Origin of the sequence: Microcoleus sp. Z1_A1, from assembly GCF_036700305.1 — a bacterium.
Lineage (GTDB): Bacteria > Cyanobacteriota > Cyanobacteriia > Cyanobacteriales > Microcoleaceae > Microcoleus.
In genome coordinates, this window is record NZ_JAUBOR010000036.1 from 4,431 (window position 1) to 53,711 (window position 49,281).

Here is a 49,281-nt window from a genome sequence, read left to right on the forward strand (position 1 = left end):
AAGTCCTCGCTATGAGGACTGAGAAGAAAAATTTTCAATTCATGAGTCGTCTTTAGACGACTTTCGCTATTAGACAGGGAATTCATTCCCTGGCGGACTAGCTGGATGGTGAGAGGAATGGCGGACTGACAGCTTTCTCCTGAAACAAGCCTAAAGAACAAATAATCATCGGTTCCCGTTTGTCTTCGTCTTCATTAACTATACACAAACGGTCATCCATCCGCAAACCCACGACTAATTCAGCTAATTGTCGATCGCCAATCCCGCTTTTTAACTGCCGATTTAACGTGTCAATTGCCGACTGGCGCAGGGGATAGCGGTAAATTTCATCGATTGCTTTTGACAATTCATCGGATGCAAATATTGTACCATTCATTTCCTTAAAGTAACTCTTCAAACGTTCGTATGTTCGGAACCGGGCCCCGGAAGGCCTGCCCAATTGTCCGCCCGCAGTTAACTCTTCTTCTGCTATCAACTCTGCACCTTTTGTGACTAATTCGTGATGCTGTTTGTCTCTGGGAATTGCTGGTGTCGCTTCCTCGCAGGCTGCAATTCTGAGGATGCCGAGTTGCGATTGACTAACGCTATTGCCATCGCGATCGACCCAAATTAACGAATCATTTCCCTCGGCGGTTTTCATGTACAATAAAACGCCTTCTGGTTGCAAGGGTGCGGGAGTATGATTGCGAGTTGAATAAACTACATTTGGCATTGACTCAATGGTTTTTTTCAAAATTGGGTTGTTGTCCGTGGCATTTTTCCAAATTTGAAAAGCTTCGGATGTTAAGTCAACTTCGGCATCTTCTTCGCCATCTAAAATTCCTGATTTTTCATTGTAAATATCGAGAATGACTTGAGGTGAGTCATCCTCAAAAAATGTCTCATCAGTTCCGACGACTTCGGCATTTTCTTGCAAGCGTCGGCGCAGTCTTTCGCGCAGGTTGATAATGCGATCGACTCCTTCGTCTGGCAAAAACGAATAGCACAAAATGCGATCGGCTTTTTGACCGATTCTGTCCACTCTTCCCGCCCGCTGAATTAACCGAATAATTGCCCAAGGTAAGTCATAATTAACGATAATCGCACTGTCTTGTAAGTTGTGACCTTCACTCAGAATGTCGGTGGCAATTAAGATTCGCAATTCTCGTTCTGGGGAGATTTTGTCACGCTTACCGTTGCTAGTCGGACTAAACCGAAATGTGAGTTCGGTGGGGTCTTTTGATTTACCTGTCACCGATGCGGCGCCCGCAATATTTAGCTTAGTTAAATTATCAGTTATATAGCGGACTGTATCGGCAAACTGAGTAAAAATTAATACTTTCTCATGGGGGTGAGTTTCTGTGAGCAATTTCACCAAAGCAGCTAACTTTTCATCGGGTTGAGAATGCCATTTACCGCAAGTTTGCAAGACTTCTATCAGACAGCGGGCATCTTCTAGCAAATCCCGTCTTAACTTCTTGGTATCAAAAAAGTCTGATTTGAGCCATTTAAACCTGCGTTGATAGCGCGTTTTATATTCTTGATAAACTACTTCGGCCCGCTGTTTAAAACTCTTTTCGCTTGACAGCAATTCTGCTTCAATATCTAAATTTTCGCCCGCATCATCTTCGATTTCTTCGCTTTCAAAACTGCTAACCACCACTGAATCAGCATCTTCATCGCTGTTGCGGGTATCCAACAATTCTGCATCCTGGGTGCCGATCGGAATATCGGAGTTTTGGTCGATCGCATATAAGTAGATAAAATTCCGCAGGATGTGGCGCTCGATCGACTGAATAAAGGCACTGCCGCTGCTTTCTAGGCGTTTAAACAGGTTTGTCCGCGAAAATCCCATCAATCGGCGACCCCCACGGAATAAGGCATTTAACTGCCGCTGTTCTGCTTCAGTCGGCTGTTGTTTGGGTTTTTTGGCGATGTAATTTCCCAGCCCGTAACGCGGCAGATTTAGGGCATTGATGACTTCGACAATTTCCTCAAAGTCAAGCTGGGAGTTCGTTGCGGAAGTTTCCGAGGAAAACTTAATGGTTTTTGGAAGGCGATCGGGAAAATACGATCGCGTGCGATCTACAAATTCTAAATATTTGCGCTTCTTCTCTGCGTCAGTTTCCGCATAATTTTCTTTGATAAACGAGCGAGTGCGCCTCACCATGTAGTGCTTCATCAAATCTCGCCAATCATCAGGATGTTCGCTTTTTTCAAAAGCAGCCAAAGAGCGCACGGAACATTGATGCCGCTTAATAAATTCTAACTCTCCTTGACTGCCTCCGCCCAATTGATTGAGCAAAGCTTCGGGCCGCAATCCTAAATTTTGGTCTTCAGGAATAAACAGCCGCAACTGAGAAGATAAATCTAAATAGGTTTTGTTGTAGGGAGTTGCTGAAAGCAAAATACATTTACTTTCGTTGATTGCAATATATTCTTGAATCGCTCGATATCGCTTGCCTTCGCGGTTTCTGAGGTTGTGACTTTCATCAATTAACACAACTCGATAGCGGCGCAATTCTGGCAATTCTTGCTGTACCAGACTGATGGATAAGACTTTTGCCAGCAGGCGATATTTGTCTGCATACTCTTGCCACATTTTTACCAAGTTTTTGGGACAAATAATCAGGGTGTCAAAGAAACAGTCTTCTTGTAAAATTTTGGCGATCGCAGTTCCGACTAAAGTTTTACCCAACCCTACAACGTCGCCAATAATCACGCCTCCCCGTCTGGTAATGTGACGGGCGGCTAACTTAACGGCTTCTTCTTGAAATTTAAATAAACCCTTAAAATCGCGGGGAATCTGAAACTCAGCAATACCTGCGATCGCCTCGCGGGACAAATGATAGACTATGTTGAGATAGATGTGATAAGGTGGAATTAGTTCGGATCTCGCCCAACTGCGATCGATAATTTCTGCAAGTTCTTTAGAAATATCAACACAGCCGTATTCTTCCCAGCGATCGTCAAACCATTTTTGCAACTTATTACAAGCATCTGAATCTAAAATATCAATATTCAATTCCCCTTGTTTTGACAATCCCGATAAAGTCAGATTGCTGCTGCCCAAAAAACCGACGATCGGAGTGTTGGGATCGTGACGGTGAACGAGATAAAGCTTAGCGTGTAGGTGATAAGCTAAGAATAATTTAACAACAACTTTTCCAGTTTTAATCTGATAGCTTAACCTGCGTAATCCCTGCTCATCAATATCACTGGGAGCCCCTATCGTCAACTGGTGGCGGAATTCCTCAGCCATCCGTTTTTTGAGACGAATAATGGCATTATTGTCAATCCCCCCGTGATGGGAAATCAGGCTAAAACTAGCATTCAATTCATCGGCCGGCAAACTTTGCATTCCCACCAAAAGGCGACAGCAGGCTCCTTGGTTTCCCACATAAGCTTCGATTAAATCGCCAATTCTCCGCCATCCCCGAAGATTGAAATAGCCCACACAAAAATCTGCCCGATAGGAGAGTTTAATGGTGTCTCGCAATGCTGGTAGCAGCCGCAGTTCAATGTTGTCAAAAATGCGTGGCACTTGGTTTCCTCTGTGATGATTATTAGATCCCCGACTTCTTTAGGACTTACGAAAAAAACCCGGTTTCTTCCAAAAATTGTCGATTATTTCTACAAATATTCACGCAGAAACCGGGTTTTTTGCCCCCGCGCCCTTCCCAAATTGAGATGCACTCCAATTCACAATTCCGGTTCAATTCCAGCCGATCGCAATTGAGCGCGCAATTGCTCTAATTGGTCTTCGGCGCGATCGGCTCTTTCAGCCCCGGTTAACAACAGATTCCCTTGACTATCCCACCAGCGCAGCCAAGGTAACTCAACATTTTGATACCTTCCTTGCCAAATTCCCAATTCCACTCCTAACGGTGCGATCGGATAATGACCGCGATCGTTTGCAGCAACTAATTGATACCTATCTTCGATCAGGTGATAGACTTCAACGCTAGCCTTAGTTACTTCATAAATTCCGTAAAATGCCGGATGGATGACATTTTCATAAATCCAGAATTTACCCGGCTTAGTTTCCTGTTGACCAGATCGCAATAAAGGCGTTCTGTCCCGTTCTTCCGCACCATTCCCCGATACAAACTCTAACACAATTAACGGTGCTACAAATTCTTGCCACATCACATAAGAACGGCGCAATTGACCGTCAATAGTTGGCGGGACATTAGGCACATAAAACCAGTCTGGCGCTTCTGCACCCTTTTCTAACGGGTCAGTTAATCGCCAGTAAATGCCGCTATCTTGACCGATACAATAGTTACCGTCAGCGTGGATTCTCTGCAAAACGGGAGTAATTGAATCTGTTAACAGAATGCTTTGGGGATGTTCTTGAAAGTTTTTCACAAAAGTGCCGTCGGATTCTGGTAGTTGAGTATGATCCGGCCAGCCTGTGGGATTGTTTTCTACATCTAAGGTGAATTTCATAGTTTTATTGCGATTGCAGGCATTGTTGGAGCGAGATTGTGATTGTAGGCGAACTCGATACATCTAATACCAAATTCATAAAATAGCGCTACATATCTACCCCCCCAACCCCCCCCTTATTAAGGGGGGGAGTAAAACTTTCTATGTAGCATAACTTTATGAAATTGGTATAACTCAGACCTCTATCTCCCAATCTTCCAGACGCAAACCCTCAACACGGCTGAACTCGCGGGTATTGTGAGTTACAAGAATTAGGTTGTTGGCGAGAGCAATAGAGGCAATCAAAAGGTCATTAGGGCCGATAGGTGTCCCAGATGCAGCTAATTGAGTGCGAATTTGACCGTAAATTAGGGCAGACTGGTCATCAAAAGGCAAACTTACAAACTCATTGAAAAAACGTTCTAGTCTAGCTAGATTGCTATCTTGACGAGAACTTTTAAAAGCACCCCAGTAAAGTTCTGCTTTAACTACAGAGCATATTGCTACATCACCTGACCGAATCATTGCTAGTCGGCGAGATACCGATGAGTTGCGGTCTGGATTTAACAAACGGATGCAAGTATTGGTGTCTAAAAGATAAATCACAGCAATTCTTCCCGGATTTCATATTCCAACTGATCGGGACGAACAAGCGGTTCTCCCTCCCAACTTCCTATTACCGTTTCAAAAAAACCGGGCGACCAGCCTAAATCTTCCGGTGTTTTAGCTTCAGTTGCCGGTGTTATGCGCTGGAAAACTACAATAACTTCTAAATCTGTATCTTTTATCCCAACCGGGACTTGCAAATGCAACATCCCGTCTGATCCGACGCGCGATCGTACTTTAATACTTTGCATAACTCTTGCCTCCTTAAGTTTGTAGTGAAATTCAATCTTGTCAGGAATTACTCATCTATGCCCAAGAAACCGGGTTTTTTACCGAATCTGTGGGTGAGTGCGAAAGATTTTCGTAAAAAAACCCGGTTTCTGACCACCCGTGCGTAATTCCTACTTGTAATAACCTCAATCTTCATCCCAATTATCTTTAACTTCTTTGCCTTTTATCTTGAGAAACTCAACTGACTGCAATACTTCTAATCCGGTCATTCAGGCTACCTCTATGTTAATGATAGCTATAACTTTTGCTCTCCATTCTAACTGATATCTTGCACCATTCTCAATTAGCTATTTATGAACAGGCTTTCCGGCCTGTTCCACAAGAACATTGAATTTTTGTGGAACAGGCCGGAAAGCCTGTTCTTGAGAATGGTGCAAGATATGAGTTCTAATCAATTTGCTCCTCGGTTGCTGCGCCAAACCGTATGGAAAAAAGGTCGATCGCACCCAGCCAACCCCAGCAACCTGAACCGCAGGTGAGGCAATCCCCCCGCAGCCCCCGCTTCTCGACGCGGTACAATAAATGCAATCATACTTAACGCTTATATTGAAAAAGTTACACACAACGCCACAGGAGACAACTGACGCATGGGTAAAGTAGTTGGCATTGACCTCGGAACAACAAACTCAGTAGTAGCCGTCATGGAAGGCGGCAAACCGGTTGTGATTGCCAATGCAGAAGGGATGCGGACAACTCCCTCGGTAGTCGCTTTCACAAAGGAAGGAGAACGCCTGGTGGGACAGATGGCCAGACGCCAGACTGTTCTCAATCCGCAAAACACCTTTTACGCCGTCAAGCGGTACATCGGACGCAAATATACCGAACTGACTCCAGAATCAAAGCGCGTCCCTTACACAACTCGCCGCGACGAAAACGGGAACATCAAAATCAAGTGTCCCCGCCTGAAAAAAGATTTTGCCCCAGAGGAAATTTCGGCGATGGTTTTGCGGAAACTGGCCGATGAAGCCAGCCGCTATCTGGGACAAGAGGTGACGGGGGCTGTAATTACTGTTCCCGCTTATTTCAACGACTCGCAGCGACAGGCGACGCGGGATGCTGGACGAATTGCCGGACTTGAAGTCAAACGGATTTTAAATGAGCCGACAGCGGCTTCTTTAGCTTACGGTTTGGAGAGGCGAGAAAGTCAAACTATTTTAGTGTTTGATTTGGGCGGCGGTACTTTTGATGTCTCTATCTTAGACGTGGGAGACGGAGTATTTGAAGTTAAAGCAACTAGCGGCGATACTCAATTAGGTGGCAATGATTTTGACTCCAAAATTGTTGATTGGTTGGCAGAACAATTCTTAGAAAAAGAAGGCATCGATCTGCGGAAAAATCGCCAAGCTTTGCAGCGCTTGATCGAAGCGGCAGAAAAAGCCAAGATTGAGCTGTCGGGAGTCGGTGTCACCGAGATTAATTTGCCGTTTATCGATGCGAACGAAGACGGGCCTTTGCATCTGGAAACGCGACTAACTCGTGGTCAATTTGAGGGGCTGTGCACAGATTTGGTGCAGCGGCTACGGCGTCCAGTCAAACAAGCTTTGGCTGATGCAAGTTTGAGTCCTTCTCGCATTGATGAAGTTGTGCTAGTCGGCGGTTCGACTCGCATTCCTTTGGTGCAGGAAGTTGTTCGCAACTTGATTGATAAAGAGCCGAATCAAAATGTCAATCCCGATGAAGTTGTGGCGGTGGGTGCGGCAATTCAGGCGGGTATTTTGGGTGGCGATGTCCGCGATGTGCTGCTGTTGGATGTGACGCCGCTGTCGCTGGGTTTGGAAACGATCGGCGGGGTGATGAAAAAACTGATTCCGAGGAATACTACTATTCCCGTCAGGCGATCGGACATTTTTTCGACTGCTGAAAACAACCAAACTGTGGTAGAAATTCACGTCATCCAAGGGGAACGGGAATTAGGCAGAGATAATAAGTCTTTGGGACGGTTTAAACTAACTGGAATTCCGCCGGCACCGCGAGGGATTCCGCAGGTGCAAGTAGCTTTTGATATTGATGCTAACGGGATGCTGTTGGTGACTGCTTTGGACAAAACTACCGGCAGGGAACAAAGCATTACTGTGCAAGGTGCTTCGACGCTGAGTCAGCAGGAAGTGAATCAAATGATTCGCGATGCGGAACAGTTTGCTCAAGCTGATAAGTTGCAGCGGGAAAGGGTAGAAAAACGCAATCGCGCTGAAGCTTTAGCTTATCAAGCCGAGCGGCAGTTGCGGGAAGTTGCGCTCGATCGCGGAATGCAGTTTGCTCAAAGAAGCCGCCAGCGAATTGAAACTTTAATTCGGGAATTGCGAGACAGTTTGGAACGCAATGATGAGCGGGGAGTTGACCAAGTTGGTTCGGATTTGCAGGATGCTCTTTACGATTTGAGCCGGGAAGTTTCGGCGTTTGCGATGGATGACGATGATGATGATTTCTTTGAGTCTGTGAAGCGGACTTTTACGGGCGACGGTACGAAGCGGCGCAGCGATGATAGCAGCTATTATACCAATGCTAAACCGTACAGGCGATCGACTGTCGATCCAATTCCCGATCGCCCCTACGATCGTATGGGCGATCGTATGGGCGATCGTATGGGCGATCGAATGGGCGATCGTATGGGCGATCGTAGAAGCAGTGCTAATCGCCCCACTCGCCCTTATCAAAATCAAAGCGACGATTGGGATGATGACGACGATTGGCTCTAATTAGTGGTTAGTCATTAGTCCCTAGTCATTAGTCCCTAGTTTGAAGCAGGGAAGGAGGATGACTAATGACTAATGACTAATAATTAATAACTCATGACTAATAACTAATGACTAATGACTAACTATGCAGAATTTTCGCAATTACTATCTAATTTTGGGAGTGCCCAAAGATGCCACGGCTGATGAGATAAAAAAAGCCTATCGACGGCTAGCCAGACAGTTGCACCCTGACGTAAATCCAGGGGATCAATCTGCTGAAGATAAGTTTAAGGATATTAATGAAGCTTATGATATTCTTTCCGATATCGAGAAGCGCGCTCAATACGATCAGTTTAGTAAATTCTGGAAACAAAAGGGATTTCAAGGAAAGCAAGGGGTGCGACTTCCCAATTTCAAAACTTGGGGAAACACTAAAACTACCCGGAAAAAACCGACCGAAGATGTCGATTTTAGTGATTACTCGGATTTTAATAAATTTCTCGATCAAGTGCTCGGAAGACGCCGGGAAGTGAGGATGGCGACAGCGAATGATACACAGGGAGTAGCCTCCTCTGAACCGTGGAATACGGCTTCTAAGAAAACGAGTTATGTGGCTAATTCTCGCCCACCTAGAAGGGATTTTGACGATCGCGAAATGCGACGGGAAACAGTCGATCGCGAAATGCGACGAGAAACAGTCGATCGCGAAATGCGACGAGAAACAGTCGATCGCGAAACCAGAAGGGATGTGGACGATCGCGAAATGCGACGAGAAACAGTCGATCGCGAAACGAGAAGGGACATTGAGGCCAGGCTAACTCTGCCTTTGGAAAGGGCTTATTCGGGCGGTACCGAGCGAATTCGTCTGGAAGATGGGCGAGCGATCGAGGTGACTCTGCCTCCTGCTATGGTATCAGGCCAGCGGATTCGCTTGCGAAATCAAGGTATGGGCGGCGGAGATTTATATTTGAAAATCACGGTTTCTCCCCATCCATTTTTTCGCTTGGAAATGTCGGATATTTGCTGCGAATTGCCACTGACTCCCAGCGAAGCGGTGTTGGGAGGAGATATTGAAGTACCGACGCTGGACGGCTTGGTAAAGATGAAATTGCCACCGGGAGTAACCTCTGGAAAGCGGTTGCGGCTGGCTAACAAAGGCTATCCAACAGGAAATGGCGATCGGGGCGATCAGTTGGTAGAAATTCAGGTGTTAATTCCCAAAGAAATTAGTGAAGAGGAACGAGAATTGTACGAGAAGTTGCGACAGGTTGAGTCTTTTAAACCGCGTCAGGATTTATCGGTTTAATATAGAGTACGCAATGCGCCAGTTTAATTTTGTAGGGGCGCAATAATGCGCGCCTTACTACTAATCGTGTACGAAAAATTAGGAGATGCTTGGCTAAATTTTACGGACATATCAGATTTAGCCACTTGGCTGTAAATAGACGATATCAAATGCGTGGGTATAGCAATTATTCATCTCTCTCTTGTCTTCCTCTGTGGCCTCTGCGGCCTCTGCGGTTTAATAATTCCGAAACAACCGTAAACGATAGGATTTGTCGCCAGAATAGCAGATCGCACTTTCAGCCATCCTGGATCGCATAAGTAAAATTACTGTTGTGATTATTCCTGAACTAGCAGAGAATTAACAATAAGGTAATTTTCCCAAAATCAGGAGCAGTCTGCCGCCATGACTCAAATGCCCCCTCAATGCAACAATCTGCAAGAGCAAGTTGACTCCTTACTGCAACTGCTGCGTCAGGAATCTTCTTTGCGACAACAAGATATCACGGCGGTACAAGCTTCTCTGAAAAAGGCAATTTCTCCTGAGTTTGAAATTGTGTTTGCTGGCGCTTTCAGTGCGGGAAAATCCATGCTAATTAATGCTTTGCTGGAGCGAGAATTGCTCTACAGTGCTGAAGGACACGCGACAGGTACGGAATGTTATATCGCCTTTGCTGAGCCGGAAAAAGAGCGCGTTGTTCTCACTTTTTTGAGCGAGTTTGAGATTAGCCAGCAAGCTTCTGTGCTGTGCCATCAGTTAGGTTTAGCTACTGAACTTAATATTAATCAAACAGATGTAGTGTCGCTGTTGTCTCAGGGATGTAACATAATTATTGAAACGGAAGGCGGCGAAAATAAATCCGAGTTAGCCAAAAAAGCTAAGGCTTTGATGCTGCTGTTAGAAGGTTTTGAGGCAAATCGCGATCGCATCCAAACTCTCGAAAACGCTACCTACTCGATGGAACAGTTTAACTTTTCCAATCTCAAGGAAGCTGCTAGTTATGCCCGTCGCGGTAGTAACAGTGCTGTACTCAAGCGAGTTGAATATTACTGTTATCATCCGCTGCTGCAAGATGGCAATATTATTATCGATACGCCGGGAATTGATGCACCCGTGCAACGGGATGCAGAATTGACTTATGATAAGATTGAAAGCCCCGATACTTCGGCGGTTGTCTGCGTTTTGAAAGCAGCTTCGTCTGGGGAAATGACGACGGAAGAAACCGAGTTGATGGAAAAAACACGGGGAAATCCGGGAATTCGCGATCGACTGTTTTACATTTTCAACCGCATTGACGAAACTTGGTACAACACGCAACTGCGGCAGCGCTTAGAAAATCTGATTAATTCCGACTTTCGCGATACTGCGAGAGTTTATAAAACTAGCGGATTGTTGGGGTTTTACGGGAGTTTGATTCGAGGGACAACAGGGCGCGATCGCTTTGGTTTAAATACAATCTTTGCCACCAGTAAAGGGCGAGTTTTTGGAGATGATAAATTAGATTCAGATTTTTTTAGTAATAGTGAAGAGACTCCGCAATTTGTTAGTGAATTTAATCGCTACTGTGCGAATTCCGGCAAGCTATCTCCGAGCAAATTTCGGATTTCAGTTAACAGCTACGAAACACCAAATGAAAACTACGTGCGGATTCTTGCAGAGCAAGGACAACCATTAATTACTCAATTAATTCAAGATAGCGGCATCGAAGATTTTCGCACAGCCATCACCCGTTACCTCACAGAAGAAAAACGCCCGCAACTGTTCAAAAATCTCGCTGACGACTTAGAAGATTTGTGCATTCAACTGCGGAAACATTACCAAACAATTCAGCGGAATTTGGACAGCCAGCCCCGTGAAATTGAAGCAATGAAAGCACAGGAACTTTTGCGACTAAATCAAGAGTTGCAGCAAGTCGGACAGGATTTTCGGGAACATATCGCCGAAGAAGTCAATGAAATGATTATGAACAGATGCGATATTTTCGATATAGACTTTCGGCAACTGCAATCTCGGATGATCCGGCGCTTGGATGAATTGTTAGACGGATTTTCTGTTGAGGCGGCTTACGGACGTACTTTACGGAATCATCCCCGCAATGCTACAGCACCTTTAATTGCTGTTTTAGTTGAAGCACTTTATTATTTAGCGAATCAGTTGGAAGATATTTTAGTAGAGGCTACTAAATCACTGGTTGATAATTATTTCCAGTATTTGAAAGATAGCGTTCGCAAGTCAGAATACTATCGATTACTTTATCGGTTGTTGGGGAATGATGGGGGAATTGAACAGCAGTTAGAGGAGTTATCAAAGCGGGTTTCTGATGCTTTGGTAAATGCGGCGGGCGTTGAGTGCGATCGCTACGTGCGAGAAAGTCCCCGTTTTTACGACGAAGGCACATTTTCAATTTATCAATTCCGGGAAACATTGCAGCAAACTTCTCAAGGTTTCGACTGCGAAAATATGGTAGATGCCCAACCGGCAATTCGGCAATTATTGCGGCTAGATTTTGAGCCAAAAGTATCTAGAACTATTCGGCAAACTTTCCGCCAAACTGTCAACCAAACCCTGAAAGAGCATTTGTTGCCGCTGGCCCAAAAGCAAGCTGATGATATTTTGCAGAAATACAGTCAAGCCCGCGATTATTTGGAGCAAACTTTGGCACAGGAGGCGGAGGAAAAGATTGCTGGGAATCTGCGGCGGCAAGCTGAGAATGAGCAAAAGATTCAAGAGTACGATCGGGCTGTTTCTGGGATTAATAGTTGTTTGCAGGCGATGAAGTTGCACGAGCATTTGTTGCCTGTAATTGGACAAAATGATAGCGTTGAGGTGGATGGTGAATGATTGCAATTTTGGCGATCGGAATTACGGCGATTGGAAATCGCGGCTACACAGACAAAACCCGCCTGCGCGGGTTGAAAACATTCTAAGTCCGCGAAGGCGGACATTGTTTGTGTAGACGCGAATTCTATTCGCCCGGTTATTCCCAGAAATGCGACAATACTCTATAATCATTAATAGAGTCTTTTGAAAAAATCCACAATCAATATGCAAGAACATATTTTTCTAGAAAATTACGGAAATGATGATGTTTTTTCCTTTGAATCTAAGATATTTAAAGTAGGTAGGCTTAGGGAAGTAATGAGATCATCAGTTGTTCCTCAGCTAGAATCTGCACTTCAGGAGTTATGTAAGACTCCAGGATTACAAATAAATACCAGTAAATATAATCCGCAGAGTAGAAGTAGCTGGCAACAACAATGGTTTCGTGACGGGATAGACTGTGAAGCCTTAAAAATAGGGGCTAAAGGTTGGCAAAAAGGTAAAGTTAGAATCAGAGTCACTATAGAATTTTGCCCAGACGAACCAGAATTTGAAGAAACACCAGAAAACAACGAATCAGAAACTAGCAAACCCGAATCCCCCCTCGATGATTTGCGTCGCCAACTTCTCCCTCAAGAAAACTCACCCAGCTAATCCATCAAACATCCGCGTTAATTCGCGTTCATCTGCGGTTAAAAATCATCATGTCTAAAACCCCTAGAATTCCCATTCCCCCCGAAGTCAGAAAATATGTATTTACTCGCAATAAATACCAGTGCCAAAGCTGCGGCCAAACCAAGCTAGAAACCCAACTGTCGATCGATCATATCATCCCCCTAGCGCGCGGCGGCAGCAACGACATCAGCAACTTGCAAACCCTCTGCGGCACCTGCAACCAAAAGAAAACAGACAAACTAGACCCCCGCTTCCGCCGTCACTTTGACCTTTGATATTTAACAGTATTAGGACTTATGAACCGGACTCCAGAAACCGGGTTTTTTTACGAAAATACTTCGTTGCAAACCACAGATTTAGTAAAAAACCCGGTTTCTTCGATCGAAATGCGTCCCGGACTAAATTATTCATCTCTCTCTTCTCTTCCTCTGCGTCCTCTGTGCCCTCTGCGGTTAAAAAATCCTACCATCGATAATACCGATAAGGATCATCCCCCTTCTCAAAATCCGTTCTGTAATCCCAGTGATAAAACTCCAGACTCGAACCGTTAAACACAGATTCATCCGCCTTAAAACTAGCCCCTAAATTAGCCAAAATCTGAGCATTTGCCCTCGTTTGCCGCCAGCGAGTAAAACGCAAATAAGTCTTAGTATCAGCATTCAAACTGTCGGGTTCAATCTGAGAAAAAATCGCCACACCCTTGCCAACTTTTACCCGACTTAACAAACCGTCAGCACCGACTTCTCCCCCAGACTTAATCAACCAAGTATCATAAAAAGAGCGCGATCGCAAATCTGAAGCACTAACCCCCTTCACCTCATCCCAACTCGGAACCGCCAGCGAACCCCCAAAATCCTGCGCTTGCTGCAAACCCACGCCCAAACCCGCAGCAGGCACTTGACGCGGCAAGAAAAACGCCTTCCCACCAGCATTCAAATAACCGCGCAAAGCTGCATCTTTCAGATTCACTTCTCTCCCCACAATCACCAAACCCACATCATTAGAAAGCGAACTAGCGCGCTGATAAATTACCCCCAAACTATCCAACTTTTGGGCATCTTCATCTCCCCCAATTAAAACCACTTGATCCGGCTTTCCAAGTACCGGAGAATTCATCCCGTAACTCACAATTTGTTGCACTAGCTGCGCCGCCCCAGCATCTACAGAATAATGATCTTCCAAATCCAACTCGTTTAAAATCAGCCGCCCTTTTCCGTAATCCAATTCCATCAGCGGCGAATAAGCTAAATCAAACTCTGATTCCAAAATGGGGCGCCAACCGCTGCGGTGCGGTTTCTCAATTGAAGCGCTACTGACACCGCCACGATTTCCCCAACGCCAGCCGTACCAAGGTTTATTTGCCGGACTCAAATTAGGGCCAGTTTGGATCGTATCTGGATAAGCTTCAAGCAACGTGCTTTCCCCCACCCAATCCCGCAAATCTTCACTGTCTAAACCGCTAATTGCGGGATGGTTGCTGTCAACTGGATAAGCGCGGCGGCTGACGTGGGCAGCAACCCGGAAACCTGTATTTTCCAGCCAGTCCCTGCGCTGGGGAAACACAATTACTTTGCCGCCGTTTTGGACAAAATTTTCTAAACTTCCCGGCAAATTTTGCCCGCTAGAAAATGCTTCCCTACCGATAATTAATAACGATGAAACTTGCGAACCATTCCACGGTACAAGCTGATAACCTAATTGTTTTAACATGGCCGATGTTTTGCCCGCTGGATCGAAAATTGTCACCGCATCTTTGATGTTGGATTGTTTGGGAAAAACGCGGAAAGCAAATGTATCAGAATGCGATCGATCGCCCACTCGCGCAGTCAAGCGAATTTCGCCGTCAGCCTTGCTAGAAATGGTATTTGGCAATTTTACGTCAATTGGGAAAAACAGCGTTCCTGCCTGCTCAATCGTCCCTTTTTGCTCGCCTTTTTTAACTTCTTCCCCCCCCACCAAAACCCGCCAATTAAACGCAAATTCTTGCGCCGTCCGCGTATCGTTAATTAACACTACTTGCTTAGCCAGTTTTCCGCCCACAAACAAATTGTGATCTTTCGCAGTAAAAACCGGGCTAGCACCAGCAATCCAAGCCAAAGTCGAGCTATTATTATTCATAATTGCCTCGCCCCCAGGATGAACAGTGTAAGCTTCTGGCTGCAAATAATTCAAAAGATTATTCGAGACTTGCTTCAAATAAACTCCCCGGCGACCAGGTTGAAATGCCCCAATATCCACCTTTTTTCTGCCCGCATCGGAAACTTCCCAACCATGTCCGTCATTCCAAGGAATCATCCCCCCAGAAATTCCCCAAGTCCGCCAACTCCGCCAAGTATTTGTACTGAATAACTGCTGCAACTTTTGAAAAGCGGGTGCAAAATCCAACTCTTTTTTAATATGCCAGTTTTGATACTCCTGACCATTGATAAACTGCTCGCGAATTTTAGATTTATAAGCGGCAGTTTCCAACTCGTAAGCCTGCTTGCCAAAATAAATTGCCGCAAACTCAGTCATCCAAGGTTCGCTGACAATTGCCTGACCAAAACCTTTGCGGGCCCGCATCATCGTTGCGTGCAGAGGAGTCCCAAACTCGACTGCCATGTAGGGCCTTTCCCCGGTTTTGCTCCACTCAGAAATCCACTCTTCTCGTTCTTGCAAGGGAATCAGATTTAAATAAGAATTCAGCGCATAAACATCGCCGAAGTGTGCGCCTTGGTGTACCATCACAGGTCTGGTTCGGTCGGCAGATTTAATCGTCGCTAAAGCGTCATTTCCTAGGGGAGTGTTGACCCGCAAACGCTGGTTTTCCGAGGGACTGAGAGTTCCTTCTACTTTGCTTTTGCCGATGCGACGGGGATTTAAATCGTCAGCGTTGCCGAAAAAATTAGGACTTGTCGCCCACATTAATACTGATGGATGATTGCGGTAGCGGCGCATTTCAATCACCATTCGGTCTTTCCAGCGGTTTTTCCACAGGGGGTTCTTCCACTTGCCGTTCCAAGCGATAGGACTAATGTCTAAAGCGGGAGCCATAATGGGAAAACCTTTGAGGTCTGCTCTTTCGGAAAATAACTCTCGGAAGTGCCATCTACCCCGTTCGTCGTGATTCCAAGGCCACATTTCTGTTATGTTAAAACCTGCTTTTACGTAGCCATCAATTAGGCTATCAGCAACTTCTACTGTGCCGCCTTGCCAAGTATCGGAGTGCAAGTTTGGTCGCAGCCGAAATTCAGTTCCGTTTAAGAAAAATTTGCGCCCTTCTATCCAAAATTCGCGGAAGCCAAAAGGTTGGTCGTATTGCGTGTCAATGCCGCGGCCTTTTACTTCTAATTGTAGGGTGTAAAGGTTTGGTTGCCCGACATCCCAAAGACGGGGATTTGGCCAATTCCACTGAACTTGGACGGTTTGAATAGGTTTAGCTTGAACCTTGGCCGTGCCAGTAAATTTTTGTTCTATTTTGCCTTTTTCGTCCAGCATTTGCGCTATTATTTCTACTTGACCGCTTTGGGCAACGTCTTTGAGTTCAATATCTAATTTAACTTGCTTTTTTCGGGTGGAAGTTTGGACGAATACGTCCCTAATTAACGGGCCTGGGGGAAGGCTCAGAAGCCTTACCTCGCCGATGATTCCCCGCGATTCCAATTTGGATTTTTCTGTGTAGATTTCTGTGGGGCCCATGATGACGGCTTTTTCCTTTTCATCGGATACTGCCACGACTAAAATAGATAGGGTGTTTTGACCTGGTTTTGCTGCTTTGGTAATTTCAATAGTGCCGTAGGGCCAGGGGATTTGACCGCAGTTAATGCCGTTGGCAAAGATGACTGCATCGGTGCTGACTCTGGCTAAGTCGAGAAAAATTCGGCGGTTTGTCCAGTCGCCGGGAATGTCTATTTTTCTCTGATACCAAGCTTTTGATAGTTGTTTACTGTTGAAGTTTTCCCAATCTTTGCCGCTGCCGCGAGTGATGATTCCAGGTACGGATTGGTTGTTTTCTTTTTGCCAGTCTCCGGGTACTTGGATGGATCCCCAATTTGGCGAGACGGGGGGGTTTTGGGGGTTGCCAACTGCGGGGACAAATTGCCAATTTCCGTTGAGATAGATTTGGGATCGTTTGTTGTCGATCGCCCCGGCGGCCGCGATGGTAAGATTGGGGAAGCCGATCGACATCGGTGAGCTGCTGGCGAAGTTGGGATTTTGAAGCGCGTAACCGACGAATCCAAAGAGGGTGGCGGCTGCGAAAAATAATCCGATAATTTTGGCCAGCTTGTGATTCACTCGCTTATTGCTCCCAGAAATTAGATAATCTAATTTGTCTCTGGATCTATGATAGCAGTTGCTTCAGCAGCAATCCCGCAGCCAATCTGTCTCTGGGAAGATGGCACAGAGCCGACAAATGTGGTTTTGTATAGAAAAAATAAATACTTAGTTTTAACTAAGTTTTAACAAGGTTGTTTCATCGACATAAGCAATAGTGCTATCGGCTAAACACTAAACAACACTGGACAAGCCGTGCATTTGGTGAGAGATAGCCAGTCTCAGCAAATAGCTACGTTACTCCGGTCAAGACACCAAAAAGTGCTTTCCAGCTTTTTGCTCTGTCGTTCAACTTTAAACATCTGTATTTAGCTAAGGAAGTGAGTTGAGCCAAACAAGCCGGAGTAACTTTGACGAGGAAAAAATTACCTGAGCAATCAGAGTTTTAAATAAGATGTCCAACTTTGTCTTTGTTATTGACACCAACAAACGCCCCCTTAATCCTGTTCATCCAGGGTTAGCTCGTTTACTTCTTACCCAAAGAAAAGCTGCCGTTTTTCGTCACTTTCCTTTTACGATCATCTTAAAAACTGTATCAGCAGAAATAACTCAGCCTATCCAGTTAAAAATAGACCCGGGATCTAAAACTACTGGCCTAGCATTACTCAATGATGCGGTTATCTGGGGTGCTGAATTAACCCATCGTGGGCAAGCGATCAAAGATTCATTGGAATCCCGCAGAGCCATTCGTCGTAATCGGCGGCATCGTAAAACTCGTTATCGTCAACCACGATTTCTCAATAGAACCCGTAAAAAAGGCTGGTTAGCTCCGACGCTATATCATCGAGTGAAAACTACTCTAACTTGGGTGAATAGGCTCATAAAGTGGGCGCTTATTACGGGTATTTCTCAGGAGTTAGTACGGTTTGATACGCAAGCTTTGATGAACCCGGAAATCAGTGGTACAGAGTATCAAAGAGGCGAGTTAGCAGGGTTTGAAGTCAAGGAATATTTGTTAGCAAAATGGGGAAGGAAATGCGCTTACTGTGGAGTAGAAAATACTCGGTTAGAAATTGAGCATATTTTGGCGTCGAGCAAAGGGGGGACAAATCGGGTTAGCAACCTTACCTTGGCTTGCCATGATTGCAACCAGAAAAAAGGAAATGACCCAATTGAGAAATTCCTAAGTAAGAAACCTGATGTTCTCAGGCGGATTTTAGCCGCTTCAAAATTACCATTAAAAGATGCTGCTGCTGTTAACTCTACCCGATGGGCATTGTATCAAAGGCTTAAAGAAACTGGATTGCCAGTCGATCTTGGGACTGGTGGTCGAACCAAATTCAATCGCGTCAAATTAGGTGTTCAAAAGCGTCACTACTTAGACGCTGCTTGTGTTGGCGTGGTGGAAAAGTTGTCGATAAAAATTACCAAGCCCTTGTTGATAACTGCAAAAGGATGGGGAACTCGCCGAATGTGCACGACTAACAAATATGGGTTTCCCATCAGACATCGTACTAGACAGAAAGCTTTTTTTGGCTTTCAAACTGGCGATATAATTCGTGCTATTTTGCCTACTGGGAAATTTGCCGGAACTCATGTTGGGCGCTTAAGTGTTCGCGCAACGGGGGTGTTTGAAATGGTTACACAGGTGGGCAAGGTTAGCCCCGTTAGGGCTAAATATTGCCTTGGGGTTCATAGAGTCGATGGATACAGTTATGCCGCATAATCCACTTTTGTCCACTGAATAAGCGATTAGATTTGATCCGATCGCGCCATCGCTACAGGTCAACCAAAATGAGTCGGTTTCAGGTCTTGCCCTTACCCATTAAATCTTACAGTATTGCTACATTTAGTGCCGGCACGGCTTTACTGCTGACAACTCTGTTACTTTTTTTCTTCGAGGAAGTTCCTGCAATCTTACTTTTTGCCGCTGCGGTTATCGCTTGGTATGCTGGCTTAAAGTTCGCAGAACCAGAAATAGAAATTGAACGTAATATTATTTCCAAAGTAATTGACACGACGGCTTGCTTAATTGTAGTCCTAGACAACCAAGGACGGATTGTGCGCTTTAACCAAGCTTGCGAAAAAATTACAGGCTACTCGACAGCAGAAGTGCTCAATAAATGTGTTTGGGATGTGTTCTTAATCTCCGAAGAAGTAGAGCCAGTTAAAACTGTTTTTACCAAGCTCAATGTCGAAAACTTTAACAGCGAGTATCAAAATTATTGGCGCACTAAAAATGGGGACAAGCGCTTAATTTCTTGGTCGAATACTGTGACCATAGATGGCGATGGTTTGGTAGAATATGTGATAGGAACTGGTATTGATATTACCGATCGCAAAGAAGCAGAAATAGCCCTAGCATTATCCTACACTAACCTAGAAACTCGCGTCAAAGAACGCACAGCAGAACTGACAGTAGCTAAAGAAGCGCTGCAAGCTCAAGAAGAACGATTTCGCTGTTTAAGTTCCTGTTCGCCTGTCGGCATTTTTATGGCCGATTCCCAGGGGCGCTACACCTATGCAAACCCACGCTGTCAGGCTATTTGCGGCTTGAGTTTGACAGAACTTTTAGGAGACGGTTGGGAGAAGTGCATTCACCCGGAAGACAGCGATCGCGTATTGAGCCGATGGCTGGATTATACTCGGCAAGGTGGGGAATATGCGATCGAGTATCGCCTGCAAACACCAGAGGGGATTGTGCGCTGGATTAACGTTTGTTCCTCGCCGATGTTCTGCGACTCCGGCGAACTCATCGGATACGTGGGCACGGTGAGAGATGTCACGGAAAGACAACAAGCGCAAGCAGCTTTGGCAAGCAGCGAACAGCAACTGAGAACGCTGCTAGAAAATACGCCAGATGTGATTATCCGCACTGACAAAGAGCTGCGTTATATTTATGTCAATCAAGCCGTTGAAAGAAGCCAAGGAAAACCAATTTCATTCTTCCTTGGTAAAACCAGTCAAGAAATAGGAATACCGCCGGAACAGTGCCAGATGTGGGATGAAACCCTGCACAAAGTGTTAGAAACAGGTCAAGAAGAAATTGTAGAATTTCAGGCTTTATCAATCAATGGCATCCGAAGTTATCAATCCCGCGTAGTTCCAGAATTTGACAAAAATGGCGTACCAGAATCAGCCTTAATTGTCGCCCGCGATATCACAGAAATAAAACTTGCAGAAACTCAAAGATTGCAGTTAACAATTGAGCAAACAGCAAGGGAAAAAGCGGAAATAGAACAGCAGCGGTCGGCATTTTTAGCAGAAGTCAGCAAAATGCTGGCTGATGCGTTTGACGGGGAAACGGTGCTGCAAAAGGTAGCCGAATTAGCAATAAATTCGATCGCGGATGGGTGCTGCATTCATTTGACCGAAACGGGGTCAAAAGTGCGTCTAGTCGCTGTGGCTCACGCAGAACCCTCCACAGTTGAGACTATTAATAACTTCAGCATCCGCAGTTCGATCGCCGAAAATGCTGTTAACGGCTATCCGCTGGTAATCCGCTGCGGCAAATCCGAACTAATTGCCGAAGTGGATGAGGAGATTTTAGCAGCAGGAGCCGAAAATGCAGCAGAATTGGAAATATTGCGATCGCTCAATATCGGATCTCACGCTTGCGTACCGCTGAGAGCTCGCGGGCGGGTAATGGGTTCCATCACTTGCTTTACCTCAAAGTTTGGCCGCCGCTACAGTGCAGAAGACATGGCAATGCTAGAAGATTTAGCATACCGCGTGGCGATCGCCCTAGACAACGCCAGACTTTACGCAGAAGCGCAACAAGCACTATCTCAAACATCGCAATCCTTTGCCTTAATTGACGCGCTGTTAGAAGCATCTCCCCTAGCCATTTGCTTTCTGGATCGCGAAATGCGCTTCATCCGTATCAATAAAGTCTTAGCAGAACTCCACGGTTTGCCCGCCGAACAGCATATCGGCCAAGATTTCCGGCAATTGTTGCCAGAATCCGCCGCCAAATTTGCCCCGATTATTCAGCAAGTTTTAGACACCGGTCAGCCTGTTTTAAACATAGAATTTAGCGGCGAACCTGATGGAAAACCAGGATATTTCGGCTACTGGGTAGCCAACTACTACCCAGTGAAAAATGAAATGGGAGAAATAATCGGAGTTGGCCTAATTATCACAGATATTACCGCAGCAAAACAAACAGAATTAGCTTTGCGGGAAAGCGAAATGCGCTTCCGCAGTGTGGTAGAATCTAACATGATAGGCATCGGTTTCTGGGATGGCAACGGGGAAGTTACTGACGCTAACGACGCCTTGCTGGAAATGATCGGATATACGAGGGAAGACTTAGTTTCGGGACAGATCCGCTGGTTAGAACTAACGGCGCCAGAATATCTAGAACTCGATCGCATTGCCCTCGCGCAAGTCGAAGCATCAGGAAGTTGCGCGCCTTTTGAAAAAGAATACATCCGCAAAGACGGCACGCGGTTCCCAGTTTTAGTCGGCGGCGGAAACTTCCAAGGATGCACAGACAAAGGAGCATTCTTCGTACTAGATATCACCGATCGCAAACAAGCCCAAAATCAACTTCGAGAAAACGAAATACGCATTCGCCGCCAACTAGCAGAACTAGACTTAGTTTACAAAACCACACCAGTCGGGCTGTGCTTTGTCGATACAAATTTGCGCTACATCCGCCTGAACGAATGCCTCGCTGCGATCAACGGCCGATCGATCCCAGAACACATCGGGCGCACCGTTAGAGAAGTAATTCCCGAAATGGCAGATATTGTAGAGCGAATTTACCGCCAAGTGCTGGCGACACAAACCCCCGTGCTCGACTTGGAAATTAAGGCAGAAACCAAGCAACAGCCAGGAGTTTTGCGGGATTGGCAAATCAGCTTTTACCCCGTGAGCGATCAATCAGGAACACTCCTGGGAGTCAGCACCGTGATTGCCGAAATTACCGATCGCAACCAAGCAAAACGGGTAATGCAGCAAAGCGAAGCCATATTCCGGCGGCTGTTCGAGTCAAATATTTTCGGAGTTGCGATCGGCGATTTTAGCGGCCGCATCGCCTACGCCAACCAATCCCTGCTCAACATGATCGGCTACACCCGCTCAGACTTGCTCTCCGGTAAAATACGGTGGGACAGAATGACCCCCCCCGAATACCTGCATCTCGACGCCTTAGCGGCCGGGGAACTGCGGGTTCAGGGAGTCGCAACTCCTTTCAAGAAAGAGTATATCCGCAAAGATGGCAGTCGCGTGCCGATTCTGATGGGCGGAACCACTCTGTGCGCGGACAACCGCGAACCAGAGACGATCGTCGCATTCTACATCGACTTGACCGAAATCTCGCGGGTGGAAGCAGAACTCAAAAAGAATCAACAACGGCTGCAAATCGCTCAGCAAGCAGGCAAAATCGGAAGTTTTGAATTGAACATCCAAACCAACGAGGTCGCCTGTACGCCGGAGTTAGAGGCTTTGTACGGGCTGCCTGCAGGCGGTATCGACAGCTATCAAACTTGGGTGGAAATGGTGCATCCAGACGATCGCACTTTGACTCAACAGCAGGTGCAAGCTGCGACAGCTTCCGGGGAGGAATTAAACATAGAGTTCCGCATTTGCCGCCCGGACAAAAGCGTGGGCTGGATTGCTTGCAGGGCTAAGGTGTTTCAGGACGATCGCGGTTTGCCTTGGCGGATGATCGGGGTGAACGTCGATATCAGCGATCGCAAAGAAGCAGAAGCAGCGCGATCGCACATCCATCAAACTTTAGAAGCCTTGATTCAGGCTTGTCCCCTAGCAATTACCGTTTTGGACTGCGACGACGGCACTGTGAAAATGTGGAACCCAGCCGCCGAGAGGATTTTTGGCTGGAATGAATCAGAAGCGGTAGGTCAATTTGTGCCCTGCGTTCCCGCAGACAAGCGGGAGGAATTCACGGCTAATTTGAAAAGAATTCGCGCTGGAAAGGCGATCGCGGGCATGGAAACCTACCGCCAAAGGAAAGACGGCAGCTCGATCGACATCAGTTTGTGGGCAACTCCAGTCCGCGACAGCAACGGCAATATCAACTGTATGTCGATCGTCGCCGACATCAGCGATCGCAAGCAAGTCGAGGCCGGGCGCGCTCAGTTGCTCGAGCGCGAACAAGCCGCGCGGGCGGAAGCAGAAGCTATCAGCCGCCGGAAAGACGAGTTTCTAGACTCTCTTTCCCACGAATTGCGAACGCCTTTAAATGTGATTCAGGGGTGGGCACAGATCCTGCGCGCCCACCCCAACAACCAAGATAAATTAGCTTCGGGTTTGGAAGCCATTGAGCGTCAGTCGAAGGTGCAGATCCAGCTAGTGGAAGATTTGCTCGATGTTTCCCGGATTATTCAAGGCAAACTGGTTCTGAAACCCGGCTGGTTCTACATGGTAAGGACGATCGAGGCGGCTAATAATTCAGTTCGTTTGGCAGCCGATGCCAAGTCTGTCACCGTTTCGTTAGAACTTGACCCCGCAGTCAGCTTGATGTGGGGCGACGCCCAGAGGTTGCAGCAGGTAGTGTGGAATTTGCTGACTAACGCCGTCAAGTTTACGCCTTCGGGGGGAAATGTGCAAGTGCGCTTGTCTGCGGTGGCTGTTAGCGATTCTTCATCACCCAATTACGTGCAAATTACTGTCAGCGATACCGGAAAGGGCATTCCTGCTGAGTTTCTGCCCTACGTGTTCGATCGCTTCCGACAAGCAGACGCCTCGAAAACTAGGGCTGACAGCGGTTTGGGACTGGGATTGGCGATCGTCGAGCACTTGGTGCAACTCCACGGGGGCACTGTGACTGCGGAAAGTCCCGGTAAAGACAAGGGTGCGACATTTACGGTGACACTGCCACTCAAACAGCCTCGGAGTAAGAAGGGGCAGTTGAGAGGAGTCGCCGCCGGATATTTTAGTCCGTGATATCGCTATGCTGGTTGAGGACGGCTACTCGCCGATCCGCACAGTGCGATCGTCCGCATCCGACAAAATCAAGCGCTTGCCGGCCGTGGCGCTGACAGCTTATGCTAGCGAACAAGACCGCGATCGGGCGATCGCCGCTGGTTACAACGAACACTTAACAAAGCCGATCGAACCCGCTCTCTTCGCCACCGTTTTAGCTGACATCTTGCAACAATATCAATAAGAGGATTTTTCGTGGGGTTGGGCGGGTTTATAGAACCTATTTGCAAGCTTTAAGGCTGTTGGCGAACCCGCCCCTACGGCTAATTGAGAATGGTGCAAGATATCAGTTTTAGCCAAGTTAACAAATTTGCATTAGGGCGATCGGGTGCGACGAACACACAAATAATATCATTTCCGTTTGATTCCGATTTGTATGATGTTAAATCTTGTAGGGGCGGGTTCACCAATAATAATTGCCCATAATCTACAATCTCATAAACCCGTCCCCGCTGGCTATCTGAGATGTTGCACCGGCCGTCAATAAAGGGTTTTTGGGTAGGTTGGGGTGGGTTTATTTAACCTGTCTGCAACTTTTCAAGCTATTGGCTCACGGGCCCCTACAGGTTCCACAGGAATGGTGCGACATCATAGATGCTACCGGACATAATATAACCTGTACATTTTGATTCGGATTTGTATGATATTAAATCTTGTAGTTATGTAGGGTGCGGATCTGCTCATGTTTAATGAAACTTGCAGATTGACTGGTGGCGACGCACCGATGCTTACGACAAGATTGTGTGTACCGCATATACATGGAATATGCTGTAATTGCCCAAAACCCACAATCTCGTAAACCCGCCCCCGCGCCACCATCAATCCCAATCTACGTCTTTTAAGATATAGCCTTTCTCAAAAAAAGTGAGGTATGCCCTATGCCCATGAGTACCTCCTATGAGAACTCAAAAGGCTATACTTCAACCACTAGAATAAATCCCTCTTTCTTGCAGTTGCTGCATAAAAAACTCTTCCAAACTAGGCTTAGCCAAATTCATCCCAATTAACTGCCCTCCCGTACCGCTCAGACTAGAAATAAACTCCTTCGGATCGCCCTGCAAATGACCGTACCACAAATCATTATCAACTTCCATATCCGGTATCCATTTTTGCAGGATATTCAAGTGGCCTCCCCTACCTTCAACCCGGTAAGTTTCAGTATTACCCAAAAGTTCATCGATCGCACCCATGCAGATTAATTCACCCTTAGCCAAAATTGCCACTCGATCGCAAATCTTCTCCACATCCGACAATATATGCGAATTAAAAAAAATTGTTTTTCCTTGATTTTTCAGCGATAAAATTATCTCCCGCATCTGATAGCGTCCCATCGGATCTAAACCAGACATCGGCTCATCTAAAAATACCACATCTGGATTGTTAATCAAAGCTTGAGCCATGCCGATCCGTTGCAGCATTCCCTTAGAATACTGGCGCAACTGTTTTTTAATTGCCGCCGATTGAGATAGCCCAACTAAGTCTAGCAAATTGGGAATTCGCTGTCGCTGAATCGAGGAGGGAATTTGAAATAACCCCGCCGCAAATTGCAAGAATTCCCAACCCGTGAGATAATCGTAAAAATAGGGATTTTCTGGCAAATAGCCGACTCGCTGCTTCACAGTGCGATCGCCCAAAGGCCTCCCCAACAGCAGCGCCCGGCCAGAAGTGGGCCGCACTATACCCAGCAAAGTTTTCAGCAGCGTAGTTTTCCCCGCTCCATTTTGCCCTAACAACCCAAAAGTTTCCCCCTCAGAGATAGTCAGAGTGCAATTTTTGAGCGATTCAATTTTTTCATTCATCCAGAAGCCAGTACGGTAGAACTTCCCCAGATTAAATGTTTCCACCACTGGGGTAGCTCTGGGCATCTCGATGGAAGTTGGCGCATCTACAAGAGGTTCCATTTTTGTCAGAGAAATAACTAGCACCTGATTATATTCTATTGCATAAGTTAAGTAATAATTGCTATTTTTAATGTTAAACTAATATTAGCTGTAGTTAAAATTTTCTCAATTATGGAACGTTCAAAACTTGTTGCTATTATCACTGGAGTGATTTCTATAGTTTTAGCAGTTGCCTACCTGCTCCTTGTTACCCTCCTTGACTTCCGAGGCGAAATGGTGCCCGCACCTCAAAGTCAGTTGCCAGTCTCCATGCCACTTCAGCAATTAGGCACTGTTAACCAGACTTTGCGAGTACATTAGTTATTGGTTATTAATCATTGCAATAACAACTAACAACCAACAACTGCTAACTGCCAACTAACTAATACACATGAATTGCTTTCATCATGTGATATGCAACCAGCAACTGCGTCAAAGCTAGCGGGTAACTTTGCAAAACTTCGCCAGTTGTGCCGATCAGTTTGCCAATTTCCGGGTTGCCTTGGGCGGAACAAAATCCCCGCAGGTGGGGCAACTCGCCGCACAACATCATTTCCAGTTCGTTTACTTGCTCGCTGGTAGCGTGGGAGTCTACTTCCAAAACGTCAACAGGTTTGCCCATATCCCGATCGAGTCCCAAGCGAATTGCAGGTTTAAAACTCTCGCTGCCTCGACCTAAAATTTCAGTAAAATCAGGGTGAGGAATTGTCGGTCTGAGCACTAAACGGACGCTCAAATTTGATTCATTTTCCGCTTCGGGCGGGTAAAAACTAACTACAACGTCGGCCGATTTGCGCTGAGGACGAATAAAGTCTTCAGAGTCTGGTTCCCGTTTTTTTATTTCTGCAAGCACCTGTTCTTCAGTATAACCGCGCTTCATGACATCGCGCTTAACTTTCCACTGAGTTCGCAACTCTTCGGGAGGAGCAAGATACACTTTTACGTCGTAAGAATCGCGGATTGTTCGGGTTGCGTAACCCAGCAAACCTTCAACTATGACAAATTTGCTGGGCTTGATATATTCCGGCGGGTCAAATGTACCTGTCGTGTGGTTGTAGATGGGTTTGAGAATTGCTTGTCCGGTACGCAGCAGGCTAAGGTGCTGCTGCATGATATCGAGATAATTGCAGTCGGGATGCAATGCTGTGATTCCGATTTCGGTCCGCTGCTTTCTGTCGTAGCGATGATAGTCGTCAGTGCAAATCACAGTGACATTTTCTGGTCCCAATACTTGGGCAATTCCCCGCGTCAGGGTGGTTTTGCCCGCTGCGCTGTCTCCGACAATACCGAGAATAATTGGTCGATCGCTCATTGTTTTTACCCGGACGCACAATAGCAAATTTTGTTGTCAATCTTCAATCTTATCAAAATTGTGTTCCATCCGATCGCTCGGTTTGACTTGCTCCCCCCGGAGTCTCCCCTCTGTGTAAAATTATTGTAAAATTTCTTAATAAAATTAAACAAAGCATACTCAGGGAACATCTCATTGAACGATCGTAATTACCCAATTCTCAATTCCCTGTTTGCCCAATTCCCTGTTTTGCCCATTACCAGTCATCGTTTCGTTTGTTGCTGTAAGTTTCCCAATCGTCTTGTTGTGGTGGCTGATACAAAGGTTCTGCTTCCAATTCGGCTGACATTTCTAATTCAGGTTCCGATTCCTGCTGATAAATGTTCAAAGGTTCGACAACGCGGGCGATCGCATCTTTGACAAATGCTTTGACAAACTCGTCCTTCCTATTTAACTGAAACTGCCTTTGTACAACTTCGGCGATGCCACCATCGCCCCAATCTTGGTCATGGCGGAAATATTCAATAAAACTTTTACCAGCAATTCTAGTTAAATAAGCCGCACTAACTGCTTGAATTGCTTTGCCAAGTACAAACCCCGCTACGCTTAATTGCAGCGCCCTTGACACTACTTGAATTACCCCTTCAACTATTCCCAAACTTGCTAGGGTTTTTGCTAGAGACAATGCCAATTCTTTCGCGCGATCGATATTTAATTCGCAGCCGTAAATCTTAGCAATTTCTACTACCATTTGAGCGTTAACTGCTGCTGTCGCTAACAAATCCACAACTGGCAAAGGCGTTACGGCAATTACTCCGGCTCCGATCCACTGAAATCGCTCTACTGCCTTATCAGCTTGCCGCCTTCTTTGAGCATCAATTAACTTGCGCGCTTGGTCTCCCAAGTGCTGAGATTGCAGCAAAATATTGTCCGCAATTAAGTCTTCGCCTTCGGCTCGCAAAATCGCAGCGACGCGCCGAATTAATGGCATAATATCCGGGTCTGGCTGAAAAATTGTGCCGTCTTCTAGGACAACTTTTTGCGGATTGGCGCTAATTGCTACTACATCCATTGCTGATACAAAACCTTTGACTCGCTGCCGCAGTTGATCGAGAATTTCATCTCTGTCGGTGTCGGGATAAAGGTCAACTTTATTAAAAACCACGATCGACCTTTTGCCAATTTCCGCCAAAGTCCGCAGCGGTTCGTACTCGGATTTGCGTAAATCACCGTCCAAAACAAATAAGATCAAATCTGCCCTCGCCGCCAACTGCCTCGCCAATTCCTCTCTGTAAGTCCCCGCAACTCCCGCTTCCAAGATGCCTGGAGTATCAGTAATTGCTAATTCTCGATCGATTCCTTTCAATTTCAGAGTGTAAGTTTCCCCAACTTCGGTAGTTCCCATCGGCGCACCCACCTGTCCCGCCATCCGCCCCACCAACGCATTCACAGCGGAAGTTTTGCCCGCAGAACCGGTGCCGAAAACAACTACTCGAACGCTGCCCCTAGCCATGCTAGCTTCAATTTCGCGGGCTCTCAACAGCAAAGCTTGCCGCGCTACTTCATCTTGAATGCGATCGACTTGTTGCCGAATTGCTTTAAGATTTTCCGAAGCAGCTTCACTTTTCACAACAGGAATCTTCGGAGTAATCGGCCGTTTTCCCTTAACTTTCTGGGGGCGTTGCAGCAGCCTAAAATAGTAAACCAGCGCAAAAATTAGGGTTCCCAAAAGTACAATTATCAGGAAAATCAGCAAATTAGCCAGCAGCGGAGAAGCAGACAACGCAACTTGACTGTAAAGCCCTGTTAAGGAACTCACCAGCCCAATAATCAGCCCCAGGGCGAGGCAGAAAGCAGCAATTAAGGTTAACAGGCGCGGCAAAGGCATGAGGGGAGTGGCAAATAAAAGGGTTATACTTTGATTTTTACATTACGCCGATCGTCATCAGTCATGGCAAATCTAAAATCTAAAATCTAAAATCTAAAATGGCCGAGCGCCCGATGGTACTGCGCGAACCCGCAAATCCCGATTCTGTCGCACTGCGGGCGCGATTTGCGGGGTTTTAGTGGTAGCGGGTGCAGATAAAGTGCGATCGCGCCCGCAGTCTGCAATTGTAGCTTGCACGAGAACTTAGGCTCGCGAATTAAATAACTTACAATTTTAATTGTTATTGTGGGATGGGCTCTTATAGCCCGTCATGAGTGGACGGGCTATAAGAGCCCATCCCACTTTCAAGAGTGGAAGTTATTTACAGCACTTTCCAGGTAAGTGAAGTACAGAGAAACCGGGTTTCTTGAATAAAACCGGTTTCTGGCGAGAAATCCAGAAGAAACCCGGTTTCTGGGGTATACTTTATAAACCTGGAATCCGCTGTAATTCTCATTCCTTACTAAGTCAGTCGCAAAATTCGCCAGTATGTAACAAAAGATTAAGTAGGGTGATTCGAGTTAAATTTAATAGGTTGTGTATGGTTGTGTACGGTTTTTTCTTTACCTTCTACCCCATGAATTACCGCAGAAGCAAGCTCTAATTCCGAGTCAAATATTTCTCCTGCTAGTTCCTCTTTTTTGATCTGTTGCCGCTCCCCTGCAAAGCAAATTTATTCCTTCTCAATCTCCATAACGATGCCACCGGACTTGATAGAAAAACTCATGCTAATTGCGGACAATTGGCAGAGTGAGATGTACCGTTGTTTCCTTTTTATAGATACTGGTAATTGAGAACTCTCCTCCTGCCAGTTCGACAATTTTCCTGACAATTTTTAAGCCGATACCGGTGCCCTGTTGCTCATACCTCTTGCGCTCAAACTGCATGAAGGCACCTATTTTAGCAATTTGCTCTTCTGTCATGCCCCGCCCGGAGTCATGTACAGATAAATGTAGCATCTCCCCTAGGACTTGACTACTAACTTTAATAGTTGTCTCTGGTGAGGAGAATTTCAGTGCATTATCAATTAATTCATGGAGAATAGTTGATAGATATCGGTCTGATAGAGCTATATCCGCTTCCTCAAGAGTGAACAACATATCGTTGCTACGGTTGACCTTCTGAGCCTGGTATGTCAACTCGGTTTCAATGGCGGAAGCTACAAATTGAGTCCGGGCAGATTCCATCTTGTGCTGTTGACTTGCGGATAGTTCTAATCCTAAATAAATCAGGAATTTTTTCGTTAATTTTTCTAGGCGACGGGCCGAGTCATGTGCCCAGCCTAATATCTCACGGATTTGGGCGATATCCATGTTTTCGATATCGTCCTTGAGCAACCCGATCGTGCCTAAGATGCCATTGAGGGGCGTATTTAGTTCGTGGGATAGAGTAGAAGCTAAGTTGCCACGCAGCTCATTGAGGGTGCTGTCCAAGACATTGAGCGTATTTTCTTGGATGTGGTATAAGTTCTGGATATTATCATACTGTTCCTTGATTCTGAGCATTGAATGCACGCGAGCACGCAGTTCAATAGCATTTACAGGTTTACTGATGAAGTCGTCAGCACCGGCAGTGAGACAATGGGCAAGGTCTGATTTTGAATTTAATGCTGTCACCATAATGATGGGAACGGCTTGCCATTTTGACATGGCTTTGATTTGCCGACAAATCTCGATGCCGTCTATTCCCGGCATCATCACATCCAGCAAAATAAGATCCGGATCAAATATGTCGAGGGATGCGATCGCTTCTTGCCCGCTGGCAGCATAATGCAATTGATAATCCTGCTCTGATAACAGGGTTTCAATCACATCAAAGTTATCCGGCTCATCATCAACAATTAAGATAGAAAATTGAGACATAATTGCCACCATTTCAATAAAGTAAAAATTTTATAATTTCATCTGATACTCGTCAGCTATGCGGCCAAAGTGATTTCAAAAATTGCTCCTTGTGGTTGGTTGTTTCTGACACAAATTTCGCCCCCATGTGCCTCAACGACCATTTTGCAGAAAGCTAAACCCAACCCTATTTGAGAGACATTAGACATCAGATTTCCAATCTCGTATTTCTCAAAAATTTTTTGTCGCAATGTATCAGGAACACCTGGGCCAGAGTCGATAACCTGAATTTTTGCCTTGCCAGATGTGAGGAATTCTACAGTCACTATGATTTGACTATTGGGTGGGGAAAACTTAATGGCATTCGAGAGGAGATTGTCCAGCATTCGATGTATCATCGTGGCATCAGCCGAGACTTTTATACTGTTTTGTCCTGGCAATTGAGCGACTATAAACTGATTTTTTTTAGCAGCGATTCCTTCAAAGTTTGAGATAGCAGATTCAATAAGGTCGCACAGATAAATATCAGTGTAATTGAGACGATTTTTACCGGATTCGAGTAAATAGATTTGCAATAAATCATCAATTAATAGCTGTATTGCTTGTGCTGACGAGTAAATTCGTTCCAGTTGCATTTGTTGTTGTTCTTTAGGATACTCTAAGCTTTTTAGGATTTCCAAGCCAAGCAAGATGCCAGCCAGGGGATTGCGTAAATCGTGGACTACCATTTTAACCATATCTTCGCGCAATTTGAGTAAGCTTTGCAGGTCGTCATACTGGTGCTTAATTCGCAGCATACAGTGAACTCTGGCACGTAGTTCAATAGCATTTACAGGTTTACTAATGAAGTCGTCAGCGCCCGCAGTGAGACAATGGGCAAGGTCGGATTTTGAGTTTAATGCTGTCACCATAATGATGGGAACGGCTTGCCATTTTGACATGGCTTTGATTTTCCGACAAACTTCGATGCCATCTATTCCTGGCATCATGACATCCAGCAAAATAAGATCCGGATCAAATATGTCGAGGGATGCGATCGCCTCTTGCCCGCTGGCAGCGTAATGCAATTGATAATCCTGCTCGTTCAAGAGAGTTTCAATCACATCAAAATTATCGGGTTCGTCGTCAACGATCAAAACAGATGGTACATTCATGAATTATCTTACCAGGGAATTTAAAAGGTGTTGAATAGTGCTTGCCAATTGCTTCAGCTTAACGGGTTTGGTGAGGTAATCATTGGCTCCGGCAGCAAGACAACGATCGCGATCGGCAGTCATGGCTAAGGCAGTTAAGGCAAGGATCGGCACATCGACTAACCTAGGATCGAGGCGAATCTGCTGCATAGCTTCTAGGCCATCCATACCAGGCATTTGAATGTCCATCAAAATTAGATTGGGGTTTTGTGACTTGGCCAGGGCGATCGCCTCCTCTCCATTCTTCGCCAAGAGAATGCGATAGCCTTTAGCTCTCAAGTAGCTCGACACCGTACTGATATTGGCTTCATTGTCTTCCGCCACCAAGATTAAGGGAGAGCCTCCCTGTTCGGGCCCGCTGGGTTCGATGGGGGGTTCTGTCTGGGATTCCAGGGCAACAGAGGATGGCGCACCTGTAGGGGCAGTGCCCCCGTGCCTGCCCTCGAATTCGATGCCCCCGTGCCTGCCCTCGAATTCAGTGCCCCCGTGCCTGCCCTCGAATTCAGTGCCCCCGTGCCTGCCCTCGAATTCAGTGCCCCCGTGCCTGCCCTCGAATTCGATCGTGAAGCAACTTCCTACACCCACAGTGCTGGTGAGCAACACCTGCCCGCCGTGGAGTTCGACAATACGTTTCACCAGGGCAAGCCCCAAGCCAGTGCCTGCATATTGACGATTCAGCGCGCCATCGATTTGGATAAAGGGCTGAAACAGTTTGTTGATATGTTCTGGGGCAATACCAATACCTGTATCGATGACGGAAATTTGCAGAGTTTCTTTGACCAAAAAATGGGGTGAGGAATCGGCAGAATCTGGGTCGGCCCGGGGCTGTTGACGGCTGACTTCTAGGGTGATGCGTCCTCCGTTAGGAGTGAATTTTACCGCGTTGTTGAGCAGGTTGATCAAGACTTGGCGCATCCGCCGTTCATCAATCAATAAGTCGGGCAGATTGAGTGGCACTTTAATCTCTAGCTGGATGCGTTTTTGCAGGGCTTGTTGTTTGATAAATGCCAGACTGGATTGACACAGATGATTGATTGAAACTGGGGTGCAATCGAGTTCCATTTGACCCGATTCAATTTTGGCGACATCCAAAATGTCGTTAATTAACTCTAGTAAGTGAGAGCTACTGCGATCGATGGTTTGTAAAGCTTTGATTTGTTGTTCATTGACGATACCAAAGACTTGCTCTTGTAGCCCCTCGCTCATGCCCAAAATGGCGTTGAGGGGGGTGCGGAGTTCGTGGCTCATGTTGGCGAGGAATTCGTCTTTGAGGCGGGTAGCACGGGCCAGTTCTTGGTTAGAGACTGCCAGTTGTTCGTTGCGCTCGGTGAGTTGCTGCTGGGCTTGTTGCCGTTCGGTGAGTTCTTGCTGCAACTGCTCAAATAGGCTAGCTTGTTGAACCGCGATCGCCAACTGGTTAGCAATTTGTTGCAGGAGTTGCGCTTCAGACTCTTGCCAGACTCGCTTTTCTCGGCAAGCATGGACGACTAAAACCCCCCAGAGCTTGTTGGTTGGGCCAGGGGCAACCCCTCTATGGCTTTGGCTGCTTCGGACTTCTTGCAGGATAGGTGCAACCATTTTGGACTTGACTTCACCAACGCTTGCGTATTCCACCAAGCAATTAGTCCCCATATCGGTCATTATATCCGGGACGATACGGGGCTTGCCCTGGGAATAGTGGTTGAGGATTTCTTGAGACCACAGTTGGTCGTCCCAGTGATGGTTTTTGAGCGCGGGAAACTCGGTCAACACAGATTCTTCAACTATTTGACTTCTGCCATTGCATAGCCGGATTACGATGATTCGATCGCCTTGCAAGATTTCTTTGACTTGCTGTGTCACAGTCGCCAAAATTTCCTTAATATCCAACGATTCGCGAATTTGCTGGGCGATTTCTCCCAAAGTTCGCTGCCGTTGCAGTTGTAAAGCGATCGCCTTTTGTGTTTCCTTGCGGATAGCCAGCTCTGATTGCACCTGTTCGTAGAGGTAAGATTGCTGAATTGCGATCGCTAATTGGTTAGCAATTTGTTTAAGTAAATTGATTTCCCAGTCTTGCCATTGGCGCGGAATATCGCATTGATGAACAATCAGCAACCCCCAGAGGGTTTGATTCAGAATAATTGGAACTACGAGTTTAGCTCTGACCTGGATTTCTGCGAGGAATTCAACCAAGCAGGGTAAGATTGACTCATTTTCATCTTCCCTATCGTTGAGGGCATAAACTTTTCCTTGGATATAGCGATCGTAGTTCTCTTCGGGGAAAACCTCTTCTGGGAAGAGGATATCCAGAAGCTTAAGCCTATTTGGCGAAACTGATTCAGCAATGGCAGCCCCCGTCCCTTCAGGAAAAACCCGATAAACCAGCGTTCTGTCTGATTGCAATAGCTGATGGATTTCCTCAACAGTGCTATTGAGAATCTCGTCCAGATTCAGAGACGATCGCATCCGTTTAGTAATCGCTCCCAGCAAACGTTCCTGTTTTGCTTGTTGTTGCAATCTCAGTTCGGCTTCTTTGCGATGGGTGATATCCTGAAACGTGCCTACCAGACCAATAATATTACCTGAGCAGTCTCGCAGGGGAGCCTTGTGGGTTTCGAGAAATATTGGTTTACCATTGGGTAGGGTTAGCGTTTCTTCGATCCCTAATATAGCTTCACCCGTTTCGATTAACCGCCGATCCATCGCACAATACTCGTTCGCCTCGACTTCTTTCTGGCAAATATCTAAATCTCTTTTACCTATACTTTCGGTCGTAGATGGCAAGCCTAGAGTTTTGGCAAACTGCTGATTGCATCCTAAAAAAACCGACTCTCGATTCTTCCAAAACACCGAAAGCGGGATGGTATCGAGTACCGTTTGCAGAAACTGCTGAGATTCCTGCAAAGCCTTCTGGGCCTGTTTGCGATCGCTGATATCTACTAATACACAAATAGTTTGATCCTCTGAGCCTGGAAGAAGTGCGGATCCGATGAGCACAGAAATCCGGCTGCCATCCTTACGGTAGTATTCCTTTTCCAAGGAATCGATCGCGCCATCCTGCATCAGGCGCTCCATCGCTACAACATCAGCCTGGGCATATTCGGGCGGGGTCATAGCATCCCAATGAATCATCCCAGCATTTAGTTCCTCCCTAGTGTAGCCAATCATCTGTAAGAAGCGATCGTTGGCATCGATAATGTTCCCATGAAAATCGGCAAACATCATGCCGCTCACACTGGACTCAAACACACGGCGGAAGCGGATTTCACTGCTTTCCCTGGCGAGTTCAGCTTGTTTGCGATCGCGGATATCCGATATAATTCCCTGGATACTAATCAATTCCCCTTCAGCATTGATAACAGGTCGGGCGCTGCTTCTCACCCAGACATAATTGCCATCTCGGTGGCGATGTCGGAACTCATAATCACTTGACTTTTTACCAAGTTTGACATTCTCCCGATAATCAGTAACCACCAAAGGACGATCGTCTAGATGCACCAGATATATAAACGGCTTACCAATCCATTCACTCTCGTCCCAGCCAAACATGGTCTTGAATTGCGGTGACAAATAAGTGAGCATCCCATCGGGTTCACATGACCAGATCAAATCATTAGCCCCTTCTACCAGCCGCCGGAATTTAGCTTCACTCTCTGCTAATTGGGCTTCGATTTGTTTGCGATCGCTGATATCGCGGCATACACAAATCAATAATCCATCCTCTGTGAGGGTGAGGGATAGCCCTTCGGCAAAGGTAGAGCCATCTTTGCGGGTGGCGATCGCCTCTCCCTCCCAAGCGCGATCGCGCCCCAGCACCGGCAAGACTTCCCGCTCAAACCGTTCTAACTCGTGTTGGGAATACAAAAGTTTCCAAGATTTGCCCACCAGTTCTTGGGGATGTTCGTAGCCAAACAATTCTAGATGGGCTTGATTCAAATAGAGGTAGGTATCTCCTTGCATAATCGCAATGCCGTCGATCGCCGCCTCAATTGCTGCCAGTTGTCGTTTTAGGGTTTCTTCGGTTTGTTTGACATCGCTAATATCTGCAAAATAGCCAACAATCTCGATTGGCGTGCCTTCTTCATCTCGCAGCAGACGCAGCTCATCCCGTAGCCAAACGTAGTGACCATCGCGATGCAAAAATCGATATTCATGCTGATGAGTGTTGTGTTCAAATAGAGCCGATAAATGTGTAAAAACTCTAGGGGCATCTTCTGGGTGAATATGGTTAGCCCAGAAGCCACATTCCGATAAAAATTCTTCTGGTTTGTAGCCCAAAATGGCTTCGATATTTTTGCTCATGAAGGTTGCTCCATAGTCGCCATAGGGCTTACAGCTATAGATCATGGCGGGGCTCGATGCCAGAAGAAATTCGAGGCGTTCTTTCAAAAGGCGATTTTCTAGCTCTGTCTGTTGGCGATCGGTAATGTCTTGGATCAGGCCAAGCACATAGAGATGTTCATCATCCATCAATAGGATAGAAGTGGAAAAGGAGATAGTGCGGCACTGTCCATCTGGGCGCCGGATTTCCCTTTCCACGGCGATTAAGTTGCCCCCTTGTCGTATCTTTTTCAGGTCGGCAATCGTCTGTTTTTGAGATTCTTGATTATTCAGGTACAAGCTGTGATACCACCCCAGACGGTTAATTTCTTCTAAGGTGTAACCCGTAATTGTTTGCATTTGCTGATTCCAGACTGTGAAGCGGACAAATGGAAACTCCTCAACTTCATAGAAAACGCACAGCCCTTCAGTCATGTTTTCTACAATTTGTTGACGGAAAGTATTTTCCTGCCGAAGCGTTGCTTCGGCAAACTTGCGATCGGTAATGTCGAAGCGAATGGCTAGATACTGAAAAGGTCGCCCGCCTTCGTCCAAAAAGGGGACAATGGTGCTAGCAACCCAGTACAGGCTACCGTTTTTTGCCTGGTTGCAAATTTCACCGCGCCAAACATGACCGCTAGTAATGGTCTGCCACAGGTCTTGGAAAAATGCAGGGGGATGATAGCCAGAGTTGACTAGGCGATGGGTTTTGCCCATGAGTTCATCGCGGGAGTAGCCAGAGATCGCACAGAAGGGATCGTTGACGTAGGAGATCACCCCTTGGCGATCGGTGATGACCACAATTGCAGACTGATCCAAGGCCTGTTTAAAGGCTGATAATTCTTGAATTAACTGCTGTCGTTGGAGTTCAGCCTGCTTGCCTCTGCTAATATCAAAGTTGACCCCAATCATGCTCTGGGGATTGCCTTGGGCGTCTGGCACGACGACACCATAGGCTTTAATAAAGTGGAGGCTACCATCGGGATGCAACACTCGAAACTCGGTATCAAATTCTGCTTGTCCTAAGAGGGCTTGTTGGAGCAATGTTTCGGTGGCGGTGCGGTCTTCGGGATGTAGTCGGTTTGCCCAAATGTCGTAAGGCAGAGGGGAATGAGATTGTTTTGTGACACCGTACAGTTCGTACATCCGCTCATCCCAAAAGACGGTGTTTTGTACAAGATCGAAGTCCCAACAACCGATCGCCCCTGATTTGAGCGCCAAAGCGAGGCGATCCGATACTGTCTGTAGTTCTGCTTCTGCACGTTTGCGATCGCTAATATCTTTGGCGATGCCTAAAAAGCCGATAATTTGTTGATTGACATCCTTGAGGGTGCTGATGGATAGCGACACAGGAAATCGAGAACCATCTTTACGGATATAGCTCCACTCTTCTTCGCTGACAATACCTTGGCGTACTTTGGCAACAAAAAGCTCAAAGCCGGGAGGAATATTTTGCCCTAGTTCAGCAGAGAGTGATGATGCCCGGTCAATTACCTCATTTGCATCGTGGATGAGTGCGGGCGTAGCTTTGCCGACCACTTCTGCTGCACTGTAACCCAGCATCCTTTCGGCTGCGGCATTAAAGGTCTGGATGATGCCAGTTGGGTCTACGGAGATGATGGAGTAATCAGCACAATCGAGGATGGCGCGTTGCAGGCTGTTGACTTGCCAAAGCTCTTGGGTGCGTTCTTCAACTTTTGCTTCTAGCTGTTGGTTTAGTTGGTAGAGTTGTCGCTCAGCCTGTTTGCGAGCCGTAACGTCTCGAATCATAAACAAGGCTTCATCTTCGCCACTCTTGACAACTCTGACCTCTTCATATTTCAGGCGTGGGCCAATGTGCACCTGCTGTTCATAAACTTGCAGTTCTCCTGTCCGTAAGGCTTGTTCTAGGTGGTGTAGATGTCGCGTCGCAATTTCTCCTGAGATCATATCCACCATCGCCACACCTGGGGTATCGAAATCTGTACCGCCGAGAAAGTCGAGCTGACGATTGGCTGTCACGCTCCCCCGATAAATACCATCGGCACCGATGCGAAACATGAAGTCGGGAACTGCTGCTAATATGGCTCGGCTGTGGGCTTCGCTCTGGATCAGGGCGGTTTCGGCAAGTTTGCGATCGCTAATGTCTGTAGTAGTTCCTACATAGCCGACTACTTGCCCGTCTGCATCCAGTTCGGGAACGGACTGCCCATATACCCAAGCCACAGCACCGTCGGGACGTTGAAAGCGGTATTCGAGTTGGAAAGAGCGATTTCCTTGAATGAATTGCTCCCATTCGGCGATGACCTGATCGCGATCGTCGGGGTGTAGCCCTTGTTGCCATCCTTCCCCGAAAGCGGTTTTTGGGGTGAGTCCGCTGATCTGAAACCAGCGATCGTTAACATAGATGCACTTACCCCTAGCATCGGCGCGGAAAATCCCCACTGGTACGGCTTCCACTAGGCTGGCGTAGCGTTCTTCGCTTTCTTGCAGGCGGACTTCAGTTCGTTTGCGATCGCTAATGTCGGTAATGGTGCCTATATAGCCGATCCGATGTCCATTGGCATCGAGTTCGGCGACGCACTGCCCATAAACCCACGTTACTTCACCGTCGGGACGTTGAAAGCGATATTCGAGTTCAAAAGAGTCGTTACCTTGAATGAATTGTTCCCATTGGGCAATTACCCAATCGCGATCGTCGGGGTGCACTCCTTGTTGCCATCCCTGTCCGATAGTGGCTCCTGTTGTGAGTCCGCTGATCTGAAAGTAGCGATCGTTGACATAGGTACATAGCCCCTCGGCATCGGTGCGAAAAATCCCCACCGGAGCGGCGGCGGCAAGGGAGGCGTAGCGTTGTTCGCTCTCGATCAGGGTGGCTTCGATCCGCTCTCGCTTTACCAGTTCATTCTGCAATTTTTGGTGGATCGTGGCTTGCCCAATGGCGATCGCCAGATGCGCTGATAAGGCTTGTATCAGTTCAACTTCTTCCGGTTGCCAGTCGCGGGGGTGCTGGCTTTCGCTGGCATTGAGCAAGCCCCATAACTCATCGCCACACAGTAGCGGCACCAAAATTTTGGCTTTTGTCTGGAGGCGGATCAGCATCTGCCGATGACAGTCTGATATGTTGGCTGTGGAGATATCTGGTACGACGCGAACATATCCCTGACGATAAATCTCAGGATTGTCTTGCTTATAGCAGGTCTCATTGACCCGTTGGCCCAACAGAGACAGGGACGAGTCGGTGGATTCCGCCACGACAATGATTTCCCGATCGGCTTCAAACCGCCAAATATTGACGCGATCGCAGCCGAGCACTTGCCGCACCTGCTGCACAGTCGTATCCAAAATCGTTTGCAGGCTTAGGGACGAGCGAATTTGGGTAGCCAAGTCTGCGACTAATTTCTCTCGTTGTACCTTGGTGTTGAGAGCGGCTGTCCGAGCTTCCACCTGTTGCTGGAGCTCAAGGTTGCGATTTGCCAGCAGCGCTACCTTTTGGGCCTCTAGCCGCACCACCTTCTCTTCCCACTTCTGGACCAGCTTGTATAGCTCCAGCGGGTTGAGGGCTTGCAGCAAACTGGTCTGGGTGACAATACCCAGTAACTCCCCTTGTTCCCCTGTCACCGCCAACCGACGGATCGATCGCTGCTCCACGATCTGCTGCACAGTCCAGAGCGACTCCTCTGGCTTGACCTTAAAAATCGGTGTACTCATCACCGCCTCAGCCCGACAGGTTTCCAGCTTCAACCCCAATGTCTGAAATTGCACAATATCCCGCTCGGTGATAATCCCCACTGGAATTTGTAGCGGTTCAGTAGAGATTCTGCCTGGGTGCACAATCATCACGGAACTGACGCGATGCTCTGCCATAAGTTGGACGATCGCCAGTAGGGAACTATCTGGCGCAGCACAAATCACTTCGCGGGTCATCACTTCTGCTACGATACGCAACCGCAGCAGGTCGATCGGTCGAGATATTTGGCGCAGAGTTTCGTGAGTGACTAGGCCCACTAGGCGATCGAGCTCGTCCACGATGGGCAAATGGCGAATGTGGTGCTGTTGGAGCAGATTAATCGCAAAAAATAAATCGGTGAAGGCGGACTCGCGGAGGGTGACGACGGGGTGTGCCATCACCTCCCGGAGCGCCAAATTCTCCAAGGAACGCTGCTGGGCACTCAGCCGCACCACGTCTCGCTCGGTCAGTACGCCGACCAATTGCTCGTTTTCCACTACCAACACGCAACTCGATCGCGCCTCCTTGTGGAGGTCGTCGAGTTGACCATCCGCCGTTCTAGGGGTGTTGCAGAGCGATCGCACGCCACTCATTTGGGCGATCGCATCCATCACCGTCGTATCCGGCGAAACCACCAAGGGCTCTCGCACGATCGCAGTCCTGAGTTCTATGGGAGTGAGAGCAGTAGTACGAATGAACATGAGTTTATAGGGTTTTTTTGCTGATTATTTTTTTAACCATTTCGCCTTAAACACATGAGCTGATAGCGTAGCCCGGGGTCAGCCATAGTAACGAGAAGAGTTACGTAGCTGCACGACATTCTCTAAATATTATATTTACTTACAGTTCGCTTTTGCCGGAAATGACTTAGGGAATTTCTGCCACGCTAAGCTAACGCTTTTGCATCCTTTTCATGAGATGATAAAAACAGGAATTGCCCTCAACCCTTTACTGGATTAAGTGAAATCTCGGAGAAGGCGCTGTAACGATCAAATTTGTTGACTCTTGACGATTACTGGGAATTCTACAGTATACAGATCGCTATTCCCCCAAGTGAGAAGTTGTGATGCGTTTAATTACTTTCATCTGGGGCTTTTCTGATATTAAGCGTAAAACACTACCAGCCATATCTCGTGGAGTGGGATTAAGCCATGAACAAACACTCTTATTTCCTAAGCGAATTACTTGAAAATTAGAACGCTGGAGAGAGGCTAGGTTAAACCTTTTGGACGCTCAGCATAATCCTACAAAACAATGGCTTAATACACCGATTAAGGCAAGTCCAACAGTTAGGGTCAAAGTGGGAGAAGCAGGGGTCATATATCTTCTTGTTGCCAGAAGATTGTTCCCAAATGAACCCAATTAAATGGAATTGGCAACATCTTAAAAAAGATGAATTAGCGACACAAATGTTTGAAGCGGAGTTATATAGCAATCCTAAATGATTCATGTAAATTTGTAGGTAGTGCCTTTCTTTGCCTACCCCCTATCTATCGGGGCAACCGGGCGTGGGATTGCCCCTACAATAATTACCCGAATGATTTAGGGTTGCTATATCTCGCCTACGCCGTAATTCATGGAGTAGAAGTTAGAGGAGAAACGAGTTTCAAAAAAGAAGGCAAGTGCAGGCCCGGGATCCCAACTCTGAGGCCATAATTCATTCCAAATCTAAAATCTAAAATCTAAAATCTAAAATGGTATGAGATTGCTTCTTGAAGGGCTGTCGCTACGCCAATAGATGAGTTATATTGCAATCCTCGCATCAGTTGTAAAAATATGTAGGGGTAGTGCCTTTCTTTGCCTACCCCAGCCTGCATCGGGGCAACCGGGCGTGGGGAGAACCCTACAAGAATTACACAAATCATTTATGATTGCTATAAGACCCAAATCCCAACTATTTTCGGTAATCTTGAAAAACAGGAGTTGCTATAATTTAAAGTTGAGAAACAACTGTACGGAGCGAAAATTATGGGACTATTTGACCAAATTTTGAGCGCGATCGACAATCCCAACCAACAAGCAAGTCCCAATCAGTTGGGCAACATTCTCGGTGCGGTAGAGCAGTTGAGCGGCAACCAGGGCATCGATGCGGGTACGACTCAGTTGGCGATGTCGGTTTTGGGCGGATACGTGCGATCGGCATTGCAAAACGTGCGATCGCAGTCAGGAGACGCACAAGCTCAACAAGTTGTCAACCAATTTAGCGGTACAAATCCCAATCCCCAAGCAGTACAGAGTTTGTTCGGAGCCGGCCAACTCACGCAGATAGTGACGGATATAGCCCAAAGAACTGGTTTGAATAACACCACAGTGCAGGCGATGATACCTGTTTTGGTGCCGCTCATACTGAATTTGCTACAAACCGGCGGCAACGCCCAAAATCCAGCCCAGGGCGGAAATCCCGTTTTGAATACGTTTTTAGATACAGATGGAGATGGCGACGTAGATATTACTGACGCAATGTCGATGGCTAGCCGCTTTTTGAATCAACGCCGTTAATTTGGGATTTTGTAACCGCAGATATCAGCGGATGGACACAGAGGAACGCAGATAGGATTTTATCTGCGTTCCTCTGCGTTTATCTGGCTTCATCTGCGGTTAAAAAAAATTCCTAGTTTAACCCAAACCCAAATCAGTCACAGCACCGACACTGCTAGAAGAAACCAACTTAGCATATTTAGCCAAAACGCCCCTAGTATAGCGAGGTTTAGGAGGCTGCCAAAGAGCGCGCCGCTGCTCCAATTCTGCATCAGAAACATTGAGCTGCAACAAGCGATTGTTAGCATCAATCGTAATCGAATCGCCCTCTTTTACCAGAGCAATTGTGCCTCCTACTTGTGCTTCTGGTGCAACGTGACCGACCACCATGCCGTAAGTTCCGCCCGAGAAGCGACCGTCAGTAATTAACCCGACAGAATCGCCTAAACCTGCGCCAATAATTGCCGAAGTTGGTGCTAACATTTCGCGCATTCCCGGCCCGCCTTTGGGCCCTTCGTAGCGGATGATAATCACATCTCCGGCTTGAATTTTGCCTGCTAAAATTGCATCCAAACAATTTTCTTCAGATTCAAATACCCGCGCCGGGCCGGTAATTTGCGGTTTTTTAACGCCAGTAATTTTAGCAACGGCTCCTTCTGTTGCCAGATTTCCCCTGAGAATTGCTAAATGTCCTTGGGCGTAAAGCGGGTTGTTCCAAGGGCGGATGACATCTTGGTCGGCGCGGGGTTCGGCTGGAATATCTGCTAACACTTCGGCAACAGTTTGACCGGTAATTGTCAGGGCGTCGCCGTGCAGCAAACCCTGTTCTAGCAGCATTTTCATTACTTGAGGAATGCCGCCGGCTGTGTGCAAATCGGTTGCTACGTATTTGCCGCTGGGTTTGAGGTCGCACAGCACTGGTACTTTTGCTCGAATAGTTTCAAAATCGTCGAGGGACAGTTCAACGCCGATCGCATTGGAAATGGCTAATAAATGCAGCACAGCGTTGGTTGAACCGCCGACTGCCATGATGACGGCGATCGCATTTTCAAAGGCCTTGCGTGTCAAAATTTGGCTCGGTAACAACTGTTTGCGGACAGCTTCCACCAGCACTTTTGCAGATTCGGCAGCGCTGTCAGCTTTTTCGGCATCCTCAGCAGCCATTGTCGAAGAATAAGGCAAACTCATGCCCATCACTTCAAAAGCGCTCGACATGGTATTTGCTGTGAACATTCCGCCACAGGAACCCGCACCCGGACAAGCTTTTTGTTCGACTGCATTGAGTTCTGTTTCGTCAATTTTGCCCGCGCTGAATTGGCCGACTGCTTCAAAAGCGCTGACAACGGTTAAATCGCGTCCGTTGTGGTGTCCTGGTTTGATCGTGCCGCCGTAAACAAAAATAGCAGGAATGTTCATGCGGGCGATCGCAATCATCGCCCCCGGCATATTTTTATCGCAACCGCCGACAGCCAGCACCCCGTCCATACTTTGGCCGTTGCAAACAGTTTCGATGGAATCCGCAATCACATCTCTCGACACCAGAGAATATTTCATCCCTTCTGTTCCCATCGAGATTCCGTCGCTGATAGTAATCGTACCGAACATCTGCGGCATCGCCCCAGCTTCCTTTGCACCCGCAATAGCCCGCAAAGCGAGGTCGTTTAATCCCATGTTGCAGGGCGTAATCGTGCTGTACCCGTTGGCAATCCCCACAATCGGCTTGGTGAAATCGCCGTCACCAAAACCGACTGCCCGCAGCATTGCTCGGTTGGGCGCGCGCTGCACGCCTCCAGTCACAGCTTGGCTTCTCAAATTTTCAGGCATTTTAAAATTTCCTTTGTCAGTTAGTTGTCGGTTGTTCTGTTGTCTGTTGTCTGTTTTTCTTTGCCGCTGGCTGTTGACTGCCCAGTGCCGAGAGTTTTACGCTATTTTTAATTTTCTCAGAAGCGTTCATATTTGTCAGGCCTTTTAAGAGGCAGTGGCACCGCAGTGCCCGGAAAGCAATGCAAAGATTCTACAGATACTACAGCGTGCAGAGTGAATACCGTGGTTATCTGGGATGATGTGGTAACACCCATCACTCTAACGTTTAAAAAAAATTGCGAGGCGAATGACATGGAGGCCGATCGAATTCTGAGGCAATATGCGGCCGGAGAAAGAAATTTTCGAGAGATTAACCTCGTCGGGGCAGACTTAAAAGGGGTAAACCTCAGCGAGGCTAACTTTACCCGATCGAATTTCCAAGACGCAAACCTCAAAGGCGCTAACCTGACGGGAGCGAACTTGCGCGAGGTGAAATTGGCAGGGGTGGACTTGACGGAAGCCAACCTCAGCGAAGCAAATCTCATCGGTACCGATTTGAGCCGTGCCAATCTCAGCGGGGCTAACCTGATGGGAGCCAACCTGCGCGGCTCAATGGCCAGAGAAGTCAACATGACTAAGGCTAATTTGACGGAAGCTAATTTGACCGAAGCCAACTTTACCGAAGCGAATTTGTTTGCGGCCAACTTAACCGAGGCTAGCATGATTCGCATTAATTTGATGAAGGCAAATTTGAGTTGGTCAACTCTCAAAGCGGTAAACCTGACAAATGCCATCCTCAGCGAGTCGCTTTTAGAAAGAGCTAACCTAAATCAGGCAATTCTCAGCGGGGCGATGGTGAGCGGGGCAAACTTGGCTGGTGCAGACTTGCGCCAAGTAACGATGGTTGGAGCTAATCTCACCGACGCTAATCTGAGCAATGCTAATTTGAGAGTTGCTAATGTGAGTTGGTCAACGTTGGCAAGAGCTAATTTGAGCGGTGCTAATTTGTACCGTGCCAAGCTGTGCTGGTCTAATTTTAGCGGGGCTGTTTTGGTGGAAGCGGTTTTGATTGATGCTAATCTCAATCGAACTAACTTCCGCGATGCAGATTTGAGGCGGGCAATTATGCCCGATGGCACGACTAATGATTCTTAAAATTTGATTGTTGACTGTTGACTGTTGATTGTTGATTGTTGATTGTTGACTAATGACTAATGACTAATGACTACTGACTACTGACTACTGACTAATGACTAATGACTAATGACTACTGACTACTGACTACTGACTAATGACTAATGACTACTGACTAATGACTAATGACTATCACTGAATTATTGATGTTGGGTGCGGCGGGAATTTTTGCCGGAATTCTAGCTGGATTTTTGGGTATCGGCGGCGGTACGGTGCTCGTGCCTTTGCTGGTGGCTCTCAATTACGCTCCGGTGCAAGCGGTTGCTACTAGCGGTTTGTCGATCGTGATTACAGCTATTTCTGGCAGCATCCAGAATTGGCGCATGGGCTACCTCAACTTGAGTCAAGTCGCAGGCATCGGATTTCCCGCCGTCATCACCGCACAAATCGGTGCTTATTTGGCGGGGATATTTCCGCCTTACTTGCTGTTACTTACTTTTGGGTTGTTGCTGTGGTTGAATATTTATTTGATTGAAGTTCGCAAGCACCTGACAGCTAAGAAGAAAGCGGAACTAGAACAAGGGGAACTGGGAGGACAAGCGGGACAAGGAGAAAATGCTCAATTACCAATTACTAATCACGAATTACCCAATAATTCCAATATTTTATTCCATCCAACTTTTGCTAAAATTGCTACCGGCAGTGCGGCGGGTTTATTAGCGGGTTTGTTCGGCGTAGGCGGCGGCGTAATTATGGTTCCCCTGCAAATTTTGCTGTTAGGAGAAAGCATTAAAACCGCAATTCAAACCAGCTTGGGCGTCATCGTCATCACGGCAATTTCGGCGACGGCGGGACACGCGGCGCGCGGGAATGTTTTGTGGGTTGTGGGGTTAATTCTTGGCGGCGGCGGTTTGTTGGGCGCGCAGGTGAGTACGCGGTTTTTGCCGAGATTGCCCGATCGTATTGTTAGTTTAGCTTTTCGATCGCTCTTGGCAGTGTTATCGATTTATGTTTTCTGGCAAGCTTGGCAAAAATTTAGTAACGGGTAATTGGTAATTGGTAAGGTGCGCGGCCCGGCGCACCCTACGAAATAATGCGGGAAGGTGCCCGCGCTGCACCCTACGAAAAACGATAAGTAAGACTAATTTGCTGATAGTTTCTTCACGGCGCGAGTCAGACGCTGCAAATAAGGCTTGACAATTTCTTGATTTTGTCGCTGCAATTCGGAAACTTGCTGCTGCAAATGCTGAATCTCGGTTTGCAACATCCCTGTGTCTATTGTGGGTCGATCGAGCAAGTCCTGCAATTGCTGGAGAGAACCTTGGATTGTATCAAAGTCTACTTCGTTCGATCGCTCCTGTAACTGAGCCGTAATAGTTTTAACTTCAGTTAACTGTTCGCCCATCAATAAAAATCGGACGTTGACATTTTCCCAATCATGCTCTCTCAGGGCACTATTTTCCAAAATGCGGAGTTTTTGCTGCAAATCGGACAGGGTGGTGTAGAGTTCCTGAGAATCAGCCGGCAGCGCCTGGGCTTGGCGTTCGAGGGAGGCTACGGCAGCTTGTACCTCGGCGATGACGCCGGATTCCAAGCCCAGGAGTTTTTGCTGCAAATCGGAGACAGCGGTGTAGAGTTCCGCAGGTTCTCCAGGTAGTATCTGAACTTGTTGCGATCGACGTTCTACTGCGGCCTGTACGTCCGTAATCGCAGAATTTGCCTTTTGTTGCATTTGTTGCTCGAAACGCTGGCGATTGGCGAGATTTATCGATAGTGCTGCGGTTAAGGGGGCGGCAGCGTAGACAATTTGGCCCGACAATCCTGCAGCAATCGTGCCAATAGCGGAACCAGCAACAGAGGCGTATTCTACCAATTCTAGCCAGTCCGGCTGGTTCGGGGCACTTCTCAAAGCTGGGAATGATGCTTTTTCAATCTTCTGCATAGCCTTTTAGTGGTAGTCGGATAGATGGCAATACCGACATGATAAAAGCGATCGGCAAATAAATCAGGCCTATTTGTCAAAATTTCCTGATTGTGGTATTTTATTTCACCGAAAGCATCCAGGATACCCGCCACGTGATTCATCCGTCCAGAAATAAAAAACCTGTATCCGATAAAGGAGCCCCCGAATTTATCCGTGGGGTCAATGCTTCAATTCTAAAATCTAAAATCTAAAATCTAAAATCTAAAATCGATTGACCTTCTGCCTTCAAAACGGTCAATCTCAGGTAAAATTCAGGATTAAGTCGATCGCTCAAAACACTTAACCGATAACCGTTAACCGCCGTCTGTCAGGAGTATACAGAAAATGGGTCTTAAGATTATTGAAAGCTACGATAGCAGTTTTGTCCTCGAACCCGATGCTAAAACAGCACTGTTCGGTTTATTAACCGGTGAAAGCTTTCTCCAACAAATAGCGCTACAATTGCAATGCTCGCGCATTGAGTTTGCCGAGTTACTGTTTCAGCCAGTCCCTTACAGCAGCGAGACGCCGAAGGGAATGCCTGCGGAATTTGAAAAGTATCATCAATCGAGCGATTTTGCGATCGTCAACGTCCCGCCTAATTTCATGTTCCAAGCCAAAATATTTAAACCCAGCCGCCTCTGTGCAATCTATCGAGTTTTTAAGAATTAGGTAAAAGCTGGTTCATCTGTGGTTTAATCTAAAATCTAAAATCTAAAATCTAAAATCGGATGACAGAAGACATTCAATCTCTCGCCAGCTTAGAATTCATTCCATACATAGACTCCGAGGGGAAATTGCCCGATTTTGTCCAGGGAAAAATCGGCGTTTACGCAATTTTTGACAGCGATAAAGTCCTGCAATTTGTCGGCTATTCTCGCGACATTTACCTCAGCCTCAAACAGCATTTGGTACGCCAAACCCAATATTGCTACTGGCTGAAAGTCCAAACTATTGACAAGCCCAGCCGCACGATTCTAGAAAGCATTAGAGAAAGTTGGATTGCCGAAAACGGTTCCCAACCCCAAGGTAACGGTGCCGATGCTGCCAAGTGGAACGAGCCCATCGACACCAAAACTGTAATGACTGCCCAAGAAACGGCAAATTATGAAGGTATCTTCGCCGATGAAATTGCCAAAGATAAATTGTTGAAAAATGTCGCGCGGCGCGTGGAAAATGAAATTTTTGCGCTGCTGAAAGCTCGCGGCGTAACAGAAGAAATCCGGTTTAATCCCAAGCTCAAAACTAGCGGATTGCTGGATTTAAAGTAAATACCGCTCACCCGGCAGTCCGCCAGGGAATGAATTCCCTGTCTAATAGCGAAAGTCCTCTAAAAGAGGACTAAGCTGTTACGAATCTAGATTGTATTTTTGGGCGGGCGGGACGCCCAACACCTACTCCCCACAAGACTTGGATTTTTTTGACAGACAATTTAAAGGCCCAACAGCTTAATAAATTATTCAGTCCTCTTTTAGAGGACTTTCACTTTGAGGCAGGGGTTTCAACCCCTGACGGACTGACGGAATATCGGTTTTACCTTAAACAGATGCTCGTGTACAATCTATCTCATATATTCTCTGGGTCGGTTAAATTTTAAAATGTTGAAATGTATTAAAATTTAACAGATATCGGAATCTGCAAAATTAACTCGGTTCCTCGGCCCGGAGCAGAAATACAACTGATTTGACCTCGATGTTTTTCCACTACAATATCGTGACTGATGTGCGATTCGTTTAGCCTAAATGGATAGGTTCTCCTATCCAGGGACGGTTAGCCTGACTCCGCTGCGAGTTAGT

At 46.8% G+C, this 49,281-nt stretch carries 29 protein-coding genes; 14 read left to right on the plus strand and 15 right to left on the minus strand.

Annotation, left to right across the window (positions count from 1 at the left end):
- Positions 1-97 precede the first annotated feature (97 nt).
- The 5 genes from QT973_RS20785 to QT973_RS20805 form a co-directional block, all read right to left on the minus strand.
- Positions 98-3,523, minus strand: a complete 3,426-nt coding sequence (locus QT973_RS20785) for a helicase-related protein (RefSeq protein WP_333392090.1) — start codon at positions 3,521-3,523, stop codon at positions 98-100.
- A gap of 158 nt (positions 3,524-3,681) precedes the next feature.
- Positions 3,682-4,431, minus strand: coding sequence for a Uma2 family endonuclease (locus QT973_RS20790; RefSeq protein ID WP_333233704.1), 750 nt, complete (start codon positions 4,429-4,431; stop codon positions 3,682-3,684).
- 174 nt (positions 4,432-4,605) lie between these two features.
- Positions 4,606-5,016 carry a type II toxin-antitoxin system tRNA(fMet)-specific endonuclease VapC gene (gene vapC / locus QT973_RS20795; RefSeq protein WP_333056661.1) on the minus strand — a complete coding sequence of 137 codons (411 nt, stop codon included), beginning with the start codon at positions 5,014-5,016 and terminating at the stop codon, positions 4,606-4,608.
- Positions 5,013-5,267 (minus strand): hypothetical protein, encoded by a 255-nt coding sequence (locus QT973_RS20800; protein ID WP_333056660.1) that lies wholly within the window; start codon positions 5,265-5,267, stop codon positions 5,013-5,015. The genes vapC and QT973_RS20800 overlap by 4 nt, the downstream gene beginning before the upstream one ends.
- A 431-nt stretch (positions 5,268-5,698) precedes the next feature.
- Positions 5,699-5,839: a hypothetical protein gene (locus tag QT973_RS20805; RefSeq protein WP_333056659.1), complete on the minus strand. Its 141-nt coding sequence runs from the start codon at positions 5,837-5,839 to the stop codon at positions 5,699-5,701.
- 55 nt (positions 5,840-5,894) lie between these two features.
- On the opposite strand from QT973_RS20805, the gene dnaK reads away from it, so the two are divergent.
- The 5 genes from dnaK (at position 5,895) to QT973_RS20830 (ending at position 13,037) form a co-directional block, all read left to right on the plus strand.
- Positions 5,895-8,003 carry a molecular chaperone DnaK gene (gene dnaK / locus QT973_RS20810; protein WP_333056658.1) on the plus strand — a complete coding sequence of 703 codons (2,109 nt, stop codon included), beginning with the start codon at positions 5,895-5,897 and terminating at the stop codon, positions 8,001-8,003.
- A 124-nt stretch (positions 8,004-8,127) separates the two neighbouring features.
- A complete protein-coding gene (locus tag QT973_RS20815; RefSeq protein ID WP_333233703.1) occupies positions 8,128-9,288 on the plus strand; it encodes a J domain-containing protein in 1,161 nt (386 codons plus the stop codon).
- A gap of 384 nt (positions 9,289-9,672) precedes the next feature.
- Positions 9,673-12,108 (plus strand): dynamin-like GTPase family protein, encoded by a 2,436-nt coding sequence (locus QT973_RS20820; protein WP_333233702.1) that lies wholly within the window; start codon positions 9,673-9,675, stop codon positions 12,106-12,108.
- Positions 12,109-12,312: 204 nt separating this feature from the next.
- A complete protein-coding gene (locus QT973_RS20825; protein WP_333233701.1) occupies positions 12,313-12,741 on the plus strand; it encodes a KGK domain-containing protein in 429 nt (142 codons plus the stop codon).
- A 50-nt stretch (positions 12,742-12,791) separates the two neighbouring features.
- Complete coding sequence (locus QT973_RS20830; protein WP_333249403.1) at positions 12,792-13,037, plus strand: HNH endonuclease; 246 nt, start codon at positions 12,792-12,794, stop codon at positions 13,035-13,037.
- A gap of 187 nt (positions 13,038-13,224) precedes the next feature.
- On the opposite strand, the gene QT973_RS20835 is transcribed toward QT973_RS20830, so the two are convergent.
- Entirely contained in the window at positions 13,225-17,037 is a 3,813-nt protein-coding gene (locus QT973_RS20835; protein WP_333392093.1) for a glycoside hydrolase family 2 TIM barrel-domain containing protein, read from the minus strand.
- Between the two features lie 433 nt (positions 17,038-17,470).
- Here QT973_RS20835 and iscB point away from each other — a divergent pair, with 433 nt between their 5' ends.
- The 3 genes from iscB to QT973_RS20850 all read left to right on the plus strand — a co-directional run bounded on the left by iscB (position 17,471) and on the right by QT973_RS20850 (position 24,151).
- Entirely contained in the window at positions 17,471-18,742 is a 1,272-nt protein-coding gene (iscB, locus tag QT973_RS20840; RefSeq protein ID WP_333392095.1) for an RNA-guided endonuclease IscB, read from the plus strand.
- A gap of 68 nt (positions 18,743-18,810) precedes the next feature.
- Positions 18,811-23,928 (plus strand): PAS domain S-box protein, encoded by a 5,118-nt coding sequence (locus QT973_RS20845; protein ID WP_333392097.1) that lies wholly within the window; start codon positions 18,811-18,813, stop codon positions 23,926-23,928.
- 7 nt (positions 23,929-23,935) lie between these two features.
- Positions 23,936-24,151 (plus strand): hypothetical protein, encoded by a 216-nt coding sequence (locus tag QT973_RS20850; protein ID WP_333056651.1) that lies wholly within the window; start codon positions 23,936-23,938, stop codon positions 24,149-24,151.
- Between the two features lie 736 nt (positions 24,152-24,887).
- Here QT973_RS20850 and QT973_RS20855 read toward each other — a convergent pair.
- Complete coding sequence (locus QT973_RS20855) at positions 24,888-25,868, minus strand: ABC transporter ATP-binding protein (RefSeq protein ID WP_333208199.1); 981 nt, start codon at positions 25,866-25,868, stop codon at positions 24,888-24,890.
- A 111-nt stretch (positions 25,869-25,979) separates the two neighbouring features.
- On the opposite strand from QT973_RS20855, the gene QT973_RS20860 reads away from it, so the two are divergent.
- Positions 25,980-26,168 carry a hypothetical protein gene (locus QT973_RS20860; RefSeq protein WP_333056649.1) on the plus strand — a complete coding sequence of 63 codons (189 nt, stop codon included), beginning with the start codon at positions 25,980-25,982 and terminating at the stop codon, positions 26,166-26,168.
- 61 nt (positions 26,169-26,229) lie between these two features.
- On the opposite strand, the gene QT973_RS20865 is transcribed toward QT973_RS20860, so the two are convergent.
- The 6 genes from QT973_RS20865 to QT973_RS20890 all read right to left on the minus strand — a co-directional run bounded on the left by QT973_RS20865 (position 26,230) and on the right by QT973_RS20890 (position 40,808).
- Entirely contained in the window at positions 26,230-27,159 is a 930-nt protein-coding gene (locus QT973_RS20865) for a phosphoribulokinase (RefSeq protein ID WP_333056648.1), read from the minus strand.
- A 235-nt stretch (positions 27,160-27,394) separates the two neighbouring features.
- Complete coding sequence (locus tag QT973_RS20870; RefSeq protein ID WP_333056646.1) at positions 27,395-29,026, minus strand: GTP-binding protein; 1,632 nt, start codon at positions 29,024-29,026, stop codon at positions 27,395-27,397.
- 93 nt (positions 29,027-29,119) lie between these two features.
- Positions 29,120-29,263, minus strand: coding sequence for a hypothetical protein (locus QT973_RS20875; protein ID WP_333056645.1), 144 nt, complete (start codon positions 29,261-29,263; stop codon positions 29,120-29,122).
- A 530-nt stretch (positions 29,264-29,793) separates the two neighbouring features.
- Complete coding sequence (locus QT973_RS20880; RefSeq protein WP_333272853.1) at positions 29,794-30,927, minus strand: hybrid sensor histidine kinase/response regulator; 1,134 nt, start codon at positions 30,925-30,927, stop codon at positions 29,794-29,796.
- Positions 30,928-30,983: 56 nt separating this feature from the next.
- Positions 30,984-32,060, minus strand: a complete 1,077-nt coding sequence (locus QT973_RS20885) for a response regulator (protein WP_333056641.1) — start codon at positions 32,058-32,060, stop codon at positions 30,984-30,986.
- A 3-nt stretch (positions 32,061-32,063) separates the two neighbouring features.
- Positions 32,064-40,808, minus strand: coding sequence for a PAS domain S-box protein (locus QT973_RS20890; RefSeq protein WP_333392099.1), 8,745 nt, complete (start codon positions 40,806-40,808; stop codon positions 32,064-32,066).
- Between the two features lie 1,267 nt (positions 40,809-42,075).
- On the opposite strand from QT973_RS20890, the gene QT973_RS20895 reads away from it, so the two are divergent.
- Complete coding sequence (locus QT973_RS20895) at positions 42,076-42,606, plus strand: hypothetical protein (RefSeq protein WP_333056636.1); 531 nt, start codon at positions 42,076-42,078, stop codon at positions 42,604-42,606.
- A 117-nt stretch (positions 42,607-42,723) separates the two neighbouring features.
- On the opposite strand, the gene ilvD is transcribed toward QT973_RS20895, so the two are convergent.
- Entirely contained in the window at positions 42,724-44,409 is a 1,686-nt protein-coding gene (gene ilvD, locus QT973_RS20900; RefSeq protein WP_333056635.1) for a dihydroxy-acid dehydratase, read from the minus strand.
- 291 nt (positions 44,410-44,700) lie between these two features.
- Between ilvD and QT973_RS20905 the strand changes: the two genes are divergently transcribed.
- Together QT973_RS20905 and QT973_RS20910 are read left to right on the plus strand one after the other, a co-directional pair.
- A complete protein-coding gene (locus QT973_RS20905; protein WP_333056685.1) occupies positions 44,701-45,543 on the plus strand; it encodes a pentapeptide repeat-containing protein in 843 nt (280 codons plus the stop codon).
- Positions 45,544-45,707: 164 nt separating this feature from the next.
- Entirely contained in the window at positions 45,708-46,571 is an 864-nt protein-coding gene (locus QT973_RS20910) for a sulfite exporter TauE/SafE family protein (protein WP_333056634.1), read from the plus strand.
- Positions 46,572-46,663: 92 nt separating this feature from the next.
- Here QT973_RS20910 and QT973_RS20915 read toward each other — a convergent pair whose 3' ends face one another.
- Positions 46,664-47,464, minus strand: a complete 801-nt coding sequence (locus QT973_RS20915; protein ID WP_333056633.1) for a hypothetical protein — start codon at positions 47,462-47,464, stop codon at positions 46,664-46,666.
- 366 nt (positions 47,465-47,830) lie between these two features.
- Here QT973_RS20915 and QT973_RS20920 point away from each other — a divergent pair, with 366 nt between their 5' ends.
- On the plus strand, positions 47,831-48,157 hold the full coding sequence (locus QT973_RS20920; RefSeq protein ID WP_333056631.1) for a hypothetical protein: 327 nt from the start codon (positions 47,831-47,833) through the stop codon (positions 48,155-48,157).
- A 59-nt stretch (positions 48,158-48,216) separates the two neighbouring features.
- Positions 48,217-48,756 (plus strand): GIY-YIG nuclease family protein, encoded by a 540-nt coding sequence (locus QT973_RS20925; RefSeq protein WP_333374592.1) that lies wholly within the window; start codon positions 48,217-48,219, stop codon positions 48,754-48,756.
- Positions 48,757-49,281 lie beyond the last annotated feature (525 nt).

Bases quoted from the DNA above. Each gene is read 5' to 3' on its own strand.
- QT973_RS20790 (WP_333233704.1), bottom strand. From the start codon at position 4,431: ATGAAATTCACCTTAGATGTAGAAAACAATCCCACAGGCTGGCCGGAT.
- QT973_RS20800 (WP_333056660.1), bottom strand. From the start codon at position 5,267: ATGCAAAGTATTAAAGTACGATCGCGCGTCGGATCAGACGGGATGTTG.
- QT973_RS20805 (WP_333056659.1), bottom strand. From the start codon at position 5,839: ATGATTGCATTTATTGTACCGCGTCGAGAAGCGGGGGCTGCGGGGGGA.
- dnaK (WP_333056658.1), top strand. From the start codon at position 5,895: ATGGGTAAAGTAGTTGGCATTGACCTCGGAACAACAAACTCAGTAGTA.
- QT973_RS20815 (WP_333233703.1), top strand. From the start codon at position 8,128: ATGCAGAATTTTCGCAATTACTATCTAATTTTGGGAGTGCCCAAAGAT.
- QT973_RS20820 (WP_333233702.1), top strand. From the start codon at position 9,673: ATGACTCAAATGCCCCCTCAATGCAACAATCTGCAAGAGCAAGTTGAC.
- QT973_RS20825 (WP_333233701.1), top strand. From the start codon at position 12,313: ATGCAAGAACATATTTTTCTAGAAAATTACGGAAATGATGATGTTTTT.
- QT973_RS20830 (WP_333249403.1), top strand. From the start codon at position 12,792: ATGTCTAAAACCCCTAGAATTCCCATTCCCCCCGAAGTCAGAAAATAT.
- iscB (WP_333392095.1), top strand. From the start codon at position 17,471: ATGTCCAACTTTGTCTTTGTTATTGACACCAACAAACGCCCCCTTAAT.
- QT973_RS20845 (WP_333392097.1), top strand. From the start codon at position 18,811: ATGAGTCGGTTTCAGGTCTTGCCCTTACCCATTAAATCTTACAGTATT.
- QT973_RS20850 (WP_333056651.1), top strand. From the start codon at position 23,936: ATGCTGGTTGAGGACGGCTACTCGCCGATCCGCACAGTGCGATCGTCC.
- QT973_RS20855 (WP_333208199.1), bottom strand. From the start codon at position 25,868: ATGGAACCTCTTGTAGATGCGCCAACTTCCATCGAGATGCCCAGAGCT.
- QT973_RS20860 (WP_333056649.1), top strand. From the start codon at position 25,980: ATGGAACGTTCAAAACTTGTTGCTATTATCACTGGAGTGATTTCTATA.
- QT973_RS20865 (WP_333056648.1), bottom strand. From the start codon at position 27,159: ATGAGCGATCGACCAATTATTCTCGGTATTGTCGGAGACAGCGCAGCG.
- QT973_RS20870 (WP_333056646.1), bottom strand. From the start codon at position 29,026: ATGCCTTTGCCGCGCCTGTTAACCTTAATTGCTGCTTTCTGCCTCGCC.
- QT973_RS20880 (WP_333272853.1), bottom strand. From the start codon at position 30,927: ATGTCTCAATTTTCTATCTTAATTGTTGATGATGAGCCGGATAACTTT.
- QT973_RS20885 (WP_333056641.1), bottom strand. From the start codon at position 32,060: ATGAATGTACCATCTGTTTTGATCGTTGACGACGAACCCGATAATTTT.
- QT973_RS20890 (WP_333392099.1), bottom strand. From the start codon at position 40,808: ATGTTCATTCGTACTACTGCTCTCACTCCCATAGAACTCAGGACTGCG.
- QT973_RS20895 (WP_333056636.1), top strand. From the start codon at position 42,076: ATGGGACTATTTGACCAAATTTTGAGCGCGATCGACAATCCCAACCAA.
- ilvD (WP_333056635.1), bottom strand. From the start codon at position 44,409: ATGCCTGAAAATTTGAGAAGCCAAGCTGTGACTGGAGGCGTGCAGCGC.
- QT973_RS20905 (WP_333056685.1), top strand. From the start codon at position 44,701: ATGGAGGCCGATCGAATTCTGAGGCAATATGCGGCCGGAGAAAGAAAT.
- QT973_RS20910 (WP_333056634.1), top strand. From the start codon at position 45,708: ATGACTATCACTGAATTATTGATGTTGGGTGCGGCGGGAATTTTTGCC.
- QT973_RS20915 (WP_333056633.1), bottom strand. From the start codon at position 47,464: ATGCAGAAGATTGAAAAAGCATCATTCCCAGCTTTGAGAAGTGCCCCG.
- QT973_RS20920 (WP_333056631.1), top strand. From the start codon at position 47,831: ATGGGTCTTAAGATTATTGAAAGCTACGATAGCAGTTTTGTCCTCGAA.
- QT973_RS20925 (WP_333374592.1), top strand. From the start codon at position 48,217: ATGACAGAAGACATTCAATCTCTCGCCAGCTTAGAATTCATTCCATAC.